General features: G+C 73.1%; 50 protein-coding genes, 3 pseudogenes and 1 riboswitch (2 of these 54 running past the window's edge). Of the genes and pseudogenes, 33 read left to right on the forward strand and 20 right to left on the reverse strand.

Annotated features, from left to right (window positions below):
• A protein-coding gene (locus ACGFQC_RS19075; protein WP_363091395.1) for a transcription antitermination factor NusB crosses the window boundary here: on the forward strand, nt 1-35 show its end. Its footprint begins 1,384 nt before the window's first position; the window shows 35 of its 1,419 coding nt (coding positions 1,385-1,419); its start codon lies beyond the left edge, outside the window; its stop codon occupies nt 33-35.
• Here ACGFQC_RS19075 and ACGFQC_RS19080 read toward each other — a convergent pair.
• Nucleotides 16-2,295, reverse strand: coding sequence for an MMPL family transporter (locus tag ACGFQC_RS19080; RefSeq protein ID WP_363091396.1), 2,280 nt, complete (start codon nt 2,293-2,295; stop codon nt 16-18). The genes ACGFQC_RS19075 and ACGFQC_RS19080 overlap by 20 nt on opposite strands.
• Before the next feature lie 14 nt (nt 2,296-2,309).
• Here ACGFQC_RS19080 and rpe point away from each other — a divergent pair, with 14 nt between their 5' ends.
• The 8 genes from rpe (at nt 2,310) to ACGFQC_RS19120 (ending at nt 11,197) form a co-directional block, all read left to right on the forward strand.
• Nucleotides 2,310-2,996, forward strand: coding sequence for a ribulose-phosphate 3-epimerase (rpe, locus tag ACGFQC_RS19085; RefSeq protein WP_363091397.1), 687 nt, complete (start codon nt 2,310-2,312; stop codon nt 2,994-2,996).
• 100 nt (nt 2,997-3,096) lie between these two features.
• A complete protein-coding gene (locus tag ACGFQC_RS19090) occupies nt 3,097-4,140 on the forward strand; it encodes a sugar-binding domain-containing protein (RefSeq protein WP_363091398.1) in 1,044 nt (347 codons plus the stop codon).
• A gap of 140 nt (nt 4,141-4,280) precedes the next feature.
• Nucleotides 4,281-4,601, forward strand: a complete 321-nt coding sequence (locus ACGFQC_RS19095) for a barstar family protein (RefSeq protein WP_363091399.1) — start codon at nt 4,281-4,283, stop codon at nt 4,599-4,601.
• 182 nt (nt 4,602-4,783) lie between these two features.
• Nucleotides 4,784-6,226, forward strand: coding sequence for a GuaB1 family IMP dehydrogenase-related protein (locus ACGFQC_RS19100; RefSeq protein WP_363091400.1), 1,443 nt, complete (start codon nt 4,784-4,786; stop codon nt 6,224-6,226).
• A gap of 185 nt (nt 6,227-6,411) precedes the next feature.
• A complete protein-coding gene (locus ACGFQC_RS19105; RefSeq protein WP_073493514.1) occupies nt 6,412-6,864 on the forward strand; it encodes an Lrp/AsnC family transcriptional regulator in 453 nt (150 codons plus the stop codon).
• 210 nt (nt 6,865-7,074) lie between these two features.
• The gene (locus tag ACGFQC_RS19110) at nt 7,075-8,265 is read left to right on the forward strand and encodes an MFS transporter (RefSeq protein WP_363091401.1); all 1,191 of its coding nucleotides are present in this window, start codon (nt 7,075-7,077) and stop codon (nt 8,263-8,265) included.
• Nucleotides 8,266-8,647: 382 nt separating this feature from the next.
• A complete protein-coding gene (locus tag ACGFQC_RS19115) occupies nt 8,648-9,436 on the forward strand; it encodes a carbon-nitrogen hydrolase family protein (protein ID WP_363091402.1) in 789 nt (262 codons plus the stop codon).
• A gap of 63 nt (nt 9,437-9,499) precedes the next feature.
• Nucleotides 9,500-11,197: an NAD(P)/FAD-dependent oxidoreductase gene (locus ACGFQC_RS19120; RefSeq protein ID WP_363091403.1), complete on the forward strand. Its 1,698-nt coding sequence runs from the start codon at nt 9,500-9,502 to the stop codon at nt 11,195-11,197.
• Nucleotides 11,198-11,217: 20 nt separating this feature from the next.
• Here the strand turns inward: ACGFQC_RS19120 and ACGFQC_RS19125 are convergent, their stop codons facing one another.
• Both ACGFQC_RS19125 and ACGFQC_RS19130 read right to left on the reverse strand, forming a co-directional pair.
• Complete coding sequence (locus tag ACGFQC_RS19125; RefSeq protein ID WP_363091404.1) at nt 11,218-11,952, reverse strand: DUF5995 family protein; 735 nt, start codon at nt 11,950-11,952, stop codon at nt 11,218-11,220.
• A gap of 194 nt (nt 11,953-12,146) precedes the next feature.
• Nucleotides 12,147-13,526 carry a solute carrier family 23 protein gene (locus ACGFQC_RS19130; RefSeq protein ID WP_363091405.1) on the reverse strand — a complete coding sequence of 460 codons (1,380 nt, stop codon included), beginning with the start codon at nt 13,524-13,526 and terminating at the stop codon, nt 12,147-12,149.
• 198 nt (nt 13,527-13,724) lie between these two features.
• Here ACGFQC_RS19130 and ACGFQC_RS19135 point away from each other — a divergent pair, with 198 nt between their 5' ends.
• A complete protein-coding gene (locus tag ACGFQC_RS19135; protein ID WP_363091406.1) occupies nt 13,725-14,183 on the forward strand; it encodes a thioesterase family protein in 459 nt (152 codons plus the stop codon).
• On the opposite strand, the gene ACGFQC_RS19140 is transcribed toward ACGFQC_RS19135, so the two are convergent.
• Nucleotides 14,143-15,354: an MFS transporter gene (locus ACGFQC_RS19140; protein WP_363091407.1), complete on the reverse strand. Its 1,212-nt coding sequence runs from the start codon at nt 15,352-15,354 to the stop codon at nt 14,143-14,145. The genes ACGFQC_RS19135 and ACGFQC_RS19140 overlap by 41 nt on opposite strands.
• A 151-nt stretch (nt 15,355-15,505) precedes the next feature.
• Here ACGFQC_RS19140 and ACGFQC_RS19145 point away from each other — a divergent pair, with 151 nt between their 5' ends.
• Nucleotides 15,506-16,759 (forward strand): ROK family transcriptional regulator, encoded by a 1,254-nt coding sequence (locus ACGFQC_RS19145; RefSeq protein WP_363091408.1) that lies wholly within the window; start codon nt 15,506-15,508, stop codon nt 16,757-16,759.
• Between the two features lie 81 nt (nt 16,760-16,840).
• Here ACGFQC_RS19145 and ACGFQC_RS19150 read toward each other — a convergent pair whose 3' ends face one another.
• Nucleotides 16,841-19,207 (reverse strand): chitinase C-terminal domain-containing protein, encoded by a 2,367-nt coding sequence (locus tag ACGFQC_RS19150; protein WP_363091409.1) that lies wholly within the window; start codon nt 19,205-19,207, stop codon nt 16,841-16,843.
• Nucleotides 19,208-19,422: 215 nt separating this feature from the next.
• Nucleotides 19,423-19,553, forward strand: a riboswitch (FMN riboswitch).
• 148 nt (nt 19,554-19,701) lie between these two features.
• On the opposite strand from ACGFQC_RS19150, the gene ACGFQC_RS19155 reads away from it, so the two are divergent.
• From ACGFQC_RS19155 to ACGFQC_RS19195, 9 genes are all read left to right on the forward strand, one after another.
• On the forward strand, nt 19,702-20,307 hold the full coding sequence (locus ACGFQC_RS19155; protein ID WP_363091410.1) for a riboflavin synthase: 606 nt from the start codon (nt 19,702-19,704) through the stop codon (nt 20,305-20,307).
• Entirely contained in the window at nt 20,304-20,945 is a 642-nt protein-coding gene (locus ACGFQC_RS19160) for a nicotinamide mononucleotide transporter family protein (RefSeq protein ID WP_363091411.1), read from the forward strand. The genes ACGFQC_RS19155 and ACGFQC_RS19160 overlap by 4 nt, the downstream gene beginning before the upstream one ends.
• Nucleotides 20,942-22,231: a bifunctional 3,4-dihydroxy-2-butanone-4-phosphate synthase/GTP cyclohydrolase II gene (locus ACGFQC_RS19165; protein ID WP_363091412.1), complete on the forward strand. Its 1,290-nt coding sequence runs from the start codon at nt 20,942-20,944 to the stop codon at nt 22,229-22,231. Before ACGFQC_RS19160 ends, ACGFQC_RS19165 begins: the two co-directional genes overlap by 4 nt.
• A gap of 46 nt (nt 22,232-22,277) precedes the next feature.
• Nucleotides 22,278-22,763, forward strand: coding sequence for a 6,7-dimethyl-8-ribityllumazine synthase (gene ribH / locus ACGFQC_RS19170; protein WP_363091413.1), 486 nt, complete (start codon nt 22,278-22,280; stop codon nt 22,761-22,763).
• A gap of 33 nt (nt 22,764-22,796) precedes the next feature.
• Complete coding sequence (locus ACGFQC_RS19175) at nt 22,797-23,069, forward strand: phosphoribosyl-ATP diphosphatase (RefSeq protein ID WP_363091414.1); 273 nt, start codon at nt 22,797-22,799, stop codon at nt 23,067-23,069.
• 46 nt (nt 23,070-23,115) lie between these two features.
• Nucleotides 23,116-23,964 (forward strand): ATP phosphoribosyltransferase, encoded by an 849-nt coding sequence (hisG, locus tag ACGFQC_RS19180; protein ID WP_363091415.1) that lies wholly within the window; start codon nt 23,116-23,118, stop codon nt 23,962-23,964.
• Nucleotides 23,965-23,977: 13 nt separating this feature from the next.
• Nucleotides 23,978-24,430 (forward strand): PH domain-containing protein, encoded by a 453-nt coding sequence (locus ACGFQC_RS19185; RefSeq protein ID WP_363091416.1) that lies wholly within the window; start codon nt 23,978-23,980, stop codon nt 24,428-24,430.
• 222 nt (nt 24,431-24,652) lie between these two features.
• Nucleotides 24,653-25,978 (forward strand): hemolysin family protein, encoded by a 1,326-nt coding sequence (locus ACGFQC_RS19190; protein ID WP_363091417.1) that lies wholly within the window; start codon nt 24,653-24,655, stop codon nt 25,976-25,978.
• On the forward strand, nt 25,975-27,021 hold the full coding sequence (locus tag ACGFQC_RS19195; protein ID WP_363091418.1) for a hemolysin family protein: 1,047 nt from the start codon (nt 25,975-25,977) through the stop codon (nt 27,019-27,021). Before ACGFQC_RS19190 ends, ACGFQC_RS19195 begins: the two co-directional genes overlap by 4 nt.
• A 73-nt stretch (nt 27,022-27,094) precedes the next feature.
• On the opposite strand, the gene ACGFQC_RS19200 is transcribed toward ACGFQC_RS19195, so the two are convergent.
• Together ACGFQC_RS19200 and ACGFQC_RS19205 are read right to left on the reverse strand one after the other, a co-directional pair.
• Nucleotides 27,095-28,954, reverse strand: a complete 1,860-nt coding sequence (locus tag ACGFQC_RS19200; protein WP_363091419.1) for an AAA family ATPase — start codon at nt 28,952-28,954, stop codon at nt 27,095-27,097.
• Nucleotides 28,955-29,445: 491 nt separating this feature from the next.
• Complete coding sequence (locus tag ACGFQC_RS19205; protein WP_363091458.1) at nt 29,446-30,018, reverse strand: hypothetical protein; 573 nt, start codon at nt 30,016-30,018, stop codon at nt 29,446-29,448.
• A 283-nt stretch (nt 30,019-30,301) separates the two neighbouring features.
• Here ACGFQC_RS19205 and ACGFQC_RS19210 point away from each other — a divergent pair, with 283 nt between their 5' ends.
• From ACGFQC_RS19210 to ACGFQC_RS19220, 3 genes are all read left to right on the forward strand, one after another.
• The gene (locus ACGFQC_RS19210) at nt 30,302-31,744 is read left to right on the forward strand and encodes a peptidase C39 family protein (protein ID WP_363091420.1); all 1,443 of its coding nucleotides are present in this window, start codon (nt 30,302-30,304) and stop codon (nt 31,742-31,744) included.
• A 165-nt stretch (nt 31,745-31,909) separates the two neighbouring features.
• A complete protein-coding gene (locus ACGFQC_RS19215) occupies nt 31,910-32,056 on the forward strand; it encodes an SCO1431 family membrane protein (RefSeq protein WP_363091421.1) in 147 nt (48 codons plus the stop codon).
• A gap of 105 nt (nt 32,057-32,161) precedes the next feature.
• A complete protein-coding gene (locus ACGFQC_RS19220) occupies nt 32,162-32,821 on the forward strand; it encodes a TetR/AcrR family transcriptional regulator (protein ID WP_363091422.1) in 660 nt (219 codons plus the stop codon).
• Between the two features lie 60 nt (nt 32,822-32,881).
• Here the strand turns inward: ACGFQC_RS19220 and ACGFQC_RS19225 are convergent.
• Nucleotides 32,882-33,427, reverse strand: a pseudogene (locus ACGFQC_RS19225) (glycosyl hydrolase family 18 protein); the annotation flags it as partial.
• 54 nt (nt 33,428-33,481) lie between these two features.
• Here ACGFQC_RS19225 and ACGFQC_RS19230 point away from each other — a divergent pair.
• Nucleotides 33,482-34,654, forward strand: coding sequence for an acyl-CoA dehydrogenase family protein (locus ACGFQC_RS19230; RefSeq protein ID WP_363091423.1), 1,173 nt, complete (start codon nt 33,482-33,484; stop codon nt 34,652-34,654).
• Between the two features lie 455 nt (nt 34,655-35,109).
• Here ACGFQC_RS19230 and ACGFQC_RS19235 read toward each other — a convergent pair whose 3' ends face one another.
• The gene (locus ACGFQC_RS19235) at nt 35,110-35,574 is read right to left on the reverse strand and encodes a hypothetical protein (RefSeq protein WP_363091425.1); all 465 of its coding nucleotides are present in this window, start codon (nt 35,572-35,574) and stop codon (nt 35,110-35,112) included.
• A gap of 240 nt (nt 35,575-35,814) precedes the next feature.
• Here ACGFQC_RS19235 and ACGFQC_RS19240 point away from each other — a divergent pair, with 240 nt between their 5' ends.
• The 4 genes from ACGFQC_RS19240 (at nt 35,815) to fxsA (ending at nt 40,108) form a co-directional block, all read left to right on the forward strand.
• Nucleotides 35,815-36,255 (forward strand): Lrp/AsnC family transcriptional regulator, encoded by a 441-nt coding sequence (locus tag ACGFQC_RS19240; protein WP_363091426.1) that lies wholly within the window; start codon nt 35,815-35,817, stop codon nt 36,253-36,255.
• 132 nt (nt 36,256-36,387) lie between these two features.
• A complete protein-coding gene (locus tag ACGFQC_RS19245) occupies nt 36,388-38,001 on the forward strand; it encodes an amidohydrolase (RefSeq protein WP_363091427.1) in 1,614 nt (537 codons plus the stop codon).
• A gap of 568 nt (nt 38,002-38,569) precedes the next feature.
• A complete protein-coding gene (locus tag ACGFQC_RS19250) occupies nt 38,570-39,445 on the forward strand; it encodes a polyprenol monophosphomannose synthase (protein WP_363091428.1) in 876 nt (291 codons plus the stop codon).
• A gap of 102 nt (nt 39,446-39,547) precedes the next feature.
• A complete protein-coding gene (gene fxsA / locus ACGFQC_RS19255; protein WP_363091429.1) occupies nt 39,548-40,108 on the forward strand; it encodes an FxsA family membrane protein in 561 nt (186 codons plus the stop codon).
• Between the two features lie 203 nt (nt 40,109-40,311).
• Here the strand turns inward: fxsA and ACGFQC_RS19260 are convergent, their stop codons facing one another.
• From ACGFQC_RS19260 to ACGFQC_RS19275, 4 genes are all read right to left on the reverse strand, one after another.
• Nucleotides 40,312-40,686 carry an RNA polymerase-binding protein RbpA gene (locus tag ACGFQC_RS19260; RefSeq protein ID WP_020128921.1) on the reverse strand — a complete coding sequence of 125 codons (375 nt, stop codon included), beginning with the start codon at nt 40,684-40,686 and terminating at the stop codon, nt 40,312-40,314.
• Between the two features lie 278 nt (nt 40,687-40,964).
• A complete protein-coding gene (locus ACGFQC_RS19265; protein ID WP_363091430.1) occupies nt 40,965-42,320 on the reverse strand; it encodes an MFS transporter in 1,356 nt (451 codons plus the stop codon).
• A 63-nt stretch (nt 42,321-42,383) separates the two neighbouring features.
• The gene (locus tag ACGFQC_RS19270) at nt 42,384-43,151 is read right to left on the reverse strand and encodes a glycerophosphodiester phosphodiesterase (RefSeq protein ID WP_363091431.1); all 768 of its coding nucleotides are present in this window, start codon (nt 43,149-43,151) and stop codon (nt 42,384-42,386) included.
• Entirely contained in the window at nt 43,148-43,813 is a 666-nt protein-coding gene (locus ACGFQC_RS19275; RefSeq protein WP_363091432.1) for a hypothetical protein, read from the reverse strand. Before ACGFQC_RS19275 ends, ACGFQC_RS19270 begins: the two co-directional genes overlap by 4 nt.
• A 98-nt stretch (nt 43,814-43,911) precedes the next feature.
• Here ACGFQC_RS19275 and ACGFQC_RS19280 point away from each other — a divergent pair, with 98 nt between their 5' ends.
• The gene (locus ACGFQC_RS19280) at nt 43,912-45,411 is read left to right on the forward strand and encodes a PLP-dependent aminotransferase family protein (protein WP_363091433.1); all 1,500 of its coding nucleotides are present in this window, start codon (nt 43,912-43,914) and stop codon (nt 45,409-45,411) included.
• A 64-nt stretch (nt 45,412-45,475) separates the two neighbouring features.
• Here the strand turns inward: ACGFQC_RS19280 and ACGFQC_RS19285 are convergent, their stop codons facing one another.
• Together ACGFQC_RS19285 and ACGFQC_RS19290 are read right to left on the reverse strand one after the other, a co-directional pair.
• The gene (locus ACGFQC_RS19285) at nt 45,476-47,044 is read right to left on the reverse strand and encodes a hypothetical protein (protein WP_393288400.1); all 1,569 of its coding nucleotides are present in this window, start codon (nt 47,042-47,044) and stop codon (nt 45,476-45,478) included.
• A gap of 54 nt (nt 47,045-47,098) precedes the next feature.
• The gene (locus ACGFQC_RS19290; RefSeq protein WP_363091434.1) at nt 47,099-47,293 is read right to left on the reverse strand and encodes a hypothetical protein; all 195 of its coding nucleotides are present in this window, start codon (nt 47,291-47,293) and stop codon (nt 47,099-47,101) included.
• Nucleotides 47,294-47,556: 263 nt separating this feature from the next.
• Between ACGFQC_RS19290 and ACGFQC_RS19295 the strand changes: the two genes are divergently transcribed.
• From ACGFQC_RS19295 to ACGFQC_RS19310, 4 genes are all read left to right on the forward strand, one after another.
• Nucleotides 47,557-47,949 carry an ankyrin repeat domain-containing protein gene (locus tag ACGFQC_RS19295; RefSeq protein ID WP_363091435.1) on the forward strand — a complete coding sequence of 131 codons (393 nt, stop codon included), beginning with the start codon at nt 47,557-47,559 and terminating at the stop codon, nt 47,947-47,949.
• A 324-nt stretch (nt 47,950-48,273) separates the two neighbouring features.
• Nucleotides 48,274-49,695 carry a HEAT repeat domain-containing protein gene (locus tag ACGFQC_RS19300; RefSeq protein WP_363091436.1) on the forward strand — a complete coding sequence of 474 codons (1,422 nt, stop codon included), beginning with the start codon at nt 48,274-48,276 and terminating at the stop codon, nt 49,693-49,695.
• A gap of 168 nt (nt 49,696-49,863) precedes the next feature.
• Nucleotides 49,864-50,991, forward strand: coding sequence for a glycosyltransferase family 1 protein (locus ACGFQC_RS19305; protein WP_363091437.1), 1,128 nt, complete (start codon nt 49,864-49,866; stop codon nt 50,989-50,991).
• Entirely contained in the window at nt 50,988-52,214 is a 1,227-nt protein-coding gene (locus ACGFQC_RS19310; RefSeq protein WP_363091438.1) for a glycosyltransferase, read from the forward strand. Before ACGFQC_RS19305 ends, ACGFQC_RS19310 begins: the two co-directional genes overlap by 4 nt.
• A gap of 16 nt (nt 52,215-52,230) precedes the next feature.
• On the opposite strand, the gene ACGFQC_RS19315 is transcribed toward ACGFQC_RS19310, so the two are convergent.
• From ACGFQC_RS19315 to ACGFQC_RS19335, 5 genes and pseudogenes are all read right to left on the reverse strand, one after another.
• Complete coding sequence (locus tag ACGFQC_RS19315; protein ID WP_363091439.1) at nt 52,231-53,100, reverse strand: biotin-dependent carboxyltransferase family protein; 870 nt, start codon at nt 53,098-53,100, stop codon at nt 52,231-52,233.
• Between the two features lie 316 nt (nt 53,101-53,416).
• Nucleotides 53,417-54,043 carry an allophanate hydrolase subunit 1 gene (locus tag ACGFQC_RS19320; RefSeq protein WP_363091459.1) on the reverse strand — a complete coding sequence of 209 codons (627 nt, stop codon included), beginning with the start codon at nt 54,041-54,043 and terminating at the stop codon, nt 53,417-53,419.
• On the reverse strand, nt 54,040-54,792 hold the full coding sequence (locus tag ACGFQC_RS19325; protein WP_363091440.1) for a 5-oxoprolinase subunit PxpA: 753 nt from the start codon (nt 54,790-54,792) through the stop codon (nt 54,040-54,042). The genes ACGFQC_RS19320 and ACGFQC_RS19325 overlap by 4 nt, the downstream gene beginning before the upstream one ends.
• A 12-nt stretch (nt 54,793-54,804) precedes the next feature.
• A pseudogene (locus tag ACGFQC_RS19330) lies at nt 54,805-55,634 on the reverse strand (putative hydro-lyase).
• Between the two features lie 7 nt (nt 55,635-55,641).
• A pseudogene (locus tag ACGFQC_RS19335) lies at nt 55,642-56,586 on the reverse strand (MFS transporter); its annotated part runs 344 nt beyond the window's last position; the annotation flags it as partial.

Below are 56,586 nucleotides of genomic sequence, written 5' to 3' on the forward strand. Positions count from 1 at the left end.
CGATGTACCTGGCGCTCATTCGGAGGACCGGCTGACCGGAGCCTGCGGCCGGGGCACCTGCGCTGCCGCGCCGTCCCGGTGGGCCAGCGGGTGCGGCCACCACACCTTCTCGCCCAGGTCCAGGAAGAGCGCGGTGACCAGGACGGACCGGACGACGAAGGTGTCCAGCAGGACGCCCAGCGCGACCGCGAAGCCGATCTCCGCGAAGCCCAGGACGGGAAGCGTGCCGAGCGCGGCGAAGGTGCCGGCCAGGACCAGGCCGGCCGAGGTGATCACCGCCCCGGTCGTGGCCAGGCCGGTGACCACGCCGGGCCGGGTGCCCTGACGGACCGACTCCTCGCGGATGCGGGTCGTCAGGAAGATGTTGTAGTCGATGCCCAGCGCCACCAGGAACACGAACACGAACAGCGGGAAGGCCACGTCCTCGCCCGCGTAGCCGAAGACGTGCCGGAAGGCGAGGGCGCTCAGTCCGAGCGCGGTGGCCAGCGACAGCACCACCGTCCCGATCAGCAGCAGCGGCGCCACCAGGGCCCGCAGCAGCACGCAGAGCACGAGCAGCACCACGACCAGGACGAGGGGGATGACCAGGTAGTTGTCGTGGGTCTGGGCCTCGTCCATGTCCAGCAGGGCCGCGGTGCCGCCGCCCACCCGCGCGTCGGCGCCGGGCACGGCGTGCACCGCGTCGCGCACGCGCTCCACGGTCGCCTTGGCCTCGGCACTGTCGGCGGGGGCGCGCATCGTCGCCTCCAGCAGCACCTTCCCGTCGTGCTCGGGCGCGGTCCCGGGCGGTGTGCCGATGCTCGCCGGGACGACGCCCGGGTCCGCGGCGACCGTGCGGCCCACCCGCTCGGCCCGGTCCGCGTTCGACACGATCACCAGCGGATCACCGGCGCCGGCAGGGAAGTAGCGCGCCGACACCTTCTGGCCGACGATCGAGTCCGGTTCACCGGTGAGGGCGTCCGCGTTGGCGATGCCCGCCGCGCGCAGCTGGAACAGACCGAGGGACAGGGCCGCCAGCACCGCGGCCGTGATGCCCCACACCATGCGGGGGCGGCGGGCGATACCGCGGCCGGTACGGGCCCACACGCCGCCCACGGTGGGATCCGCGGACCCCTCGTGCGGAACGGCCGGCCAGAAGATCCAGCGGCCGAAGACGAGCAGCAGGGCCGGGAAGAGGGTGAGCATCGCCAGCAGGGCGACCGCGACCCCGATCGCGGCGACCGGGCCCAGGCCCCGGGTCGAGTTCATCTCGGCGACCAGCAGCACCAGCATGCTCAGCACGACCGTGGCGCCGGAGGCGACGACCGCCGGACCGGCGCGGCCCAGGGCCAGCTCCATCGCCTCGTGCCGGTCGTGGTGGCGGCGCAGCTCCTCCCGGTAGCGGGCGACCAGCAGCAGCGCGTAGTCGGTGCCCGCGCCGAAGACGAGCACCGTCAGGATGCCCGCGCTCTGGCCGTTGACCGTCAGACCGGCGTGCGTGGCGAGGACGTGGATCAGCGCCTGGGCCGTGAACAGCGCGGCCACCACCCCGAGCAGCGGCACGAACAGCAGGACCGGGCTGCGGAAGGTGAACAGCAGCATCACGACCACGACGGCCATCGCGGAGAACAGCAGCGTCGTGTCGATGCCTTCGAAGGCCTCGGAGAAGTCGGCCGAGGTGCCGCCGGGTCCCGTGATGTGGACGGTGAGTCCGTCCTCGCCCCGGCCCACGTCGTCGCGGACGGACTCGACCGCGGGGGCGATGCGCTGCCAGCCCTGTGCGTCCATGGTGATGGGCACGTAGATCTGGGCGGCCCGCGGCGCCGTCGGCCGGTCGAAGACCGGGCCCTTGACCTCCGCCCCGCGGACGCCGTGCGCGCGCAGCGCGCTCACCTGGCGGACGTCCTCGGCGATCCGCTGCCGGTCCCGGTCGGTCAGCCCGTCGGCGCGCGCGTAGACGACGACCGCGGGGATCTGCTCCGGCCGGAACTCCTCGGAGACGCTGAGGACCTGCGTGGACTCGGCTGAACCCGGCAGCCACGACTGGGCGTCGTTGTCCTGCGCCTCGTCCAGCTTCGCGCCGAAGGGCGCCGCGATCACCAGGACGACCAGCCAGAGAACCAGGACCAGCCACTTGGACCGCCGTCCGCAGACGAGCCGGACGGCACCCCGCTTCCAGACGTCGAGCCGCCTCACAGCTGCCCCCGTTCCCGAACGTGGTACCGGTGGGGCACCCAGGACGGCACGTGCGGCCCCCGCGGAACGTCCGGCGGACGTCCCGGTTGTGGACAGGGGCGAACGAACGTGCCCGGACATGGCAGTCTTGGGTCATGGCCGCGCAGATCAACCCCAGCATCCTGTCCGCCGACTTCGCCCGCCTCGCGGACGAGGCGAAGGCGGTCGAAGGAGCCGACTGGCTTCACGTCGACGTCATGGACAACCATTTCGTCCCGAACCTCACGCTCGGTGTGCCGGTCGTGGAGTCCCTGGCCCGTGCGACGGACACGCCGCTGGACTGCCATCTGATGATCGAGGCCCCCGATCGCTGGGCGCCCCGGTACGTCGAGGCGGGGGCCGGTTCCGTCACCTTCCACGTCGAGGCGGCCGCCGCGCCGGTCCGGCTCGCCCGCGAGATCCGCGCCAAGGGTGCGCGCGCCTCCATGGCGCTGAAGCCGGCGACGCCTGTCGAACCGTACGAGGATCTGCTCCCCGAACTCGACATGCTGCTGATCATGACGGTCGAACCGGGCTTCGGGGGACAGGCGTTCCTCGACATCATGCTGCCGAAGATTCGCCGCACCCGCGAGTTGATCAGCAAGCACGGTCTCGAGCTCTGGCTCCAGGTGGACGGCGGGGTCTCGGCCGCCACCATCGAGCGGTGCGCCGAGGCGGGCGCCGACGTCTTCGTCGCCGGCTCGGCGGTCTACGGGGCGTCGGACCCGGCCGAGGCGGTACGTGCGCTGCGCACGCAGGCGGAGGGGGCGACCGCCGGGGCGTCCTGGGCGTGCGCCCACTGACGTACGGGTGGGCGACCGCGGGACCAAGGGAACGTGAACGGCCGCGATCAGGGCCGATCGAGTGCGCCGCATCTGCAAGGATGAACGGCGAATCCAGAGTGTGAACAGCAGTGAGGAGAGCGCCGTGTCGGGTATGTCGGCGGGCCGGTCAGCCATGCGGATGGGACCCGCTGAGCTGGTGCAGGCGGCGGCCATGGCCCGCCGCTTCTACCTCGAGGGCAAATCCAAGATCCAGATCGCCGAGGAGTTCGGCGTCAGCCGCTTCAAGGTGGCCCGGGTCCTGGAGACCGCCCTCGAACGGGATCTCGTACGGATCGAGATCCGTGTGCCGGCCGAACTGGACGCCGAGCGCTCCGACGCGCTCCGCGCCAGGTACGGCCTCAGGCACGCCGTGGTGGTCGAGTCCCCGGCCGACGCCGAGGAGTCGCCAGACCCCGAGAACCTCGGGGAGGTGGCCGCCGACCTGCTCGGCGAGCTGCTCGACGAGGGGGACGTCCTGGGCCTGGCCTGGGGCCGGTCCACCATCCACATGGCGGCGGCGCTGGACCGGCTGCCGCCCTGCACGGTGGTGCAGCTGACGGGTGTGTACGACGCCGGGACCGCCGAGCGCGGCTCGGTCGAGGCCGTCCGCCGCGCCGCCCAGGTGTCCGGTGGCGACGCGCACCCCATCTACGCGCCGATGCTGCTGCCGGACGCGGCCACCGCGATCGCCCTGCGCCACCAGACCGGGATCGCCCGGGCCTTCGAGTACTTCGACAAGGTCACGGTCGCCTGTGTCTCCATCGGTTCCTGGGAGCCGGGCATCTCGACGGTGCACGACATGCTCAGCGACGAGGAGCGGGCGCACTACGCCTCGCTCGGGGTCGCCGCCGAGATGTCCGCGCACCTCTTCGACTCCGAGGGGCGCCGGGTCGGCCGGGACCTCGGCGAGCGGTGCATCACCGTCAAGGCGGACCAGCTCCGCCGTATCCCCGAGGTCGTCGCGATCGCGGGCGGGCAGCGCAAGGCGGCCGCGATCGACGCGGTGCTGCGCTCGGGGCTCGTCACCAGCCTGGTGACCGACACCTCGGCCGCGGACTACCTGATGACGGCGGGTCCGACGCCCAGGCCCGCCCTGAACCGGGCGGACCCCGACGGGGCCTGACCGCCCCCGACGGCAGGTCATGAGGGGACGGCCGTGACAGCGTCGACGCACGCTGCCGCGGTGCGTCCCCCGTGTGCCTCCCCGCCCGTTCGCCACCCACTGCACCGACGATCACCCGACTCGTTCAGGACGGTACCGAGATGACGCAGCACGTGGTCACGCTGGACCTCGACGGGATCACGGACAAGGCGGGCCTGATGGACCGTGCCGCCCGTGCCCTGGACCTCCCGGAGTGGTTCGGGCGCAACTGGGACGCGCTCGCCGACTCCCTCGCCGACCCCGGAGTCTGGCCCGCCGGGTGCGCCGACCGGGGGCTGCTGGTCGTCGTACGGGGCTGGCGGCCGTACGCGCGGGAGAACGCGCGGGAGTGGGCGGTCGCCGAGGAGGTGTTCGCGCAGGCCGTGGACCGCACGCCACGGCTGTCGGTGGCGCTCGCCCTCGGGGGCGGCCCGGGCGCTTGACCGGCGGGCCCCGCGGACATCCCGCGGACATCCCTCGGACGATCCTCCGAACACCCTCCTGACCAGCCTGGATGATTCTCCCGGGCCGGACGTCACGGCTCTCATGGGAGAATGAAGTACGTGCTCTTCCCCCTGGCCGGCCGGTCCGGGGGTCACCTCTGATCGACTGGGATGTGCGGCACGTGCGTTTCCTCAACGACATCCAGCCCGCGTACGACCTCACGTACGACGACGTCTTCATGGTCCCGAGCCGCAGCGCGGTCGGATCGCGTCTGGGCGTGGACCTCAACTCCCCGGACGGCACGGGTACCACGATCCCGCTGGTCGTGGCCAACATGACCGCCGTCGCCGGGCGCCGGATGGCCGAGACCGTGGCGCGGCGCGGCGGCCTCGTGGTGATCCCCCAGGACATCCCGATCGACGTCGTCACCGACGTCATCTCCTGGGTCAAGAGCCGCCACCTCGTGCTGGACACCCCGATCGTGCTCGCCCCGCACCAGACCGTCGCCGACGCGCTGGCCCTGCTGCCCAAGCGCGCGCACAACGCGGGCGTCGTCGTCGACGGGGACGCCCGCCCCGTCGGTGTCGTCACGGACACGGACCTCAGCGGCGTCGACCGCTTCACCCAGCTCGCCGAGGTCATGTCCAAGGACCTGCTGCTCCTGGACGCGGACATCGACCCCCGCGAGGCCTTCAACACCCTCGACGCGGCCAACCGGCGCTATGCCCCAGCGGTCGACGCGGACGGCCGGCTGGCCGGCATCCTGACCCGCAAGGGCGCCCTGCGCGCCACCCTGTACACGCCCGCCACCGACGCGCGGGGCAGGCTGCGGATCGCCGCCGCCGTCGGCATCAACGGCGACTTCGCCGAGAAGGCCAAGCTGCTGCTGGACGCGGGCGTCGACACCCTCGTCATCGACACGGCCCACGGCCACCAGGAATCGATGATCAGCGCGATCCGGCTGGTGCGCGACCTCGATCCGCAGGTCCCGATCGTCGCCGGCAACATCGTCTCCGCCGGGGGCGTCAAGGACCTCGTCGACGCGGGCGCCGACATCATCAAGGTCGGCGTCGGCCCCGGCGCCATGTGCACCACCCGCATGATGACCGGCGTGGGCCGGCCGCAGTTCTCCGCGGTCCTGGAGTGCGCGGCCGAGGCGAGGAAGTACGGCAAGCACGTGTGGGCCGACGGCGGCGTCCGTCACCCGCGCGACGTGGCGATGGCGCTCGCGGCCGGCGCGTCCAACGTGATGATCGGCTCCTGGTTCGCGGGCACCTACGAGTCCCCGGGCGACCTCCAGCAGGATGCCGGCGGACGGCTCTACAAGGAGTCGTTCGGCATGGCGTCCGCGCGCGCCGTGCGCAACCGCACCTCCGAGGAGTCGGCGTACGACCGGGCCCGCAAGGCGCTGTTCGAGGAGGGCATCTCCACCTCGCGCATGTTCCTCGACCCGGGCCGTCCGGGCGTCGAGGACCTGATCGACTCGGTCGTCGCGGGCGTCCGCTCCTCCTGCACCTACGCCGGGGCCGCCTCCCTGGAGGAGTTCGCCGAGAAGGCCGTCGTCGGCCTCCAGAGCGCGGCCGGCTACGCGGAGGGCCAGCCCCTGCACGCCAGCTGGAACTGAGCGCCCCGCGGCGCGGTGCCGCCGCAGTGAGGACACCGCGGGTCCGGTCGTCGCCGGGCCCGCCTCCTTCCGCGCCGCCGACGGACCCATGTTCTTCCACGCCGCCGTCGGGCTCGTGTTCTACTTCCCCTACGGCCACCGCCGCTCCCGCCTCGCGTCATCCGAAGTGAAGTGAACGACCCGCAGTGCTGAACGATCTCGACGAACGCATCGTGCACGCCCTCGCCGAGGACGCCCGCCGCTCCTACGCGGACATCGGGCAGCTCGTCGGACTCTCCGCACCCGCCGTGAAACGGCGCGTGGACCGGCTGCGCGCCACCGGGGCCATCACCGGGTTCACGGTGCGCGTCGACCCGGCGGCCCTGGGCTGGGAGACCGAGGGGTACGTCGAGATCTACTGCCGGCGCAACACCTCGCCGGAGACCATCCAGCGGGGCCTGGAGCGTTACCAGGAAGTCGTGGCCGCCTCCACCGTCACCGGGGAGGCGGACGCGATCGCCCAGGTCTTCGCCGCCGACATGCGCCACTTCGAGCGGGTCCTGGAGCGGATCGCGGGGGAGCCCTTCGTGGAGCGCACGAAGTCGGTGCTGGTGCTCTCCCCGCTGCTGCGCCGCTTCTCCTCCGGCTCGCCGACCTGAGAGCCGCCGGCTCCGGCTCCGCGGTCGTTGGCTCCGGCGGGGCCCGGCTCCGGCGCCGCCGCCGGCTCCGCAAAGCGCTGGTGAGCGGGCCGGGCCCAGGTCTACCCTCGATCCCATGACCTGGCGACATTGATCCAGCAGCCGTGCCTCCCGAGGACCGCCTCGGACGCCGTGCCCCCGGTGTCCGAAACGTCCCTGCGGGAAGGCCCCATGACTCACTCACCTGCCCGTGCGCCCGTCGGCGCACCGGGCGTACGGCGGCTCACGACCACGCTGTACGGCTATGCGTTCCTGGACGAGTTCGTCCTGCTCTACCCGGTGTACGCGCTGCTGTTCGCCGACACCGGCCTGTCCGTCGGGCAGATGTCCTCGCTGTTCGTCCTCTGGTCGGCGACCGGCGTCCTGCTGGAGGTCCCCTCCGGCGCCTGGGCGGACGCCGTCTCCCGTCGGCTGCTGCTGTGGCTGGGCCCGCTGCTGGGCGCGGCCGGCTTCGCGCTGTGGGTGCTGGTCCCCTCGTACTGGGCCTTCGCCGCCGGCTTCGTGTTGTGGGGCGCGCGCGGGGCGCTCGGCTCGGGCGCCCTGGAGGCCCTGGTCTACGAGGAGCTGGAGCGGCTCGGCGCGGCGGACCGGTACACCCGCCTCATGGGCCGGGCCCACGCGGCCGGACAGGCCGCGGCGATGACGGCGATGGCCCTGGCGGGCCCGGTGTTCGCGGGGTACGGCTATCCGGCGGTCGGCGCCGCCAGTGTGCTGGCCTGCCTGCTGTGCGCCGCGACGGCGACCCGCTTCCCCGAACACCGCGCCCCCGCTGCCGCCGACGGTGACGACGAGGGCTGGGCGGCGACCCTGCGGGCCGGCCTCGCCGAGGCCCGACGCGACCGCTCCGTGCGCGGTGCCCTCCTGCTCGTCCCGGCCGTCGGCGCCGTCTGGGGCGCACTCGACGAGTACACCCCGCTGCTGGCGCGGGACACCGGAGCCACCGACGCGTCGATCCCCTGTCTGCTGATGATGATCTGGGCCGGCGTCACCGCCGGAAGCCTGCTGGCCGGCCCGGCCGGGCGCCTGGGCCGCAGGGGGTTCGCCGCGCTGCTCACGGCCGCCGCGCTCGCCCTCGCCGTCGGGGCGGGCGCCGGCACCCCGGCCGGCCTGGCCCTGGTGGCCCTGGCCTTCGGCGGCTTCCAGCTGGCGACCGTACTGGCCGACGCCCGCCTCCAGCAGCGCATCGAGGGCACCGGCCGGGCCACCCTCACCTCCGTCGCGGGCCTGGGCACCGAACTCACCACCATCGCGGTGTACGTCACCTACGCCCCGCTCGCCTCGGAGACCGCGCACGGCACCGCCTTCGCGCTGCTCGCGGCGCCCTGCCTGGTGACCGCGCTGCTGGTGGCAGTGCGGCGGTGACCTCGTGGTGGTGGTCCTGCGGCGGTGCCGCTGCGGCGGTGTCCCCATGGCGGTGGTCCCGTGGTGGTGACCTCGTGGTGGTGGTCCTGCGGCGGTGCCGCTGCGGCGGTGTCCCCATGGCGGTGGTCCCGTGGTGGTGACCTCGTGGTGGTGGTCCCGCGGCGGTGCCGACACGGCGGTGCCCCCATGGCGGTGACCTCACGGCCGTGATCCCGCGGCGGTGATCCCGGGCGCGGGGCCGCGCAACGAATCGTCGCCCCGCGCCCCCCGCACGCAACGAACAGCTCACCGGCACGCAACGGCTCCTCCTTGTCCCCCCTGGTCGGCGGACCGTACCGTCTAGGTGTCCCCCACACCCTTCCGCCTCCGGTGAGGAACACGCATGCGCATCGCCCTGCTCCAGAGCTCCGGCCGGCCCGGCTCCGTCGTCGAGAACCTCAAGGTCCTCGACGAGGCCGCGGGCCGCGCCGCCGCCGCGGGCGCCGGACTGCTGGTCGCGCCGGAGATGTTCCTGACCGGGTACGCGATCGGCGACGACGTCGCCCGCCTCGCCGAGCCCGCCGACGGCGACTCCGCGGACGCGGTCGCCGACCTCGCCGGGCGACACCGTCTCGCGGTCGCCTACGGATACCCCGAGCGCGACGGCGAGACGGTGTACAACGCCGCGCAGCTGATCTCCGCCGACGGGGTCCGCCTCGCGAACTACCGCAAGACCCATCTCTTCGGCTGCTTCGAGCGCGACCACTTCACGCCCGGCGACCGGCCCGTCGTCCAGGTGGACCTCGGCGGCCTGACCGTCGGCCTCATGATCTGCTACGACGTCGAGTTCCCGGAGAACGTCCGCGCCCACGCCCTGGCCGGCACCGGCCTGCTGGTGGTGCCGACGGCGCAGATGCACCCCTTCCAGTTCGTCGCCGAGTCGATGATCCCGGTGCGCGCCTTCGAGAACCAGATGTACGTCGCCTACGTCAACCGGGTCGGTCGGGAAGGGGAGTTCGAGTTCGTCGGGCTCTCCACCCTGGCCGGTCCCGACGGCGTCGCCCGCGCCCGCGCCGGACGCGAGGAGGAACTCGTGTTCGCCGACGCCGACCCCGCCTTCGTGGCCGCCTCCCGCGAGGCGAACCCGTACCTGAAGGACCGCCGCCCCGGCCTCTACGGGTCCCTGGTCTGACCCCCCGTCCTCCCTTTTCTTCTCTTTCTTCCCTTTCTCGTTGCCGCAAGGAGTCCGCACCCCATGACGTCCACCGTGCCCAACGCCGTCGAGCACGCAGACGAGCAGCAGCCGCCGATCACGATGTTCGGCCCGGACTTCCCGTACGCCTACGACGACTTCCTCGCCCACCCGGCGGGCCTCGGCCAGATACCGGCCACCGAGCACGGCACCGAGGTCGCCGTGATCGGCGGCGGACTGTCCGGGATCGTCGCCGCCTACGAGCTGATGAAGATGGGCCTCAAGCCCGTCGTGTACGAGGCCGACCGGATCGGCGGGCGGCTGCGCACGGTGGGCTTCGACGGCTGCGACCCCTCGCTGACCGCCGAGATGGGCGCGATGCGCTTCCCGCCCTCCTCCACGGCCCTCCAGCACTACATCGACCTGGTGGGCCTCGAGACCCGCCCGTTCCCCAACCCGCTCGCCGAGACCACGCCCTCGACCGTCGTCGACCTCAAGGGCGAGTCCCACTACGCCGAGACGATCGACGACCTGCCGCAGGTCTACCGGGACGTCGCCGCCGCCTGGAACAAGTGCCTGGAGGAGGGCGCCGACTTCTCCGACATGAACCGGGCCATGCGCGAGCGCGACGTGCCGCGCATCCGCGAGATCTGGGCGAAGCTCGTCGAGAAGCTCGACAACCAGACCTTCTACGGCTTCCTCTGCGACTCCGAGGCCTTCCGGTCCTTCCGGCACCGCGAGATCTTCGGCCAGGTCGGCTTCGGCACCGGCGGCTGGGACACCGACTTCCCCAACTCCATCCTGGAGATCCTCCGGGTCGTCTACACCGAGGCCGACGACCACCACCGCGGCATCGTCGGCGGCTCCCAGCAACTGCCGCTGCGGTTGTGGGAACGCGAACCGCAGAAGATCGTCCACTGGCCCTACGGCACCTCGCTCGCGAGCCTGCACGAGGGCGGTGAGCCCCGCCCGGCGGTGACCCGTCTCCACCGCACCGCGGGCAACCGCATCACCGTCACCGACGCGAACGGGGACATCCGCACCTACCGGGCCGCCGTCTTCACCGCGCAGTCCTGGATGCTGCTGTCGAAGATCGCCTGCGACGACTCGCTCTTCCCGATCGACCACTGGACGGCGATCGAGCGCACCCACTACATGGAGAGCTCCAAGCTCTTCGTACCCGTCGACCGGCCGTTCTGGCTGGACAAGGACGCGGAGACGGGCCGGGACGTCATGTCGATGACGCTCACCGACCGCATGACCCGCGGCACCTACCTCCTCGACGACGGCCCGGACAGGCCCGCCGTGATCTGCCTGTCCTACACCTGGTGCGACGACAGCCTGAAGTGGCTGCCGCTGTCCGCGAACGAGCGGATGGAGGTCATGCTCAAGTCGCTCGGCGAGATCTACCCGAACGTCGACATCAGGAAGCACGTCATCGGCAGCCCGGTCACCGTCTCCTGGGAGAACGAGCCCTACTTCATGGGCGCGTTCAAGGCCAACCTGCCCGGCCACTACCGCTACCAGCGGCGCCTGTTCACCCACTTCATGCAGGACCGGCTGCCCGAGGACAAGCGGGGCATCTTCCTCGCCGGCGACGACATCTCCTGGACCGCGGGCTGGGCCGAGGGCGCCGTCCAGACCGCCCTCAACGCGGTGTGGGGCGTGATGCACCACCTCGGCGGGACGACGGACGCGACCAACCCGGGCCCGGGCGACGTGTACGACGAGATCGCCCCGGTCGAACTGCCGGAGGACTAGAACCCCTCGGCCCTCCGGCTTCAGAGCCGGGGCACGCCCGCGCCGCCCGGCCGGTCCGACAGGGGGGTCAGGAGCATGCGGCCCGCGAAGCCGACCGCCGCGTCGAGGCGGTCGGTGAACTCCCCCGCGACGTCCGGGAGACGGCGCAGGGCCCACAGGGCGCGGGCCGCGGACCAGGTGGCCTCGCGGGCCCGCTCCAGGCTCCAGGAGCCGAGCAGGTGGGTGAGCGGGTCGGTGATCCGGAGCAGGTCGGGGCCGGGCGTCAGGTCCTCGCGTACGCGCTCCTCCAGCGCCACGAGGAGATCGCCCACCCGGTCGAACTCGTCCTCCAGTTCGGCCGGTTCGCAGCCGAGGCTCCGGCAGGCGTCCACGACGGCGAGCGCGAGGTCGTGCCCGATGTGGGCGTTCACGCCCGCGAGCGCGAACTGCAGTGGCCGTACGCCCGGATGACGGCGGAGCTGGAACAGCGGGCGCCAGCAGGCCGGGGGGCGGCGGTCGGCCCTGGCCGCGTCGACGGCGGCGAGGTAGCGCTCCGCGAACCGGACGTCCAGCGTGACCGCGGCTCGGGGGGCGCCGAACCGGCCGGTGCCGAGGTGCCGGTCCACCTCCTCCGTCACGGCGAGGTAGACGCGGTTGAAGACGGCGATCCCGTCCTGTGGCGGGAGGGCCGCGTCGAGGGCGCGCATACGGGAGAGCACCCCGTCGACGCCGACGGACGCGCCGAGGGGAGGGACGAACTGTTCCGGGTGCGGCATGCAGGAAGGGTCGCAGTCCCGGGCGGTTCGCGGGCCCGCAGGCCCGCTGCTTCCCCGGAACGGGCGAACGAGTCCGTCGCGCGGGAGGCGGAGGGCGCGTGCGGGCCACACCCGAGTCGCGGGTCGGGCGGCGGGGCGCCGCACCCGCCGCCGCACCGGCCGCGACGGTGGTCGGGCGGGTGCCCCCGGTACGTCTACGAGCCGGCCTCGTCGTAGGAGCTGGTGCCCTCGTCGAGGAGCGGAGGCTGGGTCTTGAGGTGGGCGGGTGCGAAGGCGCGCAGGGCGTGGTAGCCGGTGATGACGACCAGGGTGCCGAGGGCGATGCCGCTGAGCGAGAAGGTGTCGGTGAACTCCAAGGTGACGTTGCCGACGCCGATGATGATGCCCGCGGCGGCCGGGACCAGGTTCAGCGGGTTGCGCAGGTCGACCCCGGCGTTGAGCCAGATCTGGGCACCGAGCAGGCCGATCATGCCGTACAGGATGACGGTGATGCCGCCGAGGACGCCGCCCGGGATCGCGGCCACCACCGCGCCGAACTTGGGGCACAGGCCGAACAGCAGCGCGAAGCCCGCCGCGGCCCAGTAGGCGGCCGTGGAGTAGACGCGGGTCGCGGCCATCACGCCGATGTTCTCGGAGTACGTGGTGTTGGGCGGGCCGCCGACCGCCGTGGACAGCACGGAGCCGATGCCGTCGGCCGCGATCGCCGTGCCCAGCTTGTCGTCCAGCGGGTCGCCGGTCATCTCGCCGACCGCCTTGACGTGTCCGGCGTTCTCCGCGACCAGCGCGATGACGACGGGAAGGGCCACCAGGATCGCGGACCACTCGAAGCTCGGGCCGTGGAAGGACGGCAGGCCGATCCAGTCGGCCCGGCCCACGGCGGAGAGGTCCAGCCGCCAGTGGTCGACGACCTTGCCGCTCGCGTCCGCCGAGTGGATCCGGCCGAAGATCCGGTCGAACGCCCAGGAGATGCCGTAGCCGAAGACCAGGCCGAGGAAGATCGCGATGCGGGACCAGAAGCCGCGCAGGCAGACCACGGCCAGACCCGTGAACAGCATGACCAGCAGGGCCGTCCACTGGTCCTGCGGCCAGTAGGTGGAGGCGGTGACGGGGGCGAGGTTGAAGCCGATCAGCATCACGACCGCGCCCGTCACGACCGGTGGCATCGCGGCGTGGATGATCCGGGCGCCGAACCGTTGCACGGCCACGCCCACCAGGAAGAGCGCGACACCCACGACGAGGACCGCGCCGGTGACGGTGGCGCTCGTGCCGCCCTGGGCGCGGATGACCGCCGCGACGCCCACGAACGACAGCGAGCAGCCGAGGTAGCTGGGCACCCGGCCACGGGTCGCGAGCAGGAAGATCATGGTCGCGACGCCCGACATCATGATGGCCAGGTTGGGGTCCAGGCCCATCAGGACGGGGGCCACGAAGGACGCCCCGAACATGGCCACCACGTGCTGTGCGCCGAGGCCGGCCGTGCGGGGCCAGGAGAGCCGTTCGTCGGGGCGGACCACCGCTCCGGGCTCCGGCGTGCGCCCGTCGCCGTGCAGTTTCCAGCGGACGCCAAGATCCATGGTGGGTTTCGCTTTCGTTCGTGCGGCGCCGAAGCCGTTCCGGTGCGGAAGCCGTTCCGGTGCGGAAGTCGTCCGGCGCGGTGTGGATGTCCGGCCCATTCTCACGCGAATCCGGAGGGTGAGCGACCGCTTAGGATAGGGGTGATTGTCTCGTACATCTTCCTCGTACGTCCCCCTTCGCCCTCAGGAGCCCCGCCCGTGACCGCCGAAGCCCCGGCCGCCCCCGTCCTGTCCCACGGCCGGCTGATGCCCGTCACCGTCCACTTCGACGACCTCGACGCGCTCGGACTGCTGCACAACGCCCGCTACCCGCTGATGGTCGAGCGGGCCTGGACCGAGTTGTGGCAGGAGCACGGCGTGCGCTTCGAGGGGGACTGGGCCGCGGCCGGCGACGCCTGCAACGCCGTGAAGGAACTGCGCATCGGCTACGAGGCGCCCGTCACCAAGCCGGGTGCCTACGCCGTCCACCTGTGGCTGGAGCGGCTCGGCAACACCGGCCTGACCTACGGCTTCCGGTTCTGCTCGGCCGACGGGGCGGTCACCTACGCGCGGGGCACCCGCGTCCTGGTCCGCCTCGACCCCGCGACCATGCGCCCGGCGCCGTGGAGCGAGACGCTCAGGAGCGCGGGCCGGGCACTGCTGCGTCCGGCGGACTGACCTTCACGGACCCGCGCTCACCGCCGCGCAGCACGCCCGCGAACACGACGAGCCCGAACGCCAGCACCGTCACCACGCCGAACGACACCACCAGGCTGCTCGCCTGCGCCACCCCGCCGATCAGGCTCGGCGCGATCAGCCCCGAGGTGTAGGTGATGGTCGCGACGCCCGCGATGGCCTGGCTGGGGTTCGGTCCGCTGCGCCCGGCCGCCGCGAAGCACAGCGGGACGACGACGGCGATGCCGAGGCCCATCATCCCGAACCCGCCGATGGCCGTCGCCGGGTGGTCCGCCACCACGATCAGCAGCCCGCCCGCGGCGGCCAGCACCCCGCCCGCACGGACCGTGCGGACCGCGCCGAACCGGTTCACCACGGCGTCGCCCACGATCCGGGCCACCGCCATGGTGAGCATGAAGCCGGTCGTGCAGGCCGCCGCGAGACCGGCCGAGGTGCCGAGATGGTCGTCCAGGTAGACCGCCGACCAGTCCAGGCTCGCGCCCTCCGCGAACACCGCGCAGAACCCGACCGCGCCGATCAGCAGCGCCGAGCGGGGCGGCAGGGTGAAGCGCGGCGGGGGCTCCTCGTCCTCGGTGGGCCGCAGGTCGAGCACCCACCGGCAGGCCAGCAGGCCGAGCGCGGTGAGCGCGGCCGCCACCAGGGCGTGGTGCAGGCGCGCGTCCGTGCCCAGGTGCGCGGCGAGGGTGCCGGCCGCCGAGCCGAGCAGCGCGCCCACGCTCCACATGCCGTGCAGCCCCGACATGATCGACTTCTCGAGCCGCTGCTCGACCTCGACGCCGAGGGCGTTCATCGCCACGTCGGCCATGCCCGCGGTGGCGCCGTAGACGAACATCGCCAGGCACAGGGTGAGCATGTCCGGCGCGAGGGAGGGCAGGACCAGCGCCAGCGTCCACAGCGCGAGCAGTGCGCGCAGGGCGGCCCGGCTGCCGAGGCGGTGGGTGATCCGGCTCGCCAGCGGCATGGCGCAGGCCGCGCCGAACGCGGTGAAGGCCAGGGCGAAGCCGAGCTGGCCGGCGCTCACGGAGGCGTGGTCCTGGATCCACGGCACCCGCGTGGCGAAGGAGCCGGTGACCGCGCCGTGCACGGTGAACACGGCGGCCACCCCGTACCGGGCCCGCCGCACCTCCGGCGGCGCGTATGTCGCTTCGCTCATTCCCGGGCCCCTCCTCGCCGGTGTGCCGCCCGGCGCGGTGCCGTGCGCAGGCCGCGTCCGCGCGGCGTCCGCGTAAACTATCAGGAACCCTGCCTGATAAATAGAGGCCGGTCCGGGGTGACGCTCCGGCGCCCATGGGAGGATTCCGCGCATGCCCGCATCCCCGAGTACCGCCCGGGCCATCAACGACCGGCTCGCCCTGCGCCTCCTGCAGGACGAAGGCCCCTTGACGGCGGGGCAGTTGAAACAGCTCACTGGCCTGTCCCGGCCCACCGTCGCCGACCTCGTCGAACGTCTCACCGCCTCCGGCCTGGTCGAGGTCGTGGGCGAGGCGGGGGAGCAGCGGCGCGGCCCGAACGCCCGGCTCTACGGCATCGTCGCGGGCCGGGCCCACCTGGCGGCGCTGGACGTCCGCACCGAGGGTGTCGCCGTGCTGGTCTCCGACCTGGTGGGGCGGGTGCTCGCCGAGGCGTCCGTGCCCATCGGCGGCGACATCGGCACGGGGCCCGCCGTGGAGCAGGCGGTGACCCTGGTCGAACGGGCCGTGAAGGAGGCCGGGGCCGACCGGCTGCACACCGTCGGCATCGGCGCGCCCGGCCTGATCGACCCCGCCAGCGGCGAACTGCGCGACTCCTCCGGCCTGCCCGCCTGGCACCGCCGCCTGGTGGCCGCCCTCCAGGAACGGCTGCCCGCGGCCCGCGTCACCGTCGAGAACGAGACCAACCTCGCGGCCCTGGCCGAACAGCGCGAGGGCGTCGCCCGGGACCGTGACACCTTCGTGCTGCTGTGGCTGGGCCACGGCACGGGCGCGGCCGTCGTCCTGGACGGCGCCCTGCGCCGGGGGGCCTCCGGTGGCACCGGCGAGATCGGTTTCCTGCCGGTCCCCGGTACCACCGGCCTGCCGTCGGCCACGGACTGCGAGGGCGGCTTCCACTCCCTGGCCGGCTCGGCGGCGGTCGCGGCGCTGGCGCGGGAGCACGGGCTGGGTCCGGCCCCGGACCCGGTGCCCGGCGAACCGGAGGCGGTCGGCCTGGTTCGGGCGGCGGTGGCGCGGGTGGACACCGGCGCAGGCGACGGCCGAGACGCTCCCGGCCGAGACGTCCCCGGCAGTGACTCCGGCAGCGCCTCCGCACGCTTCCTCGACTCCCTCGCCGACCGGCTGGCCATCGGCGCCGCCTCCGTCGTCGCCGTCCTCGACCCCGGATGCGTGGTCCTCGGCGGGGAGGTCGGCCGGGTCGGCGGCGGGGTCCTCGCGGCCCGGGTGGCGCAACGGCTGCGGCGGATGGCGCCGCTCCCCACCCAGGTGCGTCCGAGCCCCCTGGGCGGCGCGGCGGTACTGCGCGGCGCACTGCTGACGGCACGGGAGTCCGCCCAGGCGGAGCTGTTCGGAGGCCGCGACAGCTGAATTCCCGAGGGGGCCGGGTCATGGAGGGGCCCGGTGGCGGGCAAGGGCCGTCGTCACCGCCACCGGGCCGGTCGTACGGGGTCAGCAGGAACCGAGGTCCCGCCACACCCCCCGGTCACCGGTGGTGCCGGGCTCCTCGCCCCGCGTCCACCACTGGGCGCGCCAGGTGTGACCCCTGTGGGACACCTGGCTCCCGCCGGCGTACTCCGTCGTCGCGGTCCAGGCGGGGGCGGTGCACTGCCCGGTCCCGCCGGAGGGCGACGGGGAGACGCTGTCCGACGGGCTCGCACTCGGGCTCGCACTCGGACTGGCCGGAGCCGACGGCCCCGGTTCCACCACCGTGGTGCCGCGCGCCAGGTCCCCGGCCAGCGCGTACGTCCGTCCGCCGAAGGTCACCGTCCAGTTCGAGGGCGTCGACACCGGCAGGTGGTAGACGAAGTCCAGCTCCGCCGACGCCCCCGGCGCCAGCGTCCGCCAGGCCGGCAGCTTCAGCGAGACCCGGTGGTGGGCGCCCTTGAGGCCGCCGACGTCGTTCCCCGTGTGATCGCTGCTGATCACCGAAGTGCCCCAGCCGGACTGGTCCTTGGCGTTGCCGGGTGCCGACGTGCCGTAGTCGAAGCGGAACTCGGTGCCGCCGGGCAGGGTCGTGGACGTGTCGTTGGTGATCCTCAGCTTGGGGCTGATCGGGTAGTCGGAGTCGCCGAGCGGGAACTGCCCGAACTCCACGTCGATCTTCAGAGCCTGCGCCGGCAGCTCCACCGTCGACCGCCTCGCGCCGTACGGCGAGGCCGACCGGAACCTCTCGTACATCGTGGAGGTCAGCGTCGACCCCGGCTCGTACTGCCCCTCGGCCGCGTTCCAGCCGTAGTCACCGGCCAGCTCCCACACCATGGTGCCGCCGATGCCCTGGTCGACGACGTAATCGGCCTTGGCGGCGACGGACTGCTCGTCCTCGGTGGACAGGAACACCTTCTTCTCGGCGTTCCACAGCCAGGGCGCGACCAGCGTGGCGTCGTACCTGCGGGCGTACGTGCCGGTCAGCCGGGTGTCGGCCGGGAAGCCGTACCGCGTGACGTAGTCCCCGACGACGCCCTTCTCCAGGTTCTTGGCGTGCCACATCGGGTTGGATCCGGCCGGGGCCTCCTTCCCGGCGGTGTCCAGGTCGCGCCAGAGGTTGTCGATGCCGACGGCACCGTCCCCGCACCTGGTGAGGCCGGATCCGGCCGGACAGGTGGTCGTGGCCGCCCTGCCCCACAGCCCGTCGGTCCCGCCGGTGACGTTCCTGAACCCCCGGGTGTAGTAGGGGAGCCCGATGTTGATGCGGCCGGCCGGCATCGACCCGCGGAAGTAGTGGTGGGCCCAGTCGGTGTTCAGGTAGCCGATCCCGCCGTACTGCGATGTCGAGTACACGCCCGCCGCGGCGAGTTCGGCGTCCTTGCCGTCGTCGAAGAGGGAGGCGTTCGGGCCGACGTACTCGTTCCAGGCGCCGTGCAGGTCGTAGGACATGATGTTGACGTAGTCCAGGTACTTCTGGACCTGGAAGGCCTCCATGCCGCGCAGCAGATATCCGGACGAGGGCGCGGCCGCCGACAGCAGGTAGTGCTTCCCGTCCACCGAGCCCGCACGGTCGGGCTTCTCTCGCAGCGTCCTCATCAGCGCCGCGTATCCCTTGACGAGGCCGGCGCGGCGGGCGTTGGAGAGGGACCGGTCGAGCGGGTTGCCCGCGTCCTTCATGGTCGTCGGGTACTCGTAGTCGATGTCGACGCCGTTGAAGCCGTACTTCCTGATGAAGTCGACGGCGGAGTCCGCGAAGGTGTCGATGCCGCCCTGGTTGACCGAGCCGTCCGCGTTCGTCGCCATGGAGTAGAAGCCGCCCGAGTCGACGCGGGTGCCGTCGGCGGCGAAGTGGCCGCCGGTCTCCGCCCAGCCGCCCACGGAGATCAGGGTCTTCACGTCCGGGTGCTGCTTATTGAACTTGTTGAGCAGGTTGAAATGGCCCCGGTAGGGGGGTGCCGGGTCCATCTCGGCGCCGGCCACGCCCGGCCAGGTCATCCCGGTCGCCGCGTTGGCGGCGCCGTCCGCGCCGACGGAGAGTCTGTCGGCCCCGTCGACGTGTGCGAACGCGTAGTTGAGGTGGGTGACCTTGTCCCACGGGATGTCCGGTGCCAGGTAGGCCGGTGTGCCGTCCTTGCCGGTGCGCCGGCCGGTGAAGTAGCCGATCACCCGGCGCTGGTGGTCGGCGCCCATCTTCTCCCGGCCGGCCGTGTCGTAGACCGAGCAGTAGGGGACGTCCACGCCCGGCGTCTCGTGGAGGCCGTCGGGGCGGCAGGACTCCTGGTCGGCGGCGTTCGAGACGGTGGCCGGCAGTCCGGCGAGCAGCAGGCCCGCCACCGCCACCGCGGCGGCGAGCAGCGCGGGTCTCGCCCGGTGTCGTGAGGGGGACAGCACAGTCGGTTCCTCTCCGCGGAAGTTGCGCAGACCCTAGAGAGGACTAGACCAGTGCGTCCATAGGTATGAACCAATCTGGAGAAGGGTGCACCGGTCGCGCGCCGGGGCGCCGGGCGGCCCGACCGGGATGTCCCCGCACCCCCCTGTGAGGCACCCCACAGACGTCACCCGCATGGACGCGTACCGGGCGTGGCACACTGACCCTGTACCTAAAGCAGCGCACTCCGGGGTCGGTGAAATTCCGAACCGGCGGTTACAGTCCGCGACCCGACCGCTTCCAGCGGCCGGTTGACCAGGTGAAATTCCTGGACCGACGGTTAAAGTCCGGATGGGAGGCAGTGCGCGGCGGGCGGGCATTCGTGCGCGCCGCCGTATCCGTACCCGTCCGCGGACGGGTCTGTCCGGCGTCGCCCCCCGGTGTCCTCACCCGTTTCACTCTGTCGTCATCGACAGGCCCCGGAGTCCGTGCCCGAAGAGGCAGGAGGACCCGGGAAGTGTTCACCGGAATCGTCGAAGAACTGGGTGAGGTCACCGCCGTCGAGGACCTCGGCGACGCCTCCCGCTTCCGGCTGCGCGGCCCCGTCGTCACCGGCGGCGCCAAGCACGGTGACTCCATCGCCGTCAACGGCGTCTGCCTCACCGTCGTCGAGCACGAGGGCGACGAGTTCACCGCCGACGTCATGGCCGAGACCCTGAAGCGGTCCAGCCTCGGCGCCCTCACCGTCGGCTCCCGCGTCAACCTCGAACGACCCACCGCCGTCGGCGCGCGCCTCGGCGGCCACATCGTGCAGGGCCACGTCGACGGCACCGGACGGGTGCTGGAGCGCACGCCCTCCGAGCACTGGGAGATCGTCAGGATCGCGCTGCCCGCCGGCCTCGCCCGGTACGTCGTCGAGAAGGGGTCCATCACCGTCGACGGCATCAGCCTCACGGTCGTGGAGGCCGGGTCCGACCACTTCACCGTCAGCCTCATCCCCACCACCCTCGCCCTGACCACCCTCGGCCTCAAGCAGCCCGGCGACCCGGTCAACCTCGAGGTGGACATCGTCGCCAAGTACGTGGAGCGCCTGATGGCCGCCACCGACGGAGCGGCGAAGTGAACTCCCTGAACTCCGAGGCCTTCGTCCTCCTCGACCAGCACATCCTCTGGTCGGACATGATCGGCAACCTCTTCGGGCTGGCCGCACTCGCACTCGGCTGGCGCCGGTCCATCTGGAGCTGGCCGGTGCAGTTCCTCTCCGGCCTCATCCTCTTCGGCGCCTTCTTCGGCCACCTCACCGGCAGCGCCGGCAAGCAGGCCGTCGTCATGGCCGTCGCCCTCTACGGCTGGTGGCAGTGGAACCGTGACCGCAGCGGATCCGCCGACGGCCACATCACCCCGCGCTTCGCCACCTGGCGCGAGCGCGCCGCCATGACCGGCGCCGCCGCCGGCGGCACGGTCGCCGTGGCACTCCTCTTCACGGCCTACCCCACCCTGTCCTGGGACCCCTGGCCCGACGCCTACATCTTCGTCGGCACCATCGTCGCCATGTACGCCCAGGCCAAGGGCATGGTCGAGTTCTGGTTCGCCTGGCTCCTCGTCGACCTCGTGGGCGTCCCCCTGAACTTCGCCAACGGCTACGCCTTCTCCGGCTTCGTCTACGTCATCTACGGCGCGCTCGTCCTGTGGGGCATGCGCGACTGGTGGCTGCGCTCCCGCAGGGGTCCGCGGCCCGTTCTGGAAGGAGCGCCCGCATGAGCACGGCACCCATCCTCTACGCCCCCGACGACATCGAGGACTTCGCGCTCGACCCGGTCGAGCGGGCCGTCGCCGACATCGCCGCCGGCCGCCCGGTCGTGGTCGTCGACGACGAGAACCGCGAGAACGAGGGCGACCTCGTCATCGCCGCCGAGAAGGCCACCCCCGAGATCGTCGCCTTCATGATGAGCGAGTGCCGCGGGCTGATCTGCGCCCCCATGGAGGGCGACGAACTCGACCGGCTCGAACTCCCGCAGATGGTCGCGGACAACACCGAGTCGATGAAGACCGCGTTCACCGTCTCCGTCGACGCCAGTGCCGCGCACGGCGTGACCACCGGCATCTCCGCCGCCGACCGCGCCGCCACCCTGAGGCTGCTGGCCGACGGCACCGCCGGTCCCGGCGACCTCGTCCGCCCCGGCCACGTCTTCCCGCTGCGCGCCAGGCCCGGCGGCGTCCTCGTACGTAACGGCCACACCGAGGCCGCCGTCGACCTCGCCCGGCTCGCGGGCCTGCGCCCGGCCGGCGCCATCGTCGAGATCGCCGGCGAGGACGGCCGCATGCTCCGCCTGCCCGAGCTGATCCCCTTCGCCCGCAAGCACGGCCTGACGATCATCTCCATCGAGGACCTGATCGCCTACCGGCGCACCGCCGAGCCCACCGTCCGCCGCGAGGCCGAGACCCGCCTGCCCACCGTCCACGGCACCTTCACCGCGTACGGCTACCGCTCCACCGTCGACGGCGTCGAGCACGTCGCCCTCGTGCACGGCGAGATCGGCGACGGCGAGGGCGTCCTCGTCCGCGTCCACTCAGAGTGCCTCACCGGGGACGTCTTCGGCTCCGCGCGCTGCGACTGCGGTCCCCAGCTCGACACCTCCCTGCAGCGCATCCAGTCCGAGGGCCGGGGCGTCGTGGTCTACCTGCGCGGGCACGAGGGCCGCGGCATCGGCCTGCTGTCCAAGCTCCGGGCGTACGAACTCCAGGAGCGCGGCCGGGACACCCTCGACGCCAACCTGGAGCTGGGCCTGCCCGCCGACGCCCGGGACTACGCGGCCGGCGCGCAGATCCTCGACGACCTGGGCGTGCGCAGCGTACGCCTGATGACGAACAACCCCGAGAAGACCGACGCGCTCACCCGGCACGGCATCGAGGTCGCCGCCCGCGAACCGATGCCCGTCCAGGCGGGCGAGCACAACCTCCGCTACCTGCGCACCAAGCGGGACCGGATGGGACACGACCTGCCCTGGCTGGACACGGCTCCCGTGTCCCCCTGCGGCAACCAGTAAGCACAGCACGTAAGCGCAGCACGTAAGCACGGCACGAAGGAGAGACGTGAGCGGCAAGGGTGCACCGGAGCTGTCCGTACGCAATGTGGGTGACCTCAGGGTCGCCGTCGTCGCGGCGCAGTGGCACGAAAAGGTGATGGACGGTCTGGTCGACGGCGCCCTGCGCGCCCTGCACGACCTCGGCATCGACGAGCCGACCCTGCTCCGGGTCCCCGGCAGCTGGGAGCTTCCGGTGGTCGCCAAGGTCCTCGCCGGCCGCGGCTACGACGCGATCGTCGCCCTCGGCGTCGTCATCCGCGGCGGAACCCCGCACTTCGAGTACGTGTGCCAGGGCGTCACCCAGGGCCTGACCCAGGTCTCGGTCGACACCGGCGTGCCCGTCGGCTTCGGCGTCCTCACCTGCGACACCGAGGAGCAGGCCCTGGACCGGGCCGGCATCGAGGGCTCCAGCGAGGACAAGGGACACGAGGCGGTGACGGCGGCGGTGGCGACCGCGGCCACCCTGCGCTCAGTATCCGAACCCTGGCGGTAGGCAGGCACGGACAACGGCTAGGGTGGGACCACCATGTCCAAGAAGACGTTCGAGGAGCTGTTCACCGAGCTCCAGCAGAAGGCCGCCGCCGGCGACCCCGCCACTTCCCGCACCGCAGAACTGGTCGGGAAGGGGGTCCACGCCATCGGCAAGAAGGTCGTCGAAGAGGCCGCCGAGGTCTGGATGGCCGCCGAGTACGAGGGCAAGGACGCCGCAGCCGAGGAGATCTCGCAGCTGCTGTACCACGTCCAGGTGATGATGGTCGCCCGCGGCATCTCGCTGGACGACGTCTACGCCCACCTGTAAGTCCCGCCCGCCCCCCGAACCACACCACGCGAAGGAAGCCGACCTCATGCTGCGCATCGCCATCCCCAACAAGGGTTCCCTGTCCGGACCTGCGGGGGAGATGCTGCATGAGGCCGGCTACCAGCAGCGCCGCGAGTCCAAGGAACTGCGGATCGTCGACCCGGAGAACGAGGTCGAGTTCTTCTACCTCCGCCCCCGCGACATCGCGATCTACGTCTCCTCCGGCCGCCTCGACATCGGCATCACCGGTCGCGACCTGCTCATCGACTCCGGCGCCGACGCCGAGGAGATCCTCCCGCTCGGCTTCGCCCGCTCCACCTTCCGCTTCGCCACCAAGCCCGGCACCGCCGGCGGCGTCGAGGACCTCAAGGGCATGACGGTCGCCACCTCCTACGAGGGGATCGTCGCCAGGCACCTCGCCGACCACGGCATCGACGCCTCCGTCGTCCACCTGGACGGCGCCGTCGAGACCGCCATCGAGCTGGGCGTCGCCGAGGTCATCGCCGACGTCGTCGAGACCGGCACCTCCCTGCGCAACGCGGGCCTGGAGGTCATCGGCGAGCCCATCATGAAGTCCGAGGCCGTCGTCATCCGCCGCACCGGCGCCGACGGCGAGGAGCCCAAGGTGCAGCAGTTCCTGCGCCGCCTCCAGGGCGTCCTGGTCGCCCGGACGTACGTGATGATGGACTACGACTGCCGCGTCGAGCAGCTGGAGAAGGCCGTCGCGCTCACCCCCGGCCTGGAGTCGCCGACCGTCTCCCCGCTGCACAACGAGGGCTGGGTCGCCGTCCGTGCCATGGTCCCCGCCAAGGAGGCCCAGCGGATCATGGACGACCTGTACGACATCGGCGCCCGCGCCATCCTCACCACGGCCATCCACGCCTGCCGCCTCTGAGAACCCCGGGAAGATGTCCGACCAGCCCACGCTCCCCGTCACCTTCCGGCCGAGCCGCACCCGCGCGGTGCTCCTCTCGGCCGGAGCGGTGCTCTTCCTCGTCATCTCCGCCGTCGCCCTGCTGCTCGAGCTCGGGCCGGGGGAGCGGCTCAGCTTCGTCCTCACCGGCGCCCTCTGCTTCTGGGTGCCGGCCCAGCTCGCCCGGGTCAGGGTCGTCGCCGACGACTCCGGCGTCACCGTGGTGAACATCGCGAGCAGACGGCGCCTTGAGTGGGCCGAGATCCTCCGGGTGAACCTCCGGCAGGGCGACCCCTGGGTGTTCCTCGACCTCAGCGACGGCACCAGCCTGCCCGCGCTCGGCATCCAGCCGGGCATCGACAAGCAGCAGGCCATCGCTCACGCGCGCGCCCTGCGCAGCCTCGTGGAGGCCCGGTCCGTGCACCGCTCCGACCAGGATCAGGGCTGACGCGGAGCAGGATCAGGGCTGACTCGGGGGCGTCCACCCTGCCGCTGGAGCCCCTGTCTTGATTAATCTGGTGACGGAGGCGTCCCCTTTGCGCCTCCACCCCCGTCGTGCCCTGCCGGGCGCACGGGGGGTCCTGCTACCCGAGGAGTGACCCTCTCCGGCGATGGACGGTTCGTCCTGTAGTACCTGCGCCGCCCCCTCCGAAGCGGAGGCGGCGGCTCCATGACCACCCCCCTGCTGCTCCTGGCAGCCGCGTTCCTGCTCATCCTCGCCAACGGTTTCTTCGTGGCCGCCGAGTTCGGGCTCGTCACCGTCGAGCGCCAGGAGGCCGAGAAAGCCGCCGCCGAGGGCGACCGACGGGCCCGCACGGTCGTCGAGTCGCTCAAGGAGCTGTCCTTCCAGCTCTCCGGCACCCAGCTCGGCATCACCATCACCTCCCTCGTCGTCGGCATGCTGGCCGAACCGGCACTCGCCGAGCTGCTCGGCGGCCCCCTCACCGCGATCCGCGTCCCCGAGGGCGCCGTCTCCGGGGTGGCCGTCGTCATCGGCATGCTGCTGGCCTCCGCCGTGCAGATGGTGATCGGTGAACTCGTGCCGAAGAACTGGGCGGTCTCCAGGCCCCTCCAGGTCGCGCGATTCGTCGCCGGCCCGCAGCACGCGTTCGCCCGCCTGTTCCGGCCGGTCATCGCCGGTCTCAACGCGGTCGCCAACCGGCTCGTGCGCGCCCTGGGCGTCGAGCCCACCGAGGAACTGGCCTCCGCCCGCACCCCCGGCGAACTGGTCTCCCTGGCCCGGCACTCCGCCCGGGCCGGCACGCTCGAACAGGACACGGCCGACCTCTTCGTGCGGACCCTGTCCCTGGCCGAGCTGACCGCGCAGCACGTGATGACCCCGCGGGTGAAGGTCAGCGCCCTCCAGGCGTCGGCCACCGCCGAGGACGTGGTCAACCTGACCCGCGCCACCGGCCTGTCCCGTTTCCCCGTCTACCGCGAGAAGATCGACGAGATCGTCGGCATGGTCCACCTCAAGGACGCCCTGGCCGTCCCCGTCCACGACCGGCTGCGCACCCCGCTCGGCCGGATCGCCCGCCCCGCCCTGCTGGTCCCCGAAACCCTGCCCGTGCGACCCCTGCTGGCCCGGCTGCGCAGCGAGCAGCCCATCGCCGTCGTCGTGGACGAGTACGGCGGCACGGCCGGCGTGGTGACCCTGGAGGACATCGTCGAGGAGATCGTCGGTGAGGTCCGCGACGAGCACGACGGCCTGGACACCCCCGAACTGGCCGCCGCACCGCCCGAGGACGGCAGGCCCGCCTGGGACGTCGACGGCAGTTGCCGGGTCGACACCCTCCGGCGCATCGGCCTCGACGTGCCCGAGGGACCGTACGAGACGGCCGCGGGGCTCGTCGCCGACCTGCTCGGCCGCATCCCGGCCGTCGGCGACCGGGCCGAGCTGCCCGGCTGGCGGCTGTCGGTCCGCCGCGTCGGCCACTACCGGGCCGAGCGGGTCCGGATCGTCCGCACCGCAGTGGCCGTGGAGGTCGCCCGATGAGCGTGCTCCAACTCCTGTTCGCCGGCCTCCTCGTGCTCGCGAACGGCTTCTTCGTCGGCGCCGAGTTCGCCCTGGTCTCCGTCCGCCGCAGCCAGATCGAGCCGCTGGGCACCGCGCGGGCCCGCCAGGTCCTGCACGGTCTGGAACACCTGCCGCAGATGATGGCCGCCGCCCAGTTCGGCATCACCGTGTGCTCGCTGACCCTGGGAGCCGTCGCCGAGCCGACGGTGGCGCACCTGCTGGAGCCGCTCTTCGAGGGCATCCACCTGCCGCACGGCATGATCCACCCGCTCGGTTACGTCATCGCCCTGGCGGCCGTGGTCTTCTTCCACCTCGTCGTCGGCGAGATGGTCCCGAAGAACCTCGCCATGGCGGCCCCGGAGAAGGCCGCGCTGTGGCTCAGCCCCGGTCTGGTCGCCTTCGCCCGCCTCTGCCGGCCGATCACCGTCGCCCTCGGCGCCTGCGCCCAAGGCATCCTGCGCCTCTTCAGCGTCGAGCCCAAGGACGAGGTCGAGGCCGTCTTCACGAGCGAGCAGCTCAACCGGCTGGTGGAGGACTCCGGTCAGGCCGGCCTGCTCGATCCCGAGGAGCAGGAACGGCTGGAGGACGCGCTGGAACTGGGCTCCCGCCCGGTCACGGACGTCCTGCTCAAGCGCGAGTCGCTGGTGACGGTCCCGCCCTCGGTCACTCCCGGGCAGATCGTCGCCCTCACCGCCCGCACCGGCTACTCCCGCTTCCCCGTCGCCGCGGGCAAGGGCGCCTTCATGGGCTACCTCCATGTGAAGGACGTCCTCGACCTCGAGGAGTCCGACCGGGCGGTGCCCCAGCAGGTGTGGCGTCCGATGACGACGCTCCGCTCCGAACTGCCGCTGGACGACGCGCTGACGGTGATGCGGCGGGCGGCGACGCACCTGGCGCAGGTCGCGGACGCCTCGGGCAGGGTGCTCGGGCTGGTCGCCCTGGAGGACGTCCTGGAGCTGCTGGTGGGCGAGGTGACGGACCCCGCCCACCGGCACTACCCCGAGGTGGTGATGGCGACCTAGCCGGTCCGGCCGCCGGGGGCGGGTGGCCGCACGCGCCCGCCCCCGCCCCCGGCCGGTGCCGCGCGGACAGGCCTCAGGCCGGGTCCTGCGGCCCCCGTCCCGACAGCACCTCGCCGTACGCCTGCATCAGGTCCGGCAACCGCAGCGTCGACAGGTCGTCCCGGGTCAGGGTCCCCGGGTACGTCGACAGCCGCAGGTCCCGGTAGGCACAGCTCTTCTCGTACAGGGTGCGCAGGAACCGCCCGTTGCCCAGTTCGTCGATCCATCCCTGGTCCACCACGTGCCCGGCGATCGACCGCAGCTCGTCCAGCGCCTCCTCGTCCCACACGTCCCCGTTGTCCGCCGCGAGCACCTCACCGATCGAGGTGAGTTCGAGGGGCCGGTACGACGGGAAGTCGACGCGGGTCGTGAAGCGGGACGACAGACCGGGGTTCGCCGCGAGCAGCCGGTCCATGCCCTCGGGGTAGCCGGCCAGGATCACCACCAGGTGGTCCCGGTTGTCCTCGGCCCGCTTCAGGAGCACCTGCAGCGCCTCGTCCCCGTACGCGTCCCCCTTGCCGTAGCCGGAGTTGGACAGGGAGTAGGCCTCGTCCACGAACAGGACGCCGCCCAGCGCGGAGTCGATCAGTTCGTTGGCCTTGACGGCGGTCTGGCCCAGGTACTCGCCGACGAGATCGGCCCGCTGGGCCTCCACGAGGTGGTCGCCGCCGAGCAGCCCGAGGGCGTAGAAGACGCGGCCGAGGATGCGGGCCACCGTGGTCTTGCCGGTTCCGGAGGGGCCGGAGAAGACGAAGTGCCGCTTCGGCGGCTGGACCGGGAGTCCCTGGCCGGCCCGCAGCCGGGCCATGTTCAGCTGCGCCGACAGGGCCTTGACCTGCCGTTTCACCGGCTCCAGACCCACCATGCGCTCCAGCTCGGTGAGCGCCTCCTCCAGTAACGTCGGGTCGGTGGGACCGGCCGGCAGGACCGGGGGCACGACGGTCTTCTCGCGCACGGCCGGGTCGGGCACCGTCGGGACGGGACCCACGGGCGGCAGGTCGGACGGGTCGCCGAGTTTCAGGTCCCGGCCCTCGGTGCCGAACAGTGGGTCCAGGACGTCCGCCCCGTCCCCGACGTCCTGACCGACTCCGGCCAGGGTGATGGACGCCAGGTCGCCCGCGTCGTCGTAACCGTCGCCCTCGGCGATCGCGGCGAGCCGGGCCGAGGTGTCCATGAAGGCGGGGTCGACCCGGTGCACGGCCCGGTACAGGGGGAGCGCGGCGGCGGACCGGCCGGTGCCCTCGTGCGCGCGGGCCAGCCAGTACCGCAGCTCCTTGCGCTGCGGCTGTTCGCTGCGGCAGCGCATGAGCGCCGTCGACAGCAGTGGCTCGGCCTGCCCGTACATCTCCAGCCGGACCCGGGCCATGCCGCCGAACAGACCGGCCTCGATGCCGAGGAGGGGGTCGTCGAGGAGCGGGTCGGTGTGCCGGACGAGCTGTTCCCAGTCCTTGACCAGATAGGAGCGGCAGGCGTGCAGGAAGCGGACGTGGTGGTCGGCGTCGACGGGCGGGAGGCCCGCCAGCGCCCGGTCCAGCTCGGGCACGTGCCGGCCGTCCAGCCAGTGCGAGGCGTGCGCGAGGAGCAGGTCGCGGGGGCTCTCCAGTACGGGTTGCACCCACCAGCCCAGCCAGTACCAGGAGTTGATGGTGCGGCGGTGACGGGTGCGCTGTTCGCCGAAGCGGTCGCGGTGCCGGAACATCCTGAGCAGCGCGGTCGTCGTGTCGACGCGCAGCGCGTGCAGTCCGAGCCAGCCGTCGGCCATGCCGGGATCGATCCGCACCGCGGCGCGGAACTCCTCCTCCGCCTGCGGATACGCGCCCATGGTGTAGGCGTCCACGCCTCGCAGCCAGGCGAGGTCGGCCGGGGCCTCAGGGCCCCGCGTGCCGAAATCCATCACGTCCCCCACGAACCGTGCCCCCGTCGGTATGCCACCGGGCCGGAGCCCATCGGCTGCGATGGTCGAACCGCTGTGCCGCGGACCGGAGTTGCCAGGTGCGCGCAGCAGTCGCCCGTAGGTCGCACCGAGGGCATCGTACCTGCGGGGGAGCACCCCACCGAAGGGTGCCGCACGGGCCGTTCGGCGACGTGGGAGCAGAGGGGGCGCACCGTCGCACGGTGACCCTGGGTGAGCGAACGGCATCACGGTGCGTCGGGGAAACGGCCCCGAAGGGGCACGCGGACAGAACGAAGCCCCCGATCACGGGGGAACAACCGGGGGCTTCGCGACTGCGGGGCGGCTTCCAATGCCGCACATTGAGAACGTAAGTCCTGTACGGGCCGTCGGTCAAGCCGAGTTGAAGCACTTGGCGGAGTTCGAACGCAAGGCCCTTCACGCTTTCACCACACTGCGGGCGACCCGTCACTCCGCGTGACGCGGTGGTGTGCTCAGCGCGTTCCCGCGGGCCCCGGCAGCACCTCGTACCCCTCGGGCAACTGCCGCACCAGAGCGTGCGCGTACGGCCGCGACGGGTCCTCGGCGAAATGTCGCGCCTCCGCCTCGACCCAACCGTCCCAGAAGTCCCGCTGGTCCTCCCCGTCCCGGGACCGCCCGCGAGCCCAGGCCTCCTCGCGCGGCAGCTCCATCCACAGCAGGTGGGCCAGGTACGGCCGCAGGGCACGGCGGCCGGCGCCGACGCCCTCGACCAGGATCACGGGAGCCGGAGGAAGCGGGCGGGACGGACCGAAACCGCGGACGCGCCAGTCGTAGGGGGCGTAGTGCGCCGTCTCGCCGCGGCCGAGCGGCTCGATCACCTGTGCCAGCAGCCGCCCGGTCCACGCGAACAGTTCGTCGTGGGTCGCGATGTCGTCCAGGCGCAGCACCGGTGCCCCGCCCGACGCCTCGGCCAGCTGTCCCGCGAACGTGGACTTGCCCGAGCCGGCGTGCCCGTCGACGCCGATCAGGCGGACCCGGCCGCAGGACGGCGGCAGGCTGCGGAGCCGGGAGGCGAGCTGGCGGATGGCGGTTCCTGGCGGTGGTGGTGGCAGTGGTCGGGCTGGGCAAGTCTAGCGCCGGGGGTCGGCCCTCTCCCAGGTCACGCCAGTGGACCAGGCCCATATTGCCGGGCGTGGCACGGGCGGAAGTGCTGGCAGGTCCGCCCCCCTCCCGCCATAGTTGGCGCACACCGCACACCGCACACCGCACACCGCACACCGCACACCGCACACCGCACACCGCACACCGCACACCGCACACCGCACACCGGACCCGCTCCGACCCGGACACCCTGGGAGTCCTTCGCTCATGAGCAGAGCCGAACAGCCGTCCAGGAGGGCCGACCAGCTCTCCGGCCGAACCGACCGAACCGACCAGCCGTCCCGCAGGACGCTCCTCGCCGCCGCGGTCGTCGCCGCCGTGGCGGGCGGCGCGGCCCCCGCGGTGGCCGCGGCCGCCGTTCCTGCCGAGCCCGTGGGCCCGGGCACGGCGCCGGAAGCGAGGCCGGGCGCGGCCCCGGACCGCTCCGCGGAGCACCACTCCTGGACGACGTACACCGACTGGCGATCCGGCACCGCCGCGGGGACCCGCGCCGTCGCCGGCGCCCGGCCCGGGCTGGTCCTCGCGACCCCGGCAGGGACCACCGACTACACCGACCCGCACACCGGCACCACCGCCGCCTGGGAGTACGCGACCTGGACCTCTCCCGTCCACCGGTTCGCCGTCCCCGCCACCGAGGCGATCGCCTCCTGGAACGCCGGCACACCGGCCGGCACCTGGCTCCAGGTCGAACTGAAGGCCGGATACTCCGACGGCACGAACACCCCCTGGTACGTGATGGGCCGGTGGGCCGCCGGAGACCAGGACATCAAGCGGACCTCCGTCGACGGCCAGACCGACGGCCGGAGCACCGTGTGGACGGACACCCTCGCGGTCGACGACGCGGCCACGGGCCCGCGCCTCACGTCGTACCGGCTGCGTCTGACCCTCCACCGCAGGCCCGGCACCGAACTGACCCCGACCGTGTGGCAGGTGGGCGCGACGGGCTCCGACGTCCCGGACCGCTTCACCGTCCCGGCCTCGGTGCCGGGCCTCGCGCAGGAACTGGTCGTCCCGCGCTACTCGCAGGAGATCCACGCCGGCCGGTACCCCGAGTACGACAACGGCGGCGAGGCCTGGTGCAGCCCCACCTCCTCGCAGATGGTCATCGAGTACTGGGGCGGCCGCCTCACCCCGGAGCAACTGGCCTGGGTCGACCCCGCGTACGCCGACCCGCAGGTGTGCCACGCGGCTCGCCACACGTTCGACCACCAGTACGAGGGCTGCGGCAACTGGCCGTTCAACGCGGCCTACGCCGCCACGTTCGAGGACCTCCAGGGCGTGGTGACCCGGCTCGGCTCCCTCACTGACCTGGAGACGCTGATCGCGGCCGGCATCCCGGCCATCACGTCGCAGTCCTTCCTGAAGGAGGAGCTGACGGGCGCGGGGTACGGCACCTCCGGCCACCTGATGACCGTGATCGGCTTCACCGCGGACGGCGACGTGATCGCCAACGACCCGGCCTCGCCGAGCGATCCGGCGGTGCGGCGCGTCTACCGGCGGCGGGAGTTCGAGAACATCTGGCTGCGGACCAGGCGGTACGACGCGAGCGGCAAGGTCGCGTCGGGCACCGGAGGCGTCTGCTACCTCTACTTCCCGGCGCGTCCGAGCGCGCTCCAGCGCAGGGCGCTCGCGGCGGTCGGAGTGCGCTGAGCCCCGACCCGCACACCGACGGCCCCCGTCGTGGCGGCCCCCGTCATGGCGGGGGCCGCCCGCGTGTGAGCAAGCTCTCGGCCGCAAAAGCCCCGCACGGTGGCAAGGTGGACGGATCGGGGGAATCCCGCAGTCCACCGCACGTACGACCGTCAGTGAGAGACCATGACCGCACACACCGCTGCCGCCGGCACCGCCCGCACCCGTACCGGTGGGCCCGAGGACGACGGTCCGAAGATCTTCGAGCACGTCATGGGATGGACCCTGGTCGTCGTCGTGGCGATGCTCGTGACCCAGCTGGGCCTGGTCTGACGCCGGCGCGGGAGCGCCGTCCGCGGTCCGGTCCCGCCGCGCCCGAGCCCGGTTCGACCTGACATACTGACGTCGTCCCGCCGAGCGTTGGAGCCAGGGTCGACATTGAACATCAGTCAGCAGCGTGACGCGTCCCGTCCCCGGGCGCGCGGCACCGAACGCTCACTGGCGCGTCGCGCCGAACTCATCTCCATCGGGCGCAGGTTGTTCGCCGACACGTCCTACGACGCGCTCTCCATGGACGACATCGCCCGGCAGGCGCACGTCGCCAAGGGACTGATCTACTACTACTTCCAGTCCAAGCGCGGCTACTACCTGGCGATCGTCCAGGACTCCGTCGCCGACCTGGTCTCCTTCGCGACGAGCGGCATGGAACTGCCCCCGGTGGACCGGGTGCACCGCACGATCGACGGCTACCTGCGCTTCGCCGAGCACCACCAGGCCGCCTACCGCACCATCGTCAGCGGCGGCGTCGGCTTCGACACCGAGGTGCACGCCATCCGGGACGGGGTGCGCGAGGCGATCGTGGCCACCATCGCCGAGGGCGCCTACGGCCGCAGCGACATCCCGGCGCTGCCCCGCATGAGCCTGCTGTCCTGGGTGTGCAGCGTGGAGGGCGCCACCCTCGACTGGATCGACCGTCCCGAACTCTCCCGCGAGACCATGCGCGACCTCCTCGTGAGGACCCTGGGCGGCGCCCTGCGCGCCGTCGAGGAACTCGACGCCGCCTTCCCGGCCCCGAAGCCGGCCCGGCGAGTGCCCTGAACCGCCCCCGGGACGAAGGCTCGTGGTCCGCCGTCCCGAGTGGCCTTGCGGGACCGGCTGGTCGATGGCCTTGATCAGCTCACCGCCTGCGGTGTCCCCGCTCAGCTCCCGGAAGAAGGTTCCGCCGAGGCCCTGCTGGTTCTTGTACGTCACCTTCGTCGCGATGGTCGCCGGGGTGTCGTAACTCCACGGTTCATTGCCGCACTTGGCGTACGCCGTTCCGCCGACCGCGCCCGTCGCGGGGCACTTGGTCTTCAGCACCTTGTGGTTCTCGACGCCCTGCTCGTACGTTCCCGCGGCCGGGCCGGTCGCGGTGCCGCCGGGTGCCGCCCGGGTGACTCCGGTCCAGCCGCGCCCGTGGAAGCCGATGCCCGGCAGCAGCTTCGAGGCGGGGACGCCGAGGCCCTTGAGCTCAGCGATGGCCGCCGGGGTGCGGGTGCCCGCCCCGGGGACGCCGGCGTGGGAGTTCAGCGGCGGGTGCGGGGCCGTGGGCCCGGTCGTGTCCCGGGCGCCGAAGCAGTCGTACGTCATCGGGTTGTACCAGTCGACGTACTGCGCCGCGCCCGCGTAGCCCGCCGCGTCGATCGTGCGGCCGCCGCTCCCCGCGGGCATACTCACCGCGCGGGGCCGCCGACCGGCCCGAGGAGGAGAGTGGGTGTCATGCCGGACCGCGCAACACCGTCCGTGGACCGCCTCCTGCCCACGGAGGAGGCCCGCGACCTGCTCGCCCTCGTCCAGGACATCGCCCGCCGCGAGATCGCCCCGAACGCCGCCGCGGAGGAGGACGCCGGATGCTTCCCGCGCGCGTTGTTCACCCTCCTGTCCCAAGCGGGCCTCCTCGGCCTGCCCTACCCGTCCACGTACGGCGGCGGAGACCAGCCGTACGAGGTCTACCTCCAGGTCCTCGAGGAACTCGCCGCCGCCCGCCTCACCGTCGGCCTCGGCGTCAGCGTGCACACCCTGGCCACCTACGCCCTCGCCGCCCACGGAACCGAGGCGCAGCGGGCCGCCCGCCCGCCCGCGATGCTGGGCGGCGGGCAACTCGGTGCCTACTGCCTCTCCGAGCCGGCCTCCGGCTCCGACGCGGCCGCACTGCGCACCCGGGCCGTCCGGGAGGGCGACGGCTGGGTCGTCGACGGGACCAAGGCCTGGGTCACCCACGGGGGCATCGCCGACTTCTACACCGTCATGGCGCGCACCGGCGGTGAGGGCGCCCGCGGGATCACCGCGTTCCTGGTGCCCGGTGACGCCGAGGGGCTGAGCGCCGCACCGCCGGAGAGGAAGATGGGGCTCAAGGGCTCGCCGACCGCCCAGGTCCACTTCGACGGGGTGCGGATCCCCGACGCGCTGCGCATCGGCGACGAGGGGCAGGGCTTCGCGATCGCCCTCGCCGCCCTGGACTCCGGACGGCTCGGCATCGCCGCCTGCGCCGTCGGCGTCGCCCGGGCCGCCCTGGACGAGGCGGTCGCCCACGCCACCGGGCGACGGCAGTTCGGGCGGCCGATCGCCGACTTCCAGGGGCTGCGCTTCCTGCTCGCCGACATGGCGACCCGGGTCGAGTCGGGCCGGGCCCTGTACCTCGCGGCGGCGCGACTGCGCGACGCCGGTCGGCCGTTCGTGCGCGAGGCGGCCATGGCCAAGCTGCACTGCACCGACGCGGCGATGCAGTGCACCACGGACGCCGTCCAGGTGCTCGGCGGCTACGGCTACACCGCCGACTTCCCCGTCGAGCGCTACCTGCGCGAGGCCAAGGTCCTGCAGATCGTCGAGGGCACGAACCAGATCCAGCGCATGGTCATCGCTCGTCAGTTGCTGGGTCCGGAGACCCGCTGAACTGGCCCGGCCGCACCAGCGGTGCGGCCAGTCGCACCCACTCCGGGTCCCGCCGGCCGGGCAGGGTGCGGCCGCGGTCGGACCAGGCGCGCATCATGTCGCGGTAGATCGGCGGGTCGTGCGAGGGCGGCGGCGGAGCCTGCGGAGCCGATTTTGCCGACACGGAGACCGGGACGGGGGCCGGGACGGACGGTTGGCGGTGACGCCCGGACGCCTGATAGGTGGGGGCCATACCAGGGCAACGCGAGCGCGTGACGCCGGGTCACGGCTCGCACCCTCGTGCGTGAGTTCGGGATGTGCCCCCGGTACGGCCCGCATGGACCCGACCGCTGGCTGACCTACCGTCACATTTCGCTATCTGAACCGCACTTGACTGCTGCGGACATGCCGACCGGATGCCACAGCCGGGATGCGGGCCATGGCACGGGCCGGTCGGGGGAGTCGGGCGGAGGCGCTCAGGCGGCGTGGCGGCGCAGGGCCGGCACCCGGATCGGGCGCGAGGCGGGTCCGCCGACGTGCGAGAAGGGCTGCATGCGCCAGTCCAGTCCCTGAGGAAGCGTCAACAGCAGTGCCGTCTCCTGCTCCTGGGGCTCCACCGACTCGTCCGCGGGACGGGCCTCGGTCGCCGCACGGCCCGTGCCGGCGCAGACCGTGAGCCCGAACGGGTTCCACGGCGAGGCGCACAGCGCGTGCTCCGGCAGTACCTCCTCGTCCGCCAGCAGGGCGATGGGCTGCGCGCAGTCCGGGCAGACCACCCGGTACATCTCGAACGTGTCGTAGGCGTCGAACTCGTAGGAGTGGTCGCTCTCGTCGTCGAGGCCGTCGTAGCCGTCGGGTTCGACGCCCTCCGGCTCGGACTCGACGACGGTGGGCTGGAACCGCTTGGGCGCGGTACGACCAGGACGCTTAAGGCTCTGCATGGGATTCTCCCCCTCGGGCTGGGCCGTTCAGGCACTGCGGCCTCGACCACAGCAAGCACTTCCCAGCCCTCCGCGGCGGTAATCACGGGACCATCACGAAGACTTCGCACGGGCTGTGGTGTTGGTCACATGCCATGCGCAGGTGCTGATCGGCTCGTCCGGTCCACCACATCACGAACCGGTATGACCTGGGCTGTATACGTATACGAAGAGATCGCGCGCCCTGTAAGTTCTTGCCCCATGGAGGAGCTGGACCGACAGATCGTGCAGCTGCTCGTCAAGGACGGGCGGATGAGTTACACCGACCTGGGCAAGGCCACGGGCCTGTCCACGTCGGCCGTGCACCAGCGGGTGCGCCGGCTGGAACAGCGCGGCGTGATCCGGGGGTACGCGGCCGTCGTCGACGCCGAGGCCGTCGGGCTGCCCCTGACCGCCTTCATCTCGGTGAAACCCTTCGACCCCAGCGCGCCCGACGACATCGCCGACCGGCTCGCCGGAGTGCCCGAGATCGAGGCTTGTCACAGCGTGGCCGGCGACGAGAACTACATCCTCAAGGTGCGGGTGGCCACCCCGCACGAACTGGAGGAGCTGCTGGGCCGGCTGCGGGCCCTCGCGGGCGTCTCCACACGCACCACGGTCGTACTGTCCACCCCGTACGAGGCCCGCCCGCCCCGGATCTGACGACCGCCGCCCCGGACGGCCCCCGGGCGCCCGACACCCGGGTACGACGGTCCCGCACCGGATGACCCCGTGCCCCCGGTGCGAGGGGGTCCCCCGTGCCGGTCGGCCGGGGCGAGGTACGAGACTGGTGCCATGAGTGAGCGCACCCCCGACCCGAAGACCGTCCTGCTCCGCCGAGGAGAGGTCCACAGCCCCGCCGACCCGTTCGCGACCGCGATGGTCGTCGAGCGCGGCCAGGTGGCCTGGGTCGGTTCCGAGGGCGCGGCCGACGCCTTCGCGGACGGCGTCGACGAGGTGGTCGACCTGGACGGCGCCCTGGTCACCCCCGCGTTCACCGACGCCCACGTCCACACCACCTCCACGGGCCTCGCCCTGACCGGCCTCGACCTGTCGTCCGCGCCCTCCCTGGAGGCGGCCCTCGCCCGGGTACGGGACTTCGCCGCGGCCCGGCCGCGGGACACGGTTCTCCTCGGCCACGGCTGGGACGCCGCACGCTGGCCCGGCGGCCGCCCCCCGACGCGCGCCGAACTGGACGAGGCCACCGGCGGACGGCCCCTCTACCTGTCCCGCATCGACGTCCACTCCGCGGTCGTCACCACGGCCCTGCTGGACATGACCCCGGGCGTCGGCGCGACGGACGGGCCGAGCCACGCCCCGCTCACCGCCGACGCCCACCACGCCGTCCGCGCGGCGGCGTTCGCGGCCGTGACGCCGGCTCAACGGGCCGAGGCCCAGCGGGCCGCCCTGGCGCAGGCCGCCTCGCTCGGCATCGGCTCGGTCCACGAGTGCGCCGGCCCCGAGATCTCCTCCGAGGACGACTTCACCGCCCTGCTGCGGCTGGCCGCCGAGGAACCGGGTCCGCGGGTCGTCGGCTACTGGGCGGAGCGCGACGTCGACAAGGCGCGCGCGCTGGGTGCCCTCGGCGCGGCCGGAGACCTCTTCGTCGACGGCGCCCTCGGCTCCCACACCGCCTGCCTGCACGACCCGTACCGCGACGCCGCCCACACCGGCACCGCCTACCTGGACGCCGCCGCGGTCGCCGAGCACGTCACGGTCTGCACCGAGGCCGGCCTCCAGGCGGGCTTCCACGCCATCGGCGACGCCGCCGTCACCGCCGTCGTCGACGGCGTGCGCGCGGCGGCGGACAAGGTGGGCCTGGCCCGCGTGCGGGCCGCCCGCCACCGCGTCGAGCACGCCGAGATGCTCACCCCCGAGACGATCGCCGCCTTCGCCGAACTCGGCCTGACCGCCTCCGTCCAGCCCGCCTTCGACGCCCTGTGGGGAGGAGAGGACGGCATGTACGCCCAGCGCCTGGGCGCCGAGCGGGCCCGGGCCCTCAACCCGTTCGCCGCCCTGCTGCGCTCCGGCGTCCCCCTCGCCTTCGGCTCCGACAGCCCGGTGACCCCCCTCGACCCGTGGGGCACCGTCCGCGCCGCCGCCTTCCACCGCACGCCCGAGCACCGGATCTCCGTGCGCGCCGCCTTCACCGCCCACACCAGGGGTGGCTGGCGGGCCGTCGGACGCGACGACGCGGGTGTCCTGGTGCCGGGCGCGCCCGCCGACTACGCCGTCTGGCGCACCGGCGCCCTCGTCGTGCAGGCCCCGGACGACCGCGTCGCCCGCTGGTCCACCGACCCCCGCTCGGGCACTCCCGGCCTGCCCGACCTCACGCCCGGCACCGACCTGCCCGAGTGCCTGCGCACGGTGGTCGGCGGACGGACGGTGTTCGTACGGCCGGGCGAGTGATCCGCCGGGGCGCGGCGCGGAAGATCACCCGTCCGTACGGCGTCCCACGGGAGTCGCCGCCTGCCCACTGACCAGCGCCTTACCCGAAGAGTCGCAGGTCGGTCGGCTGTTGACAGCCGACCGCGGGGGGCCGGTAGGTTCGGCCGGGTCCACCACCGGACGCCCCGCCGGGGAACGTCCGCGCACTCGCCGGTGCGCCGCTGGGTCAGGGACGGTGTGCCGCACCGGCGCGCCGCCACTGGGAGCCAGGCGCAGCGCCGCACCAGGACGAGGGAACGTTCCGGCCGGTCGGGGCGGTGTGACCCGGGTGGGGCCCGGACGCTCAGTAGACAACGGCTTCAGGTCGACCCGCAGCCGGCGGGTCCCAGGTCGGCCCGAAGGGCGCCGGGCCCCCATTCGCAGGACCGTACGGGCGCGTCCTCCGGCGGTACGCCTGGTCATACGAGCCGAAAAGCGGATCCATACCCCGCTTTTGTGGAAACGACACCACCATACGAACGTCCTGTCGCGTCACCCCAGGCGGCGGCCACTATGGTGGACCCCTGCGTATGGACACGAAGGGGCAGCAGTGAACGACGGCGACGCGACCCGCGCGGCACAGGACCGGGGGAGGAAGTTCGGTCCGCTCGGCACGGCGTTGGTGATCATTCCGACCTTCAACGAGGCGGAGAACATCAAGAGCATCGTCGGCCGGGTGCGCGAGGCCGTCCCCGAGGCGCACGTCCTCGTGACCGACGACAACAGCCCCGACGGGACCGGCAAACTCGCCGACGAGCTGGCCGCCACGGACGACCACGTCCAGGTGTTGCACCGCAAGGGCAAGGAGGGCCTCGGCGCCGCCTACCTCGCGGGCTTCCGCTGGGGCCTGGAGAACGGCTACGGCGTCCTGGTCGAGATGGACGCCGACGGCTCCCACCAGCCCGAGGAACTGCCCCGCCTCCTCACCGCCCTCAAGGGCGCCGACCTCGTGCTGGGCTCCCGCTGGGTGCCGGGCGGACGGGTCGTGAACTGGCCCCGGTCCCGCGAGGTCATCTCCCGCGGCGGCAGCCTCTACTCGCGCCTGGCGCTCGACCTGCCGCTGCGCGACATCACCGGCGGATACCGCGCCTTCCGGCGCGAGACCCTCGAAGGCCTCGGCCTGGACGAGGTCGCCTCGCAGGGGTACTGCTTCCAGGTCGACCTCGCCCGCCGGGCGGTCAAGGCCGGCTACCACGTCGTCGAGGTGCCCATCACCTTCGTCGAGCGCGAGCTGGGCGACTCCAAGATGAGCCGCGACATCCTCGTGGAGGCGCTGTGGCGGGTCACGGCCTGGGGCGTGGGAGAGCGCGTCGGCAAGATCGCCGGCCGGACGGGCGGGCCGGAGCAGGCGCAGCCCCCGTCGCAGTCGTCCCCGACGACGTCCACCCCGCCCACCCCGTCGACGCAGCAGCCCCCGCAGTCCTAGGCCCGCACGTGACGCCGGCACCGGCCCGTCCGGCGGATGGCACAGGAGCGGCTGATCGGCCCCTTACGCCGCTCTGAGCCCGGGCCAGGCACACTGGGGAGCATGACGACTGGCGCTCAGACTCCCACGCCCCTCGACACCCGGCCCCGGCGTTCCCGTCTGCGGACGGTCCTGCCGCTGGGGCTCGCCGCGTGGCTGGTGCTGGAGATCTGGCTGCTGACCGTGGTCGCGGGCACGGCCGGCGGTTTCACCGTCTTCCTGCTGCTGCTCGCCGGGTTCCTGCTCGGATCCGTGGTCATCAAGCGGGCGGGCCGACGCGCCTTCCAGAACCTCAACGAGGCGCTCCAGCGCGGCACGCCCCCCTCCTCGGGCGGGGGCAGCGGCCTGATGATGCTGGGAGGCCTCCTCCTCATGATCCCCGGCCTGGCCTCCGACGCGCTGGGGCTGCTTCTGCTCCTCCCGCCGGTCCAGAAGGCCGTCGGCCGCTACACGGAACGCACGGTCGACCGCAAGCTGCGCGCGGCCGGCCCCGGAAGCCTCGGCGACGCCTTCCAGCAGGTCCGCATGCACCGCCCGGACGGAAAGGTGGTCCAGGGCGAGGTGATCAGGAGGGACGAGCGGGAAGAGGGCCACCAGGACCAGCGTCCCCCGCTGACGCAGTGAGCCGAGCCCGTGGGCGGTGAGTCACCACGTGGTCGGTGATGCAGGACCAGCGTCTCCCGCTGACGCAGTGAGCCGAGCCCGTGGGCGGTGAGTCACCACGTGGTCGGTGATGCACGAAAAGACCGCGGGCGCCGTACGCACTGTCGCGTACGGCGCCCGCGGTCATCTCTCGTTCGCTGTAAACCAGCCCCAGCTCCGCAGAACTACGCGGACTTGCGGCTGTCCCGAGGATGTACCGCGAGGTTCATCGCTCCGGAACGCAGAACGGCCAGCCGTTCCTCGAGGACCTCTTCGAGTTCCTCCCGGGTCCGCCGCTCCATCAGCATGTCCCAGTGCGTACGCGCGGGCTTGGCCTTCTTCTCCTCAGGGCCGTCGCCGTCCACGAGGAGCGCAGGCGCTCCGCAGACCTTGCACTCCCACTCCGGCGGGATCTCCGCCTCCACCGAGAAGGGCATCTCGAAGCGGTGCCCCTTCTCGCATGCGTACTCCACGGCCTGGCGCGGGGCCAAGTCGATGCCGCGGTCCGTCTCGTAGCTGGTCACCACGAGGCGCGTGCCGCGAAGAGCTCGCTCACTCATGAATCGTGCCTCCCGGGCTTGTCGCCCACAGGACAGGTGTCGCTGTCGTCGTCATCCGGTCAACGTCCGGTCGGCGGTAAAGATTCCCGTTCGGAGTCCCGTTCCGGGTCGTGCGTCGCCGTCGTAGCCGCAGCCTTGTCAACCAGTGCAGTACCCACCGGCGCCCGGTTTGTCACATCTGAATGGAGATGTCACCCAGCGTTTCGGTATCTTTGACGCGCAGTAACGGTACGCCTGGCAGGCCAAACGCGTACACTACCGCCCTTTGGTCTCCAGCGCTAAATCCTTTCGGGTGCGGGATTGCCCGCGTCGGCGATCGCCCGCCGTACCGGAACCCGCGCCAGCAACAGGAAACCGAGGACGAAGAAGATCACCAGCGAGATGATCGCGTCCCGATAGCTTCCGGTCACCTGGTAGGTGATCCCGAACAGCAGCGGGCCGAGCCAGCTCGTCCCACGGTCGCTCACCTCGTACGCGGAGAAGTACTCGGCCTCCTTGCCGGGCGGGACGAGGTGGGAGTAGAGGGAGCGCGACAGGGCCTGGCTGCCGCCGAGCACCAGGCCGATCGCGGCCGCCAGCAGGAAGAAGCCCACCGGCGCGCCGGCCGGCAGGAAGTAGCCGACGGCCAGGGTCAGCGTCCAGGCCACCAAGGACCCGAGGATCGTGCGCTTCGCGCCGTAGATCCGGGACAGCCGGCCCATCGTCAGGGCGCCGGCGACGGCCAGGACCTGCACCAGGAGGACGGCGCCGATGAGGGTGGACTGGCCGAGACCGAGTTCCTCGGAGCCGTAGACCGAGGCCTGGGAGATCACCGTCTGGATGCCGTCGTTGTAGACGAGGTAGGCCAGCAGGAAGGCGAGAGTCAGCGGATGGCGGCGCATGTCCCGGAAGGTCGCCACCAGTTGGCGCAGACCCGGGGTGCTCGCCGTGCCCGCGGAGGCGGCCGTCGGCGGGCGGTCGCGCAGCCGCAGCAGCGGGATCAGCGTGAAGCCGCCCCACCACAGGCCCGCCGAGGCCAGGCAGATCCGCACGGCGGTGGACTCCGAGACGCCGAACGACCCGTGGGCGAGATAGAGGACCAGGTTGACGACCAGGACCAGGGAGCCCGCCGCGTATCCGAAGGCCCAGCCGCGCGAGGACACCGCGTCGCGTTCCTCGGGCGGGGCGATCTGGGGCAGGTAGGAGTTGTAGAGCATCATCGCGACGGACTGGGCGGCGTTGGCGACCACCAGCAGCACGCCACCCAGCAGGTAGCGGTCGCCGGAGAGGAAGAACATGCCCGCCGTGGCCGCGGCCCCGGTGTAGGCGGCGGCCCCCAGGAACGGCTTCTTGCGGCCGGTGCGGTCGGCTGCCGCGCCCACCAGCGGCATCACCAGGACGGCCGCGATCACCGACAGCGACACCGAGTACGCGAAGAAGGAGCCCGCGCGGACCGGCACGCCCAGCGGATGCACGTAGCCGGCCGGGTCGGCGGCCTCCTCGGCGACGGACGTCAGATACGGGCCCAGGAACACGGTGAGCACGCTCGTCGAGTAGACGGAGCACGCCCAGTCGTAGAAGTACCAGCCGCGCTGTTCGCGCCGCCGCCCGGTCGCGTCGTCGGACGCCTCCGTCCGCACGGTGTCGGTGCCCACCCGCGCCCCCGCCTCCCCGCCGAAGATGCCGCGCGCGGCTGCGGAACGGGCAGGGGGCCGGGATCAGACCCAGACGCCCCGGTCCACCATGACCTGGCGCAACGTGTCGATGTGATCGGTCATGATGCCATCCACCCCCAGGTCCAGGAGCCGGTGCATCCGATCCGCCTCGTTGATCGTCCACACATGCACCTGGAGTCCGCGCGCGTGGGCGGAACGCACGAAACGCCGGTCCACGACCTGGATGCCCGACTGCGCCTCCGGCACCTGGGCGGCGACCGCCGACCGGCGCACCGTCGCGGGCACGCCCCAGGACCGCAGCCGCAGGTTCAGCACCCCGCGGGTGCCGTACGACGTGGCCAGGCGCGGTCCGGCCAGCCGCTGGGCGCGCATGACGCGGGCCTCGGAGAAGGAGCCGACGCAGACGCGGTTCCAGGCGTTGGCGCGGGCGATCAGGTTGAGCAGGGGGTGGAGGGCCGGTTCGGCCTTCACGTCGACGTTCCAGCGGACCTCGGGGAAGGTCTCCAGCACCTCCTCGAACAGCGGGACCGTCTCCCTGCCGCCCACGCGCGCGCGGCGGACGTCCGCCCACGGCAGGTCGGCGATGCGGCCCGTGCCGTCGGTCAGCCGGTCCAGCGTCGCGTCGTGGAAGGCGACGAGCCTGCCGTCCCGGGTGGTGTGGACGTCGGTCTCGATGTAGCGGTAGCCCGCCTCGACCGCGCGGCGGAACTGCGCCACGGTGTTCTCCAGACCGCCGGCGGCCCCGCCGCGGTGTGCGAACGCGAGGGGACCCGGGTGGTCGAGGTAGGGGTGGCGTACGGGGGTGCTCACGGACGCAGTATCGCTCCCCGTGGTGACCCGCCGGCAACCACCGTGCTGCCGCCGGATGCCGGGGACAGGGCGAACACCCGCAGGAACAGCTGGGCGAGCGGACCGATCGACACCGCGTACAGCAGGGTGCCGGGGCCGATCGTGCCCCCGAGGGCGAAACCGGTCGCCACCACCGCGATCTCGACGGCCGTCCGCATCAGGCGGACCGACCGGCCGGTGCGCCGGTGCAGCCCCGTCATCAGCCCGTCGCGCGGCCCCGGACCGAAGGACGCCGCGATGTAGAGGCCGGTGGCCACGCCGTTCAGGACGATGCCCGCGACCAGCAGCGGTACCCGCACGGCCAGGCCGTGCGTCTCGGGGACCAGGGCGAGCGTGCCGTCCATCGCGAGACCGACCACGAAGACGTTGGAGACGGTGCCGAGCCCCGGGCGCTGGCGCAGCGGGATCCACAACAGCAGCACGGCGGCGCCCACGACGATCGACACGACGCCGATGGACAGGCCGCTCCGCTCGGCGAGCCCCTGGTGGAGCACGTTCCAGGGTTCCAGGCCGAGGCCCGCCCGTACGAGGAGGGCGGAGCTGGCGCCGTAGAGCGCGAGGCCGACGTAGAGCTGGACGAGTCGGCGGGTGAGCGGGCCGATGGGTGGGAGCGGCTCGGACAAGTGGACCCCTGATGGTGGCAGTGGACTGACGCGTGTCACTCTGTGACGTGGAAGGAAAGGTCATCCATGGCCAATTCCGGGAAGGTGGACTGATATCCATGGCGCAGTGGACCTCGGCGGTGGGGGCCGCGCAGCTCGCACGGCTCCTCACGTCCCAGCAGGAGCGGCCCGCCGGCCCCGGGACGCGCCGCCCGCCCGCCTACCGCGCCCTCGCCGACGGCGTCCGGCTGCTCGTTCTGGAAGGGCGGGTCCCCGTCGCCGCGCGCCTGCCCGCCGAACGCGAACTGGCCCTGGCCCTGTCCGTCAGCCGTACCACCGTCGCCGCCGCCTACGAGGCCCTGCGCGCGGAGGGATTCCTGGAGTCCCGGCGCGGCGCCGGAAGCTGGACGTCCGTCCCCGCGGGCAACCCGGTGCCCGCGCGCGGGCTGGAACCCCTGCCGCCCGAGGCCCTCGGCTCGGTGATCGACCTGGGCTGCGCCGCCCTCCCCGCCCCCGAGCCATGGCTCACCCGGGCCGTTCAGGGCGCACTGGAGGAGCTGCCCCCGTACGCCCACACGCACGGCGACTACCCGGCGGGACTGCCCGCCCTGCGCGCGATGATCGCCGAGAGGTACACCCGGCGCGGGATCCCGACGATGCCCGAGCAGATCATGGTGACCACGGGCGCGATGGGCGCCATCGACGCCATCTGTCACCTCTTCGGCGGCCGCGGCGAGCGCATCGCCGTCGAATCGCCCTCGTACGCCAACATCCTCCAGCTGATGCGGGAGGCGGGCGCCCGGCTGGTGCCCGTGGCGATGGCCGAGGGGCTCGCCGGGTGGGACATGGACCGCTGGCGGCAGGTCCTGCGCGAGGCCGCGCCGCGCATCGCCTACGTGGTCGCCGACTTCCACAACCCGACCGGGGCGCTCGCCGACGAGGACCAGCGGCGTCGGCTCGTCGAGGCGGCCCGGTCGGCCGGGACCGTGCTGGTCGCCGACGAGACGATGACCGAGCTGTGGCTCGACGACGACGTCGAGATGCCCCGCCAGGTCTGCGGCTTCGACCCCGCCGGGTCGACGGTGATCACCGTGGGCTCGGCGAGCAAGGCCTTCTGGGCCGGCATGCGCATCGGCTGGGTACGGGCCGCCCCCGACGTCATCCGCAGCCTGGTCGCGGCCCGCGCCTATGCCGACCTCGGGACGCCGGTCCTGGAGCAGCTGGCCGTGAACTGGCTCTTCAGTACCGGCGGCTGGGAGCAGGCCGTGGACCTGCGCCGCGCACAGGCCAGGGACAACCGGGACGCGCTGGTCGCGGCGGTGCGCCGGGAGCTGCCCGCGTGGGAGTTCGCCGTGCCGAAGGGCGGGCTGACCCTGTGGGTACGGGCCGGGGGGCTCTCCGGGTCCCGGCTGGCCGAGGCGGGGGAGCGCGTCGGGGTGCGGGTGCCGTCCGGGCCCCGGTTCGGGGTCGACGGAGCCTTCGAGGGCTTCGTGCGGCTGCCGTTCACCGTGGGCGGCGCGGTGGCGGACGAGGCGGCGACGCGGCTGGCCGCGGCCGCCCGGATCGTGGAGAGCGGGGGGACCGCGGGCGGTGAGGGCCCCCGCACGTTCGTGGCGTGACGGGCGGCGGCCGGGTGGGGGACCACCCGGCCGCGGCCCGTCGGTGTGCGCGCGACAGGTCCGGTCAGGAACTCTCCGCCGCCACGGCCTCGGCCGGCACCGGCAGCTTCTCGCCGTCCGCGGGTGTCGTCCGCGGCGGCAGCAGCTCCAGCACCGCCTGCCGGTGCGCGTCGCTGGTGGCGTCGTCGTACGGGTCAGGAGTCGCCGGCACCTGGAGACGGTGCGCCGGGCCGCTGCCCAGCCGGGCGTAACCGCGCCCCGGCGGGACGTGCTCGGCGGGGGAGGTGTGCGGCCGGACGCCCAGGACCGCCTCCAGCAGGGCGGCGGGGGCGGGCCCGAGGACGACCCGCGCGCGCGTGTGCTGCCGTACGGATTCGCTCAGTGTCTCCAGGCAGTCGAACTGTTCGGCCACCACCACCGTGACCTGGGCCGCGCGGCCGTGCCGGAGGGGAGCCTGGAGGAGGGACTGCGGGTCCTTGCGGCCGTCGGCGTCGGCGAGGTGGGTGAACGCCGTCGGCCGGTCGAGCAGGATCCACAGGGGGCGCTTGGTGTCGTCCGGCGGCGGGTGGCCCTCCTGACGGGCGCGGTTCGCGGCGATCAGACGGCGCTCGGTCTCGTGTGCCGCCCACTCCAGACTGGCCAGTGCCCCGGCGAGCCCGACCTCGACCCCCAGGACGCCGTCCCGGCCGGTCAGGCAGGCGTACTCGCCGGTGCCGCCGCCGTCGATGACCAGGACGTCGCCGGACCGGAGGGCCTGGAGGGCGATGGAGCGCAGCAGGGTCGAAGTGCCGCTGCCGGGCTGGCCGACCGCCAACAGGTGGGGCTCGGTGGAGCGGATGCCGGTGCGCCAGACGACCGGCGGGACGTCGCGCCGCTCCTCGCCGTGGGTGAGCGGGAGCGTGCGCTGTACCCGGGAGGGATCGGTGAAGCCCAGGACGGTTTCGCCGGGCGCGGTCACGAAGCGCTGGGCGGCGAGGTCGGTGGGGAGCGGGGCGAGCACCGACACGGTGAGCGTGTTGCCCTCCTCGTCCCAGTCGAAGTGGTACTCCCGCCCCCGGCCGGACTTGGCCGTGAGCAGGTGCTCGACCCGAGCGCGCGCCTCGGCCTCACCGTCCGGGAAGTACGCGGGGTAGTGGATCTCCAGTCGGGTGGTCCGCCCCGAGCCGTCGAACTCGTAGGACGGGAAGGCCTTCTCCCACTCGCCGCCGTGCGCGTAGAGGGGAGAAGGGTCCTCCGTCGTGGAGAAGTACGGCACCAGGGCTTCGTACAGGGCCTGGAGCCGCTGGATCTGCGACTCGTCGGGGCCGTCGGGAACCGGTGGGGTGCGGTCCCGGCCCTGCCAGGCGGCTGCCGCCATCACGGTGATGACGGCGAGCAGCGGTCCGTACGGTACGAGCGCCACGACCAGGACCACCGAGGCCACCAGGAACAGCAGCGGCCCGCGCCTGTCCTTGGGGGTCTCGGCCCACTTGCGCCGCCCGGCCGAGGCCAACCGGCCCAGACCGCGGGTCACCGTGATCAGCGGGTGGAGGATGTCGGTGGCGCTGTCCGCCGCCGTCCGGGCCAGCTCCCGGCTCCGGGCGATCTGCGCGCTGCCTGTGCTCAGGATGCGGGGGAGGGGGCGCCGGGCCACTGCTGTCTCCTGAAGGTGCGTACGGAAGGGACGGACGGCGGGGGACGGACGGCCTCAGAACTTGATGCCGCCGAGGATGCTGGCCAGGCTCTCGCCGCCGGCCTTGATGCTCGGGGCGATGGCCGTACTGGCCAGGTAGAAGCCGAACAGGGCGCAGACGAAGCAGTGCGACGCCTTGAGCCCGTCCTTGCGGCAGAAGAGGAAGACGATGACGCCGAGCAGGACCACGCCTGAGATGGACAGGATCATTTCGGTTCTCCTGGTTCACGGGGGACAGTCACCATGAGTACTTCCAGGCTCACAGGATGTATCCATACGATAAAAGGTGCAACTGGGTGAAATAAGGCGAATTTCCCCCGTGTGGCGGAGGTTCTGAAGAGCCGCGTGAGCAGGGGGGTTGCGGCGAACGGGTCCCGCCGTGATGGTTGCCTCCGGCGGGTCGCGCCATGTGTCCGGGGAGCCAGTACCCTGGCGATTCACCTGAACGGTTGCAATGAGAGGCGGTCCGGCCGATGACCGAAGTCCCCGACCCCGAGGTCGTGGAACTGGCGACCAAGATCTTCGATCTTGCTCGCCGGGGACAGACCGAGGCGCTCGTGGCCTACGTCGACGCGGGCGTTCCGGCCGACCTCACCAACGACCGGGGCGACTCGCTCGTGATGCTCGCCGCCTACCACGGCCACGCCGGGGCGGTCCGGGCGCTGCTGGCCCGGGGAGCCGAGGCGGACCGGATCAACGACCGGGGCCAGACCCCCCTCGCCGGTGCCGTCTTCAAGGGGGAGACGGACGTCATCCACGTCCTTCTGGGGGCCGGCGCCGACCCTGCCGCGGGCACCCCCTCGGCAGTCGACACGGCCCGCATGTTCGGCAGGACGGAGCTGCTGGAACTGTTCGGCGTGGGGTGAGCCGAGGGTTCCTGAGCGGGTGAGAAGCGGTTCCTGACCAGGTAAAACGACGACCACGGGGGAGGCGGTACAGGGCCGCCGGAAATTTCGGTCGCGGCAGGCTGAGCTGCCGAGTCATCATGACGACGTGATTCACGGACGCGATGGCCGGGCAGGTGTTGCCGCACCGCGCGGGCCGTGATGCGGTCCGCATGGGCCACCGACGAGAGGCAGAGGAAGATGGCTTACAGCAAGCAGGAAACGGCGGGCGCCCCGACGTGTTGTCACGCGGCCAGGTAATGCACGTCCCCGGTTGCGTCGACGCTTGATGTGAGGCTGTTTCCCATGTTCGATCCGTTCATAGCGCCCAGCGGTACGCTGCTCGGCCTGCTCCAGCGGGGCCGCGGCGACGGCACACTGCACGCGCTCACCGCCCCCCGCGCCGAGGCGCTCGCGGCACTCGACCACTGCGTGCTGCGCGATCCCCGCCACGACTGGCAGGTGGAGAACCGCTCCCTCTACTACGCCCGTCTCTACCTCGACCTGGGCGGCGGCCTCGACGAGATCGAGGCGCACCTCTTCGACGCCGAGGACGCCTTCGACACCGAGGAGAGCCGTACCGGCCTGAGCCTGGCCGTCCTCGGCCACCTCGCCTCCTACGGCAGGCGGGACGCCCTCGACCTGCTGCGCAGGTACGCCGCCTCGGGCTCCAACTGGGCCTGGGCGCTGGACGAACTCGCCCTGCGCGACGACGACGCCGGCCTGCGCGCCCTCGCCGCCCCCGTGCTCGCGCGGTTCTCCACCGACCCCGAGGGGGAGGCCGAACTGGCCGCCGTCGTACGGGACGCGTTCGAGCCCCGGCCCTGGCGGCTGTGGGCCGAGGACCCCCGCGAGTACGTCTCCGCACGCGTGCGTGCCGCCCAGGAAGCCGGATGCTTCGACCGCTGGCAGCGGCAGATGAGCCCCACCGGTCCCCGCCCCGGCTGGAGCGTGCGGGCCGTGTTCGAGTGGGCCCAGCAAGGCATCGAACGGGGCGCCGCGCTCCATGTCCCCGCCGCCCGCTGCCTCACCGCAGTGGCCGGGCCGGAGGACCGCGCGGAGATCGTGCGGGCTGCCGAGGACGGCACCGAGGGGGCCCGGTGCACCGCCCTGCGCTATCTCGCCGATCACGACGACCCCGAGGCCCCAGACCTGATCGAACAGGCCGTGGTGACGGGCGGCGGGTTCGTCGTGGAGGCCGCCGTCGACGCCTTCGAACGCATGCGCAGCAGCGCCGCGGTCGACCGGGCCCGCGGCTGGGCCCACCGGCCCGACGCCCTCGGCGCCGCGGCCGGGCGGGTGCTCGCCTGCCGGGGCACCGTCCGTGACGGCGACCTGGTACTCGGCGCCCTGCGCGAGGCCGTGCGCGGCGAGGGCTGCGACGCGCCGACCCTGTGGACCCTGGTCGACGGCGCCGGACGGCTGGGCATCGCCTGCGCGGCCCCGGTGCTGCGCCACATCTACCGCGAGACCGCCTCGTCCCATCTGCGCGGGCGCTGCGCCCGCGCGCTCGCCGCCACCGACCCCTCCTTCGCCACCGGCTTCGCCGTCGAGTGCCTGTGGGACTGCGAGGAGACCACCCGCGAGATCGCCGCGCGGCACGCCGAGACCGGTGACGCCCGGGTCGTGGAACGGCTCCGCCGCCTGGCCGCCGACCCCGCCGAGGAGGCGGAGGTCCAGACGGCCGTACGCAGCCGGATCGGGCCGGACGCCGCCTCCGCCATGTGAGCGACGGCACAGGCGTACCCGCCGGGTGAACGGCGGACGACCCGCGGGTCAGACGGGCGTGGCCGCCGTCTGACCTGCCCGGGCGTGCGGGGCAACGCTCATGGGACGTTCGGCCTCCGGAAAGATCCACTTTGACGCGTACACGTCCTGCGTGGCGACAACACCCGTATGCGTGTCGTCATCGTGACCGAATCCTTTCCCCCCGACGTCAACGGCGTGGCCCACTGCGCGCTCCAGACCGCCCGGCACCTCGTGGACCGCGGCCACCTCCCGCTCGTCGTCGCGCCGGCCACCGCGGCCGGTTCCGCGCCGGACACCGAAGCGCCCTGTCCCGTCGTCCGCGTCCCCTCCCTCCCGCTTCCGGGCTACCCCCAGGTCCGCGTCGCCCTCCCCAGCCGACGCGTCGCCGCGGCCCTCGCCGACCACCGGGCCGACATGGTCCACCTGGCCGGCCCCTTCGTCCTCGGCGTACGCGGCATGGCCGCCGCCACCCGGCTCGGCATCCCCGCCGTGGCCGTCTACCAGACCGACCTGGCCGGATACGCCCGCACCTACGTGCACGCCGGCGAGGCGGCCGCCTGGCGCCGCATCCGCTCCGTGCACGCCGCCGCCGACCTCACTCTCGCCCCCTCCAGCGCGGCCCTGCACGACCTGACCACGCACGGCGTGCCCCGGGTCAGGCTGTGGCCGCGCGGCGTCGACGCCGTCCGCTTCCGCCCCGACCTCCGCGACGAGGCGCTGCGCCGGCAACTCGCCCCGAACGGAGAGGTGATCGTCGGCTACGTCGGGCGACTCGCCCCCGAGAAGCAGGTCGAACTCCTCTCCGGCGTCTGCGGCCTGGCCGGCGTGCGCGTCGTGGTGGTGGGCGACGGTCCCGCCCGGCCGGGGCTCGCCGAGGCACTGCCCAAAGCGGTCTTCCTCGGCCGCCGCACCGGCGACGAACTCGCCCGCGTCTTCGCCTCGCTGGACGTCTTCGCGCACACCGGGCCCTTCGAGACGTTCTGCCAGACCGTGCAGGAGGCCATGGCGAGCGGCGTCCCGGTCGTCGCGCCCGCCACCGGCGGACCGCTGGACCTGGTCGACCACGGGCGCACCGGCCTGCTCGTCCCGCCGCGCGACGCCGGCGCCGTGCGCGACGCGGTGGCCGCCCTGGCCGCCGACCCGGCGCGCCGGAGGGCCTACGGGGCCGCCGGACGGGCCACGGTCGAGGGCCGTACCTGGGCCGCCGTCGGCGACCAGCTGATCGGCCACTACGGCGACGTCCTCACCGCGCGCTGGCCGGTGGTGGCCGCATGAGTGCCGGACCGCTGCGGATCGTCCGTCTCGCCAATTTCGTCGCGCCCGCCTCGGGCGGACTGCGCACGGCGCTGCGCGAACTGGGCAAGGGCTACCGCGCCGCCGGACACGAACCGGTCCTGGTCGTGCCGGGCGACCGGGCGAGCGACCGCGACACCGAACAGGGCAGGGTGATCACCCTGCCCGGACCCCTGCTGCCCGGCACCGGCGGCTACCGCGTCCTCACCGACAAGCGGCGGGTCGCCCGGCTGCTCGAACACCTGGAGCCGGACCGCCTCGAGGTCTGCGACCGTACGACGCTGCGCTGGACCGGCAGGTGGGCGCGACGGGCCCGGGTGCCCGCCGTCATGGTCTCCCACGAGACCGCCGACGGCGTGCTGCGCACGTGGGGGCTGTCGGAGGGGGCCGCCCGGCGAGCCGCCGACTCGCTCAACGTCCGTACGGCGCACAGCTACGCGCGCGTGGTCTGCACGACCGGGTTCGCCGAGCGGGAGTTCGTGCGCATCGGCGCCCGGAACGTGATGCGGGCGCCGCTCGGCGTCGACCTGGCCGAACGGCACCCCGCGCTGGCCGACACGCGGCTGCGGGCCCGGTACGCGCGCGACGACCAGACGCTGCTGGTGACGTGCACCCGACTGTCCGTGGAGAAGCGCCCCGGCACGGCGCTGGACGCGCTCGAGTCCCTGGTGCGCCGTGGCACACGCGCGGTGCTGGTGGTGGCCGGCGACGGGCCGCTGCGGAGCCGGCTCGAACGGCGGGCCCGGGAACGCGGGCTGCCGGTCGCCTTCCTCGGCCACGTCCTTGACCGCGGCCTGCTCGGCGCTCTCCAGGCCTGCGCCGACGTGTGTCTCGCGCCGGGGCCCGCGGAGACGTTCGGGCTCGCCGCGCTGGAGGCCATGGCCTGCGGCACGCCCGTGGTCGCCAGCGCCTCCTCGGCGCTGCCCGAGGTGATCGGGGCCGCGGGGGCGACCGCGGCGGATCACGGGGACGCGTTCGCGGACGCCGTGGAGAGGCTGCTGGCGCGGCCCCCCGTGGAGCGGCGCGAGGCGGCACGCGCGCGTGCGGAGCGCTTCGGGTGGACGACGGCCGTGGAGACCTTCCTGGCGGCGCACGACGCGACGGTGCTCACCCGGCCCGGAACGGGAGCGGGGGAGGACAGGGCGGGAGCGTCGCGCTCCGGCGGAGGCGACGGTTCCGTCCGTACGGTTCCCTCCCGGTGCTGACGCCGACCGGGGTGCGTCAGCGACTGCGTACCGCCACGAAGCGGACCGGGGTGCCCGGTGCCGCCTGGGCGGCGTGCGGGAGGTCGGAGGGGCGGACGACCCCGACCACCGGGTAGCCCCCGGTGGTCGGGTGGTCCGCAAGGAAGACCACCGGTCCGCCGTCGGGCGGGACCTGCACGGCGCCCAGGACCATTCCCTCGCTCGGGAGTTCGCCCGTCGCCGCCCGGTCCAGCGCGGGTCCCTCGGTGCGCAGGCCGATGCGGTTGCTCGCCGCGGACACCCGGTACGCGCGCGAGGTGAACACCCGGACCGCCTCGGGCGTGAACCAGTCGTCGCGCGGGCCCAGGGTGACCCGGAGGACCAGTTCGGTCGGAGGCGCGGGCTGCGGGGCGACGTCCACGTGCGCGCACGGCGCGCCCGCCCGTCCCAGGGGCAGGACCGTGCCGTCGGTGAGGGGTGCCGGACCGAGGCCCGAGAGGAGGTCCGTCGAGCGGCTGCCGAGGACGGGATCGACGGCTACGCCGCCGCCCACGGCGACATAGCTCCGTACGCCGCAGACGGCCCGACCGACGTCCAGGACGGCTCCCGCGGGCACCCGCACGGGCGTCCCCCAGGCGGCGGGCCGGCCGTCCACGACGACCCGGCACGGAGCGCCGGTGACGGCCACGGTGACCGCGCACCGAGGGCGCACGGCACAGCCGTCGAGGGTCGTCTCCAGGACGGCCGTCCCGGACGGGTTCCCGACGAGCCGGTTGCCGAGCGCCGCCGCGGGCGCGTCCAGGGCTCCGGAGCGCGGCACGCCGAGATGGGCGTGGCCGGGGCGGCCCCGGTCCTGCACGGTGGTCAGCGCCCCGGCGCGGACGACGACGAGCGCACGGTCCGTCATACGGCGCCCTCACGTGCGTGGGCGACGCTGGTGCCCTCGGCGGTGCGGCCGGGCGCGCGGCTCGTGCCGTGCCGGAGCAGGGAGCCGGCCGTGGGCCGCGAGCCGGGCCGGCCTCGGCCGGTGCCCGCGCGCGCCGGGCAGCGCGCGGCGGCGAGGGCACTCCCGCCGCGGTCACGTGGCACCGGCACCGGCACCGGCATCGAGCCGCTCCCGCCGCAGCGGCGCGGCATCGGTATCCGGCTGTCGACGCCGCGGCCGGGTGGCACCGTTGTCCGGCCGTCGACGCCGCGGCGACGTGGTACCGGCATGAGGACGTTCATGCCGCGCCCTCCCGGTCCCCCGGGACGAAGCGCACGCGCGTGCCCGGTGTCAGCAGTGCGGCCGGCACGCGCGCGTGGTCCCACAGCACGGCGGGCGTGGTCCCGATCAGCTGCCAGCCGCCCGGCGAGGAGCGCGGATAGACCCCCGTGTACGGGCCCGCCAGCGCCACCGACCCGGCCGGCACGGCGGTGCGCGGGGCCGCCCGGCGCGGGACGTCGTAGCGCGGCGGCAGGCCCGTGAGGTAGCCGAAGCCGGGTGCGAAGCCGCAGAAGGCGACGCGGAACTCGGTGGCCGCGTGGATGCGGGCCACCTCCTGGGCGAGTACGCCCCAGTGGGCGGCGACCTCGGCCAGGTCGGGGCCGTCGTACCGCACCGGCAGCTCGATCACCCCACCCGTGCGCGGGGGAGCGGGCGGCACGGCGGCCGTGGTCAGTTCGGCGGCCCAGCGGGCCGGGTCGGCCAGACCGTCGAGGAGGACCGTACGGGCCGCCGGGACGATCTCACGCACGCTCAGCGAGCCCTCCGCGCGGCGCCGCAGCAACTCGGCGTGGAGGGCTTGGACCTCCGCACCGGAGGCCACCTCGACGAGCAGGGCGTCCCGGCCGACGGGCAGCGCCCTCATGCGAACGCCGCCACGCGCACACCGGACTCCTCCAGCCGCCGCCGGACCCGGCGGGCCAGCTCCACCGCGCCGGGCGTGTCGCCGTGCAGGCAGAGGGAGCGCGCGCGTACCTCGATGCGCGACCCCGCGCGGGAGGTGACCTCTCCGAGCCTGGCCAGGCTCACCGACCGCTCGACGACGGCGTCCGCATCGGTGATCACGGCCCCGTCCCGGCCCCGGGGCACCAGCGTGCCCTCCTCGGTGTAGGCGCGGTCCGCGAACGCCTCCGTGACGGCGGACAGCCCCGCCTTCCCGGCCAGTTCCAGCAGGCGCGAGCCCGGCAGCCCGAGCACGGGCAGCGTCGCGTCGGCCAGGAGCACGCCGTCGACCACCGCCGCCGCCTGCTCCTCGTCGTGCACGACCCGGTTGTAGAGCGCGCCGTGCGGTTTGACGTACGCCACGCGGGCGCCCGCCGCGCGGGCGAAGACCTCCAGGGCACCGATCTGGTAGGCCACCTCGGCGGCCAGTTCGGCGGGCGGCACGTCCATCGCGCGCCGCCCGAACCCGGCGAGGTCGCGGTAGGAGACCTGCGCGCCGATCGTCACCCCCCGCCCGGCAGCCAGCTCGCACACCCGCCGCATGGTGGACGCGTCCCCGGCATGGAAGCCGCAGGCCACGTTGGCGCTGGTCACGACGGACAGCAGTTGCTCGTCGTCCGTCAGCTGCCAGCGTCCGAAACCCTCGCCGAGGTCGGCGTTGAGATCGATCATGCTGTCTCCTGGTCAGGCCACGCGGTACTGCTCGTCGCGGGCGTCGGTGAGGAACATCTGTCCCGGTGCGTGGGTGAGGGCGAACGGCGGGCGCGAGGCCGTCACCGCGGCCTGCGGGGTCACCCCGCAGGCCCGGAGCACCGGGATGTCGTCCGGCCCGGCGTCCACCGGTTCCCCGGAATCGGGGCGGCCGAGGTCGGCGATGCCCAGTCCCGACGGATCGCCGCAGTGTACGGGGCTGCCGTCCACCGCCGGGAGCAGACCGCTCTCCCGGATCGCCGCCGCCAGGTGATCCGGCGGCACCGGCCGCATGGACACCACCAGCGGGCCGCGCAGCCACCCCGCCGGACGGCACTGACGGCTCGTCACGTACATCGGGACGTTGCGTCCCTGCTCGACGTGGCGGACCGGCACGCCCGCCCGGTCAGTGCCCACCCGAAGGTGAAGCTGCACCCGATGAGGAACGACACCAGGTCGTCCCGCCAGTACCCGCGCACCTCCGTCGGCTCGTCCACCAGCTCGCCGTCCCGCCACACCCGGTAGCGCGGCAGTTCGGTGCGCAGATCCGCGCCCTCGGCCAGGGCGGTCGTCCAGGAGCCGGCGTCGGTGACGTCCAGGACCGGACAGGGCTTGGGGTGGCGCCGGCGGAACCGGAGCATGTCGTACGCCCAGTCCGCGGGCACCGAGATCAGGTTGGCCTGGGTGCGGCCCGCGGCGACGCCTGCCATAGGGCCGGTCAGGCCGTCCCGGAAGCGGGACCGGGCAATCGTCGGGCTCCACGCGTGCGCGTGCTCGTCGACGAGGGCCACCGGGCGGTCCCGCACGGTGACCGGACGCTTCACTCCAGCCCCTTCCGCGCGTCTCCGGCAGCCCCGGCAGCGCCAGTGCCGCGAGGCCGTAACCGATCGCGCCGAAGACCAGGGCCCCGCCCACGCCCCAGCCGTCGGCGAGGAAGCCGACCGTGGTGGGGAAGACGGCGCCGACGGCACGCCCGGTGTTGTGAGTGAAGCCCTGGCCCGTCCCGCGCACGGCCGCCGGGTACAGCTCGCTCAGGAAGGACCCGAAACCGCTGAGGATGGCCGACATGCAGAACCCGAGCGGGAACCCGAGGACCAGCAGCAGGGTGTCCGCGCCGCTCGGGATGTTGGCGTACGCCAGGATGCAGACCGCCGACAGCAGGGCGAACAGCCAGATGTTGCGGCGCCGGCCCAGCCGGTCGGTGAGATGCCCGCCGGCCAGATGGCCGAGGAAGGCGCCGGAGATCAGGAACGTCAGATAGCCGCCCGTGTCGACCACCGACAGCCCGCGCTCGCTCTTGAGGTACGTCGGCGCCCAGGTCGCCAGCGTGTGGTAACCGCCCTGGACGCCCGTGGAGAGCAGGCCCGCGAGGACCGTCGTGCGCAGCAGGGGGCCACGGAAGATCGCGCTGAAGGAATCCCTGCCGGCGGTGCGCTCGCGCGCGGCGACCGCCGTGGGCGCGTTCCGCACGCGGCGCCGCATCCACACCACGAGCAGGGCGGGCAGGGCGCCGGTCCAGAACATCACGCGCCAGGCCACGTCGTCGCCGAGGAGGGAGGAGACCAGTGTGTACACGACCGCCGCCAGGCCCCAGCCGACGGCCCACGAGCTCTGGATCGCGCCCAGGGTGCGGCCCCGGTGCCGCGCGCTCGCGTACTCGGCGACCAGGATCGCGCCGACGGCCCACTCGCCGCCGAAACCGAGGCCCTGGAGGGAACGGAAGAGCAGCAGCGTCTCATAGGCGGGCGCGAAGCCGCAGGCCACGGTGAAGACGGC

Source organism: Streptomyces sp. NPDC048734 (genome assembly GCF_043198675.1).
Classification (GTDB): Bacteria; Actinomycetota; Actinomycetes; order Streptomycetales; family Streptomycetaceae; genus Streptomyces.

Coding starts and splice junctions, on each gene's coding strand:
- ACGFQC_RS19080 (WP_363091396.1), bottom strand. CDS start 2,295: ATGTCCGGGCACGTTCGTTCGCCCCTGTCCACAACCGGGACGTCCGCC.
- rpe (WP_363091397.1), top strand. CDS start 2,310: ATGGCCGCGCAGATCAACCCCAGCATCCTGTCCGCCGACTTCGCCCGC.
- ACGFQC_RS19095 (WP_363091399.1), top strand. CDS start 4,281: ATGACGCAGCACGTGGTCACGCTGGACCTCGACGGGATCACGGACAAG.
- ACGFQC_RS19110 (WP_363091401.1), top strand. CDS start 7,075: ATGACTCACTCACCTGCCCGTGCGCCCGTCGGCGCACCGGGCGTACGG.
- ACGFQC_RS19115 (WP_363091402.1), top strand. CDS start 8,648: ATGCGCATCGCCCTGCTCCAGAGCTCCGGCCGGCCCGGCTCCGTCGTC.
- ACGFQC_RS19120 (WP_363091403.1), top strand. CDS start 9,500: ATGACGTCCACCGTGCCCAACGCCGTCGAGCACGCAGACGAGCAGCAG.
- ACGFQC_RS19125 (WP_363091404.1), bottom strand. CDS start 11,952: ATGCCGCACCCGGAACAGTTCGTCCCTCCCCTCGGCGCGTCCGTCGGC.
- ACGFQC_RS19130 (WP_363091405.1), bottom strand. CDS start 13,526: ATGGATCTTGGCGTCCGCTGGAAACTGCACGGCGACGGGCGCACGCCG.
- ACGFQC_RS19140 (WP_363091407.1), bottom strand. CDS start 15,354: ATGAGCGAAGCGACATACGCGCCGCCGGAGGTGCGGCGGGCCCGGTAC.
- ACGFQC_RS19145 (WP_363091408.1), top strand. CDS start 15,506: ATGCCCGCATCCCCGAGTACCGCCCGGGCCATCAACGACCGGCTCGCC.
- ACGFQC_RS19165 (WP_363091412.1), top strand. CDS start 20,942: ATGAGCACGGCACCCATCCTCTACGCCCCCGACGACATCGAGGACTTC.
- ACGFQC_RS19175 (WP_363091414.1), top strand. CDS start 22,797: ATGTCCAAGAAGACGTTCGAGGAGCTGTTCACCGAGCTCCAGCAGAAG.
- hisG (WP_363091415.1), top strand. CDS start 23,116: ATGCTGCGCATCGCCATCCCCAACAAGGGTTCCCTGTCCGGACCTGCG.
- ACGFQC_RS19185 (WP_363091416.1), top strand. CDS start 23,978: ATGTCCGACCAGCCCACGCTCCCCGTCACCTTCCGGCCGAGCCGCACC.
- ACGFQC_RS19190 (WP_363091417.1), top strand. CDS start 24,653: ATGACCACCCCCCTGCTGCTCCTGGCAGCCGCGTTCCTGCTCATCCTC.
- ACGFQC_RS19195 (WP_363091418.1), top strand. CDS start 25,975: ATGAGCGTGCTCCAACTCCTGTTCGCCGGCCTCCTCGTGCTCGCGAAC.
- ACGFQC_RS19200 (WP_363091419.1), bottom strand. CDS start 28,954: ATGGATTTCGGCACGCGGGGCCCTGAGGCCCCGGCCGACCTCGCCTGG.
- ACGFQC_RS19210 (WP_363091420.1), top strand. CDS start 30,302: ATGAGCAGAGCCGAACAGCCGTCCAGGAGGGCCGACCAGCTCTCCGGC.
- ACGFQC_RS19215 (WP_363091421.1), top strand. CDS start 31,910: ATGACCGCACACACCGCTGCCGCCGGCACCGCCCGCACCCGTACCGGT.
- ACGFQC_RS19230 (WP_363091423.1), top strand. CDS start 33,482: ATGCCGGACCGCGCAACACCGTCCGTGGACCGCCTCCTGCCCACGGAG.
- ACGFQC_RS19235 (WP_363091425.1), bottom strand. CDS start 35,574: ATGCAGAGCCTTAAGCGTCCTGGTCGTACCGCGCCCAAGCGGTTCCAG.
- ACGFQC_RS19240 (WP_363091426.1), top strand. CDS start 35,815: ATGGAGGAGCTGGACCGACAGATCGTGCAGCTGCTCGTCAAGGACGGG.
- ACGFQC_RS19245 (WP_363091427.1), top strand. CDS start 36,388: ATGAGTGAGCGCACCCCCGACCCGAAGACCGTCCTGCTCCGCCGAGGA.
- fxsA (WP_363091429.1), top strand. CDS start 39,548: ATGACGACTGGCGCTCAGACTCCCACGCCCCTCGACACCCGGCCCCGG.
- ACGFQC_RS19260 (WP_020128921.1), bottom strand. CDS start 40,686: ATGAGTGAGCGAGCTCTTCGCGGCACGCGCCTCGTGGTGACCAGCTAC.
- ACGFQC_RS19280 (WP_363091433.1), top strand. CDS start 43,912: ATGGCGCAGTGGACCTCGGCGGTGGGGGCCGCGCAGCTCGCACGGCTC.
- ACGFQC_RS19290 (WP_363091434.1), bottom strand. CDS start 47,293: ATGATCCTGTCCATCTCAGGCGTGGTCCTGCTCGGCGTCATCGTCTTC.
- ACGFQC_RS19295 (WP_363091435.1), top strand. CDS start 47,557: ATGACCGAAGTCCCCGACCCCGAGGTCGTGGAACTGGCGACCAAGATC.
- ACGFQC_RS19300 (WP_363091436.1), top strand. CDS start 48,274: ATGTTCGATCCGTTCATAGCGCCCAGCGGTACGCTGCTCGGCCTGCTC.
- ACGFQC_RS19305 (WP_363091437.1), top strand. CDS start 49,864: ATGCGTGTCGTCATCGTGACCGAATCCTTTCCCCCCGACGTCAACGGC.
- ACGFQC_RS19310 (WP_363091438.1), top strand. CDS start 50,988: ATGAGTGCCGGACCGCTGCGGATCGTCCGTCTCGCCAATTTCGTCGCG.
- ACGFQC_RS19315 (WP_363091439.1), bottom strand. CDS start 53,100: ATGACGGACCGTGCGCTCGTCGTCGTCCGCGCCGGGGCGCTGACCACC.
- ACGFQC_RS19320 (WP_363091459.1), bottom strand. CDS start 54,043: ATGAGGGCGCTGCCCGTCGGCCGGGACGCCCTGCTCGTCGAGGTGGCC.
- ACGFQC_RS19325 (WP_363091440.1), bottom strand. CDS start 54,792: ATGATCGATCTCAACGCCGACCTCGGCGAGGGTTTCGGACGCTGGCAG.